Raw genomic sequence first — 45,838 nt, forward strand, 5'->3', positions numbered from 1 at the left:
CCGGCCTTGGCATGAAGATTGAAATCGCTTCGTGGCGCAATATCGTGCCCAATGTGTGGTCGTTGCATATCCGCGATGCGCACTCGCCGATGTGTTTTACCAACGGCAAGGGCGCGACCAAGGAAGGCGCATTGGCGTCGGCGTTGGGCGAATTCATCGAACGCTTGAACTGCAATTTCTTCTACAACGATCAGTTCTGGGGGGAGGAACTGGCCAACGCGGCGTTTGTGCATTACCCGGACGAGCGCTGGTTCCAGCCTGGCCCTAAAGATGAACTGCCGAGCGAAATCCTCGACGATTATTGCCTGAAGATCTACAACCGCGATGGCGAGTTGCGTGGCTCGCACCTGTACGACACCAACTCGGGCAATGAAGAACGCGGCATCGTTTCGCTGCCGTTTGTGCGCCAGTCGGACGGCGAAGTGGTGTATTTCCCGTCCAACCTGATCGAAAACCTGTACCTGAGCAACGGCATGAGTGCCGGCAATACCCTGGCCGAAGCGCAGGTGCAGTGCCTGTCGGAAATCTTCGAGCGCGCGGTGAAACGCGAAATCATCGAAGGCGAATTTGCTCTGCCCGATGTACCGGCCGAGGTGTTGGCGAAGTACCCGGGGATCCTCGCTGGCATTCAGGCGCTGGAAGAGCAGGGCTTCCCGGTGCTGGTGAAGGATGCGTCACTGGGTGGCGAATTCCCGGTGATGTGCGTCACCTTGATGAACCCGCGCACCGGCGGCGTGTTCGCCTCGTTCGGCGCGCACCCGAGCCTGGAAGTGGCGCTGGAACGCAGCCTGACGGAACTGCTGCAGGGCCGCAGCTTCGAAGGCCTGAACGATTTGCCCCAGCCGACGTTTGAAGGCCATGCGGTGACTGAGCCGAACAACTTTGTCGAGCACTTCATCGATTCCAGCGGTGTGGTGTCGTGGCGTTTCTTTAGTGCCCAGTCGGACTACGAATTTGTGGAGTGGGACTTCTCGGGCCAGGGTGAAAACTCCAATGCCGAGGAGGCCGCAACACTGTTCGGCATTCTCGAAAACATGGGCAAGCAAGCGTATATGGCGGTGTATGAGCACATCGGTGCAGTGGCCTGCCGCATTCTGGTGCCGGACTATTCGGAAATTTATCCGCTCGACGATCTGATTTGGGACAACACCAACAAAGCCCTGTTCTTCCGTGCCGACATTCTGAACCTGCACAGCCTCGACAAGGCCGGCCTGAAATCACTGGTCAAGCGACTGGAAGACAGCGAGCTGGATGACTACACCGATATCACCACGCTGATCGGTATCGAATTCGACGACAATACCGCCTGGGGCCAGTTGACGATTCTGGAGTTGAAACTGCTGATTTATCTCGCTCTGCAGAAATACGAAGAAGCGAAAGAAGCGGTGGAAATGTTCCTGCAATACAACGACAACACGGTCGAGCGCGGCTTGTTCTACCAGGCCGTGAACGTGGTGCTGGAGATGAAGCTGGACGAAGACCTGGAACTGGAAGACTACGAAGCCAACTTCCGCCGCATGTTCGGCAACGAGCGGATGGACGCAGCCATCGGTTCGGTGGAGAGCACCGTGCGCTTCTATGGCTTGACGCCGACGAGCATGAAACTCGAAGGCCTCGACCGGCACCAGCGGCTGATCGACAGCTACAAAAAACTCCATGCAGCGCGGGCCAATATGACGGCTTTGTCCAACTGACAGGTCTGCTGCACCAATCCGTGTAGGAGCCAGCCTGCTGGCGATGGGCCTGAAGACAGCGCGTTCATTCAGGCAGAGCGCGTCATCGTTGACGACCATCGCGGGCAAGCCCGCTCCCACAGGGGATCTACTGTGGTCGAAAATCCCGATCACACCGGGATCCACTGTGGGAGCTGGCTTGCCAGCGCGCCGGCACATTCAGCACTTCTGTGACTGATACCCTTCTTTCGTCGGAACGCCGCCAGGAGCGAGCCCGCTCTCACAAGGCTTGGGAGCCGAGCACAAAATCTTCCGCCAGCCCCAAAACCTGTAGGAGCATGGCTTGCCCGCGATGGCTGCCTGGCTGCCAGCCCATCTCTGCCAGATGTTCCCAAATCCTCGCGATCTTCCAGACGAGGCACGTCTTCGTTGATGCCCATCGCGAGCAGGCTCGCTCCTACAGCAGCATCGGCTTTTTACATTCAGCCCTCGCTTGCTGAAAACATTCGCGCCAGCTGTCGCTGTTCGAACACCTCACTGACGAAGTCGATGAACACTCTTGTCTTGGCTGGCATCAGGGCGCGAGTGGCGAAGTACATCGAAATGGTTCCCGCGTCGGCGTACCAATCCGGTAGCAGTCGCACCAGGTCGCCGCGCTCGATCCAGCTCAGCACATCCGGGACTGCGAGGAAGCAGACGCCCAACCCCAGCAATGCGGCCTCGCGCATCGCCGCCGGGTCGTTGACGACAATGGTCTCCTTGAGACGGGCGGTCATTTCTGCGCCTTGCTTGTCGCGCAGGGTCCAATGCCTGACACGACCGGTGCGGCCGGAGCGCATTACGATTCCATTCAAGTCTTCGAGTGCGCCTGGATGGGGAGGTGAGGTTTTTCCATGCATGTATTGCGGTGATGCAACCGCGATGACATGAGCCGCAGAAAGTCGGCGCGAGATGACGCCTTGAGCCAGTTCAAAGCCTGCACCAATGGCCACGTCAAACCCCTCGGCGATCAGGTCTACCTGCCTGTTCTCGAAATGCCATTCCGGGCGAACCAACGGATACCGGGCCAAAAACTCTGGTAGCAGTGGCAGAACGTGGCTGATGCCAAAGGTGGGGGGCATGCTCACTTTCAACAGCCCGGCGGGCTCACCGTGGTCCGCGGCAATCGAGCTGATGGCGTTTTGCAACGCGTCCAGGTTGCCGCCAATGCTTGTCAGAAAATGCTCTCCGGCTTCGGTCAGCGTCAGCTTGCGTGTCGAACGATGAAACAATCTCACACCGATGTTTCGCTCGAGCATCGCCACATTGCGACTGACGGCGGCGGGGGTCAGCGCGAGTTGGCGCGCGGTAGCGGAGAAGCTGCCGGACTCTGCACTACGGACGAAACATTCGAGATTGGCCAGGGTTTCCATGGGTCACCTGATACTAATACTTGAAAATGATGCTAATCATTGCACGCTAATCAATTCATTTTCAGCAAGCCATGATGATTTCACCCTAACTCAAGAGTGAAATGTTCATGACGACCCAAACACTCCCGCTTGCTGGAAAAGTCGCCTTGGTGACCGGTGGTTCCCGTTCGATTGGCGCTGCGATTGCCAAGCGTCTTGCCGCTGACGGCGCACGGGTTGCGCTAACCTACAGTGCCTCGCCTGCCAAGGCTGAAGAAGTCGTAAAGGCCATTAACGCTGACGGTGGACGCGCCATTGCCATTTTCGCTGATGCCGGCGAGCCCGCTGCCGTGCGTGCAGCCGTTGCGCAAACCGTAGAAGCATTGGGTGGTATCGACATTCTGGTGAACAACGCCGGCCTTGCGCTCGGTGGTCCGATCGAGGACATCGAGTTTGAAACCTACCAGCGCATGATCGCCGTCAATGTCACTGGCGTTTTTATCGCCACTCAGGAAGCAGTTCGCTACATGAAAGACGGCGGCCGGATTATCCACATCGGCTCTTCCATGACCCGTTATGCCGCGTTCCCTACGGCGTCCCTCTACACCCTGACCAAAGGCGCCATCACCGGTTTCAATCGCAGCCTCGTGCGTGATCTGGGACCTAAAGGCATCACGGTCAACACCGTTCACCCAGGCCCGACAGACACCGACATGAACCCGGATGGCGGCCCGGTGAGCGACATCGTGAAACCAGGCATCGCGGTGGGGCGCTACGGTCAATCCCACGAAATTGCCAGTGTTGTCGCGTTCCTCGCAGGGCCTGAAGCCTCCTTCGTCACTGGCGCAGACATCGTCGCGGACGGTGGTTTCACGGCCTGATCCAGCTCTTCATTAAACAGCCGCAATCCAATCGTGCGCAGGATCTGCGGCTGTTTTTGTAAGGGAAATCTTTACCCGGGTTGGAGATTTCCCCCCTTCGGATGCTGTTCGTCTTAATACCGCTGCGGTGATGACTGACTTACCTTGCACAGACAAGAGGCGTGTCGTCGCAGCGGACCTTTCCCTGAGTCCGCCTGGCGTTTTACCCATAACAACAAGAGGCCTGGCAATGCTCGATTCAAACGTCCCGTACATCTCCCCTGCAAACCGCCGGTATGTGACAGGCATCTGCCGGTAACTGCTTCTGGCGACTTTTAGTTTGACACTGCTCCTATAAATACAGTGCCCCGAGCACATACAGATGTGGAGATGTTAGATGCATCAGGTAAAGCAATCTTGCCGCGGGCTCGGTATGGCCGGCGTGCTGGGGATGATCTGTGCGCCTTTGGCGGCACAGGCCGATGTCATTGATGACAGTCATTTCAAAGTGGATACCCGTAACTTCTACTTGCACCGTAACTACACCAATCACAATGCCGCGGATTCCGAAGTGCACAGTTGGTCGCAGGGCTTCGATGCGCAATTCACTTCCGGTTACACCGACACGGCGCTGGCCATCGGCCTCGATGTGGATGCGCAATACGCCCTGCGCCTGGATTCGTCTGGCAACGACGGTTCGCTGCCCTACAGTGTGAGCGACCAGCAGACGGCCGATGACTACAGTCGCGCCGGTGCAACCTTGAAAATGCGCTACAGCAAGACCGAGTTGAAGGTGGGGGATCTTCGCCCGCAATTGCCGGTGGCGTTCGATGACCCCAGTCGGCAGTTGGACACCATCTATCAAGGGGCCGTGGTTGAGTCCAGGGAAATCGACAAGTTGACGCTGACCGGAGGCCGTTTCTGGTCTGCGGTGACACGTGAGTCATCCAACCACGAGAAACTGTACAAGTACGGCTCCACCGATAACCTCGACAGTGACGGCCTGGATTTCGGCGGCGCCACTTACGACATCAGCAAAAACCTGCAAGCCAGTTACTTCTATGGCGTGTTGCACGATATTTATCAGCAGCACTATTTCGGCCTGATGCATATGGCTGATCTGGGCAACGGCTACAAACTGAAAACCGACTTGCGCTACTTCAATAACAATGAAGATGGCAGTGCGCTGAACGGTGAAATCGACAACCGTTCCTATGGTGCACTGTTCAGTTTGCTCAAGGGCGCGCACATGTTTGGCGTCAGTTACCAGCGCATGCTCGGTGACAGCGTGTTCCCGACGATGAACGGCTATATCCCGCAACCCTACCTCGTGCACTGGTCATCTCTGGGCTTTGTGCGCCCGGACGAAAAGTCCTGGTCGGCGCGCTACAGCTATGACTTTGCCGGAATGGGCATGCCGGGCTTGAAGTTCTTCACTCGCTACACCAAGGGCACCAACTGGGACCGTGGTGGCAACCTCAGCGACAACGAAGAAAGCGAGCGTTTCCTGGGACTCAACTACGTGGTGCAGAGCGGCGCGCTGCAAGGCCTGGCACTGGATTTGCGTAACATCGATGTGAAGCAGAAGTACGGTTACGACTACAACGAATTCCGTGTCGCCACGACCTACACCTGGAAGTTCTGGTAAACCCGGTTCACCCAGAGATTGACCCTATAACAATAAGAGGCCTGACCATGATCGAACCCCTCATCCTTTACATCTGCCCCGCAACTTCCCAGTCGCTGCGCCGTGCAGCGTCACCCGGTGCGCTGCGCGCATGAGCGGATTCCAAAAGGAGCAAACACTAGTGAATATCCAGGTCGATAACGCGGTCCTGCAGCAGAAGAAGACTTACCTTTACGAGTGGTACGTGGTCGGCTTGTGCATGATCGCCTACATCTTTTCATTTGTGGATCGGCAGATCCTGGCGTTGATGATCGAACCGATCAAAGCCGATCTGCAAATCAGCGACACCCAGTTCAGCTTGCTGCACGGGTTGGCGTTTTCATTGTTCTACGCGTTCATGGGCATGCCCATTGCTTATCTGGCTGACCGCTTCTCCCGGCCGAAAATCATCGCCATTGGCGTGGTGTTCTGGAGCCTGGCGACGGCCGCCTGCGGCCTGAGCAAGAATTTTCTGCACATGTTTCTCGCGCGTATCGGCGTGGGTGTCGGCGAAGCTGCGCTATCGCCTTCGGCATACTCGATGTTCAGCGACATGTTCCCCAAGGAGAAGCTCGGCCGCGCAGTGGGTATCTACTCGATCGGCTCGTTCGTTGGTGGCGGCCTGGCCTTCCTGGTCGGCGGCTATGTGATCGCGATGCTCAAGGACATGAACACCATCGAAGTGGCCTTTCTCGGCGCGATGAAAGCCTGGCAGTTGGCGTTCTTCATTGTCGGTCTGCCCGGCATCCTGGTCGGCCTGCTGATCTGGCTCACCGTGCGCGACCCGGCGCGCAAAGGCCTGCAGGTCGATGCGCAGGGGCGGGCAAAGAAGGTCGCGCTGAGCGATGGCTTGCGTTTCCTCGGGCGCCACCGTGCAACGTTCACCTGCCATTACCTGGGCTTTTCGTTCTACGCCATGGTGCTGTTCTGCATGATGAGCTGGAGCCCGGCGTTGTACATCCGCAAGTTCGGTCTGTCGCCCATGGAGGCGGGCTACATGCTCGGCACCGTGCTGTTGCTGGCCAACACCGCCGGCGTGCTGTTCGGTGGATGGCTCACCGACTATCTGGCCAAGAAGGGGCACCAGGACGCCGCCATGCGCACCGGCGTCATCGGCGCCCTCGGCATGGCGGTACCGGCCGTGCTGTTCCCGCAAGTCGATCAACTGTGGCTGTCGGTCGCGCTGTTGGTGCCGGCGATGTTTTTTGCCTCGTTCCCGATGCCGGCGTCCACGGCGGCCATGCAGATCCTCGCGCCGAATCAGGTGCGGGCACAGGTCTCGGCAGTTTTCCTGCTGATCAGCAATCTGTTGGGGTTGGGTTTGGGCACTACGCTGGTGGCTCTGTTGACCGACCGCTACTTCGGTTCGCCGGCGGCGGTGGGTTCGTCGATGTCCTTGGTCATCGCCGGCGCGTCGGCGTTGACCGTGCTTCTGCTGTGGCGTGGTTGCCGTCGATTCCGTGAAAGCTATGCCCGGGAATATCCGGCTCACGCGTGATCGGTCATAGTCCATGATCGGCGCCTCGGCCTCGCTCCTTTCGACGGGAGCGGGGCCTTGGCGCTCCAGGTCAGGAGGATCCTCGATGTTGAATGACGTACACCTGCTGGAACGGCACAGCCTGCTCAGCTCGGCCGATTACCGTGAGATCAAGGACAAGGTCAGCCACTACCTGTGCCCGCACAGTTTCAACGTGCTGCGTGACGCGCCGATCCAGACCCGGCTCAACGGCGTGTTCTTCGGTGATTCGGCGCTGCTCGACTTGCGCTATGGCGCGCCGGTGGAAATCACCATCGGCGACGTTGCCGATCAATACCTGTTTCGCATTACCTTGCAGGGCCATTGCGAAGTGGCCCACGGCCGGCGCAGCGCGGCGATGCAGTCGGGCTACCTGAGCGTGTCCTCGCCGTTCGCGCAAAGCCGCATCGTCACCGATGGGCAATGCCGCAACCTGATCCTGCGCATCGACCGGGATGCCCTGGAGACCCAACTGCAACGCTTGCTCGGCCGCAGCCTGCGGCAGTCGGTGATCTTCGATGTCAGCGTCGACCCGCTGGGCGCCGGCGTTGTCAGTCTCTACCACACGCTGGACTACATCTGCCGGCTCTACGGCGATGGCGTGGACGGTTCGCGCCTCGCCAGCGGGCTGTCCGAATACCTGATGCAATTGCTGCTGACACAGTTACCGCACAACTACTCCGCGGACCTTTTGCTCGACAAGCGTGCGCCGCTGCCGCATCACGTGAAGAAGGCCCGGGACTACATCGAGGCGCACCTCGACGCACCGATCAGCCTGGCCACCCTGAGCGAGCTGTGTGGCGTTTCGGTGCGCACCTTGCAAAACGGCTTCAGGCAGTTTCTCCAGCAGGCGCCGGTGGAGTACATCCGTGACCGGCGCCTGGCGGTGATCCATGAATCGCTGAAGCAGGGCCGGGACGGTGAAACCGTCACCGATATCCTGTTGCGCCACGGCATCAACAGTTTCGGGCACTTTTCCACGGCCTATCGGCATCGCTACGGCTGCTTGCCGTCGGACACCCTGCGGCGATGCAAGCATTGAGACTTCTGCGCAATCCGTAACGCGGCTGCGCAATCGGGTAAGTGCGCGGCAGCCCGGCTCGATAGCATCGAGTCACTTACAAGAGGAGTGACTCGATGAATATTACGGTGCTGGGTGGTGGACATGGCTGTTACGCCGCTGCTGTTGAAATGGCTGAAAAGGGACATCAAACCCGCCTGTGGCGTCGTGACAGCGCCGCGCTCAAGGAATTGCAGGACATTGGCAGCCTGACCATCAAGGACTATCGGAGCACTCGCCAGTTATCCGTGGGAAAGCAGGGCGACAAGCTGTCGCTGACCGATGATCTGGCCGAAGCCCTGGGCGATGCGCAACTGGTGATTATTCCGCTGCCGTCGACCTCCCACGAAGACCTGGCCAAACATGTAGCGCCACACCTGCACGACGGTCAGGTGGTGTTTTTGCCACCGGGCACGTTCGGCAGCTACGTGTTTGCCAAGGCCATGGCCGATTTGGGCAACCAGAGCAAAGTCGCCTTCGCCGAAACCGGTACGCTGCCGTACCTGGTGCGCAAGCATGGCGCCAGTGACCTGGTGATCAGTGGCTACGCCACGCGCCTGCCGACCGGCGTATTCCCCAGCAATCTGTCCGAGCACGCCTTCGCGGTACTGCGTGAGGCCTACCCGAGCGTGGAACCGATCGAAGACGCCCTCAGCGGCGCGTTGATGAACGCCGGTCCCATCATCCACCCGCCGTTGATCATGATGAACGCCGGTCCTCTGGAGCACTTCGAAGCCTGGGACATTCACAACGAAGGCACCCAACCGTCGATTCGCCGCGTGACCAACCAGCTCGACGCCGAACGCATGGCCGTACGCGAAGCCCTGACTTATGGCGCGCCGCATTTCCCCTTGGCCGACCACTACAACACCCACCAAGGCGACGAGTGGATGTACGGTCGCGGCGCCCACGGCAAGTTGACCGACAGCGGCGACTGGCGCGAAGACATCGACCTGCAGAAACACCGCTACATGCTCGAGGACACTCGCCTGGGCCTGTCTTTCCTGGTGTCCGTGGGGCGCTGGGCCGGTGTGCCGACCCCGGTGGCGCAGGGCTTGCTGAGCATTGCCTCGGTGGTTGCCGAGCGTGATCTCTACGCCGAGGGCCGCACCCTGGAAAATCTCGGTCTGGTTAAGCTTGACCGGGTGCAAATGACCGAACTGCTGACCAAGGGTTTTAACTGATGAACGCCCCCTTGCCTCATGTCAGCGTGGTCGGTGCCGGGCGGATGGGCGAGGGCATTGCCCTGGCGTTCATTCATGCGGGCCTGCCGGTCACCCTCATCGATATCAAGGATCGCGCCGAGGCAGAGCGTCACGATTACTTCGAGCGTGTACGCAACAGTATCCGCGGGGAACTGCAAACGCTGGTACGCCTGGGCGTGCTTCAACCGGAGCAGGCGGACATCGCGCTTTGCCGATTGACGTTGCAATGCCGGTCCGGGGCCGCAGCGACATTGCGCCTGTGCGACCTGGTGTTCGAAGCCGTGCCGGAAGTCATCGCGGTCAAGCAGCAGACCTTCGCCTGGGTCAGCGAGCATGTTCCGGCGTCGACCATCATCGCGTCTACGACCTCGACCTTTCTGGTCACCGAGTTGAGCGAAATGGTCAGTCAGCCACAGCGCTTTGTGAACGCGCACTGGTTGAACCCGGCCTACTTGATGCCGCTGGTGGAAGTCAGCCGCAGTGCAACGACTTGCCCGCAGGTGGTCGAACGTCTGCTGCAATTGCTCAAGCGCATTGGCAAGGTGCCCGTGGTGTGCAACCCGGTGGCCGGCTACATCGTGCCGCGCATCCAGGCGCTGGCGATGAACGAAGCTGCGCGGATGGTGGAAGAGGGTGTGGCCAGCGCAGAGGATATCGACACCGCGGTGCGCGTCGGTTTCGGTTTGCGCTTCTCGGTACTCGGGCTGTTGGAGTTCATCGACTGGGGCGGCGGCGATATTCTCTACTATGCCTCGCGTTATCTGAGCGGGGCGCTGGCACCGCGTTTCGAGTCGCCACAGGTGATCGCCGACAACATGCAAAACGGCCGCAATGGCTTGCGCGATGGTCAGGGTTTCTATGATTACCGAGACCTCGACGTGGACGCCTACAAGCAACAGCGACTCGGCGATTTCGTTCGCAAGCTGGCGTTGTCGGGGCTGACGCCGGCATTCGACGGCGCCTTGAAGCAGGGTTGAGCATCAGGGCCGGCAGCCCGGCCCTGACCGCTACGGTTTCTTCGGCGGGACGGTAAAATTCACCGTCGTGCTGGTCAGGACCCTGTGCGTCGGATCGGCGACTTCGAGCAGAACCTTGTGAGGCCCGGGCGTCAGCCCAACCAGGATGATCGGGTCTTCACTGGTGTGCGCCCATGTACCTTTCCAGTCGTCGACGGTCACGTGCAGATGACTCAGCCGAGGCGATACATCAGCCGCCGCTTTACCAAAGACCGGCATGATCCTGGCGTGCGCCGCTCGATACTGGATGATCACAACACCACGGGCGAGCGGCTCGGCAAGCGGGGGGTAGGCAATCAGTTCGGGTGCTGTTTCGGATTCCAGGGGCAGAATCGCCGGCGGCGGGCTGGTATCTGCTGGCGTTTGTGCGCACGCGGCTGTGCAAAAGAACCCGGCAAAAGCCAGGGCTATCAGGTTTTCGTGAGCGAGGAACATGGTGGTTACTCCCGCGAGATGTCTTCCAAATTAAAGTTGGCTTCCCCCAAAACTCCCCAGCTGACTGTCATCGATGGATAGTTTGACTTCGCTTTGCAACAACGCCAAGGCCCGGTCAAAGTCAAAGCGCTCAAGCTCATGCGCCACCCGGCTCAGGCGCTTGGCCAGTGCGACATCGAGCGCCAACCGACGGATCTCCTCGAGCGCTTCAAAGGCGGCGGTGTCGCTCTCAGCCAATAATTGCCCGAGCCGAGTGAGCTGCTGCTTGAGCTCCGTTGAGGGTTGAGACGCCTGCTGCGCAATCGGTGGACTGGCTGCGCCAAGACGAGCAAGCGCGTTCAACACCGGCATCAAGCATTGTTGCACCTCAGCCAAATGGCTCTGCACGACACTACTCGTTTCGCCAGCCCGGCAGGCTTGCTCCAACTGCGCAGCGGTCTGCGCTAAAGCCTTGGCCCCAATGTTGCCGGCGCAACCGCGCAGGGTATGAGCCGCGCGCATGGCCGCGGCCGGATCGGTGTCGGCGAGGGCTGCCTGGAACTGCTCGACAAAGCTGATCTGGGCTGCATGGAATGTGCGCAACAGCCGCAGGTAAAGGGCGCGCTTGCCTGAACAGGCGGCTAATCCTGCGACCTGATCGATACCTTCAAGCTCAGCGGGCAACTGTTCGGATGTTTCGGGATCGTTCACCTCCTGCTCCCGGCCTCGACGACCGCGCCTTGGTTTGATCCAGCCGGCCAACGTGGCGAACATGGCCTCGACGTCCAATGGCTTGGTCAGGTGGTCATTCATGCCGCAGGCGATGGCGCGTTCGCGGTCTCCGGTCATGGCGTCGGCGGTCATGGCGATGATCGGTAGTGCGGCCAGGTGCGACTGCTGACGAATCCGGCGGGTCGCGGTATAGCCGTCCATTACCGGCATCTGGCAGTCCATCAGCACACCGTCGAAATCGCTGTCGCGTGCCAGCAGATCAAGTGCCTGTTGACCATCAAAAGCCAGTTCCAGCGTTATGCCGGCCTCTTGCAACAAATCGCACGCCAGCTCCCGGTTCAGCTCATTGTCCTCCACCAACAGCAGCCGCGCGCCTTTCAAGCGTGCGATATTGTCAGCGCTCTGCTCGCTGCGTTCACTGGCGCGTGTGCCGGTTTGCGGCAGTTTGCCGAACACGCTGCCTATGGCTTCGAGCAAGGTGGAGGGAGTGACCGGTTTGGTCAGTACCACCGGCAGTTGCACGTGCTCGCGCCTGGCCTGTTCAAGCAACTCCTCGCGGTCGAGTGCCGTGACCATGATGACTGACGGTGTACGCGCCAGATTGGCCGAACGCATCTGGCGGACCGTCTCGACGCCATCCATGCCCGGCATCCGCCAGTCCATCAGAACGACGTCGAAGGGCAACGAATTCTTCTCGGCCTGCGCCAGCATGCGCAGGGCCATGCGACCACTTTCGGCGACGTCCACTTCGACACCGAAGCTGTGCGCCATGCCCGAAAGAATCTCCCGGGCACTGGCGTTGTCATCGACCACCAACACGCGGATACCCAGCAATTCATCGGCGGTGAACATCCGTCGCGCAGGGGCATTTGCCTGTACGCCCAGACGTACGCAAAAGTGAAACGTCGAACCGCTGCCCAGTGCGCTCTCGACCCAGATACGTCCCTCCATCATTTCCACCAGACGCTTGGAAATCGCCAGGCCCAGGCCTGTGCCGCCGTACTTGCGCGTTGTAGAACTGTCGGCCTGCATGAACGACTGAAAAATTCGCTGGCAATGCTCTTCGCTCATGCCGATACCGGTGTCGCGCACCCAGAAGTGCAGTTCGACCTTGCCCTCGGCAGTTCCCAGGCGCTCGATGCCCAGCACAATTTCACCCTGTTCAGTGAACTTCGTCGCGTTGTTGCCCAGGTTGGCCAGGATTTGGCCGAGGCGCAACGGGTCGCCAATCAGCGCGGTCGGCAAATCGGCGACCGTGCTGTAGAGCAGCTCCAGGCCTTTGTCCTCGGCCTTCAGGCCCACCACGTTGGTGAAGTTCTCCAGCACGTCTTCGAGGCGGAATGGAATGAGTTCCAGGTCCATCCTGCCAGCCTCGATCTTGGAGAAATCGAGGATGTCGTTGATGATCCCCAGCAGGCTTTCCGCCGAGCGATGCACCTTCACAATGTAGTTGCGTTGCCGGTTGTCCAGATTGGTGCGCAGCGCCAGATGACTCATGCCGATAATGGCGTTCATCGGTGTGCGGATCTCATGGCTCATGTTGGCGAGGAATTCACTCTTGGCCCGTGTCGCCTCTTCGGCGATTTCCCGGGCGTGCTGCACATGTGCCTCGGCGGCCTTGCGATCGGTGATGTCGTAATACCAACTGGCGCTGATGCGGCGCTCACCCAGCGTCAAAGGAACAGCCGAGAGCAAGACCTCGAAACGTTCTCCTCCATCGCGCTGCAGACTGGCCTCGAAGTTCAAAACCGCGCCCCTGGCGGCGGCGTCCAGGAAGCGCCCGCGTGCTTGCGCATCGCACCAGAACTGGCTTTCATCCATCTCGCCCAAATGCTCGCGGTCGACGCCAAACAGGCCCTCCAGCTCCGGGTTGCAGTAACTCAGGCGCCCCTCATCGTCACGGATCAGCATGGCCACCGGGCTGCTGTCCAATACCGCACGCAACTGCGTTTCGCTGGACTTGAGCGCCGCTTGCATTTGCCGACGCTCGCTGACATCGCGAACCGAAGCGCATATGCACGTGCCACGACCTTCCAGCAGCGGCAAGTGCGACAGGCCGATCTCTACGGAAAACAGGTTGCCGTCCTTGCGAAGGCCCTTGAGATCCTCCAGCTTGGCGCCCATCTGCCGGGTGCTGCCATGGGCAATGAAGCCATCGCGCAAACTCACATGCCGCCCGCGTGCGGCTTCAGGCACCAGGCGCTCGATGGACTCGCCCACCAACTCGCCCGGGGCATAACCGAACAGCGTGTCCAATTGCGGATTGGTCATCAGGATTGCGCCTTCGGCATTGATGACGATCATGCCGTCCGGCGCGGCCTCGAGGATCGCCCGATACCAGGCCTTGGTGGCACGCAAGGCGCTCTGTTGCTTTTCCAGTTCCTGCGATTGCAGCTCCAGGCGCAAGGCCTGCTCACCCATTTCATCAGCCTGGCGACGAGTTTCGATCAACAAGGATTGCACCGCCAAATTACGTTCCATCACCGCCATGGCACCGGCGAGGCGCGGCATGGCCTCCTGTAATAACGCCTGTTCACGAGGCCCCAGCGGTTGATGACCCGCCAGTTCGAGCACGCCGAGCAAACGTTCACCGCGTAATACCGGCTGAACCAGCAGATAGCTGGCCGGCACTTCACCCAACTGCGAATGCAAGCGTCCCAGCGACTGGCCAAGTCCCTGCAATTCACGCGGCGCCCGATCCAGCGCGCATTGCCCCAACAGGCCGGCTCCCATCATCACCGTCGGCGCCGGCGGGTAATCAGGATCGGTCGCGTAGCTGCCAATCAGTTGCAGGCTTTCATCCTGCTCTTGCACGCTATAGAGCACGCCCCGGCATACACCCAACATGCTCGCCATATGCCGCAAAAAGACCTGCGTCAGCTCCCGTGGCGTTTCCGCTTGCGGCAAATCGGCCTGCAGCTGCTCGGTTTGCGCCTTGACCCAGCGTTGGCGCTCCAATTGTTGCGACTCGGTTTGCAGCGTCGCGATGGCACGCGCCAGATCCCCCGTTTCATTTTGCAGATCGGTGTGGGGGATCGTCCCATCCAGGTGGCCGGCGGTCAGTTCGTCTACGGCGGCGCGAACCTGGTAGAGGGGCAGGCGAATCGAGCGGCTGATCAACCAACCCATCAACCACGCCAGTGCCAGGCCACCGAACAGCAACACATAAGTGAGCCGGGTACTGCGCCCGGCGGATTCGGCGATCTGTTTGGCCGTGTCATGAATGGAGGCCTGTTTGACGCTCGCCACTTGTTTGAGCAAGTCGTCTGCGCGCTCATCCAGGCTTTGGAACACGACACTATTGATCAGCCGAGTGGCTTGCACTTGATCCCCGGCACTCGCCAGTTCCAGTGCGGTCTCACCGTCGTGCAGTAAACGCTTCAGCAAAATCTCGAATGTGGCGAACCGCTCCTGGTTCTCCTGGCGCCACAGGGTCGGTTGGATTTGCAGCAGCGCTTCTTGCAGATGTTGCCGAGACTCGCGAAATTGCGTGACGCCCTTGCTACGAACAACTTCATTGCCACCATCGACGGCATGCTGCAATCCCTGTACGAGATGCGGCATCAGCACTCTCGCTTCCTGCAGCGGTTCGATGCCCGCCAACTCTTGCCGGTACAGCCTCTGCATATCGGCTTTCAACAAGTCTTGGGCACGCAGGCTTTGCACGCCGAGTATCAGAACCAGCGCCCCTAATGTCCCGAAGCCGAGGATCAATTTGATGCGAAGCGGCAGACGTTCCAGCAGCGCGAGCACTCTGGTCATGGCAATTCCCGTTAATGAAAAACCGACGTGTTCACCGCTCAGGGCTTTTGCGAAAGGCGTTGCAGGTCGGCCAGCCTCGTCATGTCCTGATCGCTGTCCGTAAACCGCTCGGCAATGGCATGGAATTGCTCGGCATTGGCAAGGAAGGCATCGCACACGTCAGGATCGAAGTGGCTCGCGCGCCCCTGACGAATGATCTCCACGGCCTGTTCGTGCGGCATTCCGGCCTTGTACACACGACGACTGATCAACGCGTCATAAACGTCCGCCACCGCCATCAACCGGGCACTGACTGGAATTTCTTCGCCGACCAATCCCTGCGGATAGCCGCTGCCGTCCCACTTTTCCTGGTGGCTGTAGGCGATTTCCTTGGCCACGCGCAGAAAGTCCACTGAAAGCCCCAACTGGTCCTCGGCACGCTGAATAGCGTCGCGGCCCAACGTGGTGTGGGTCTTCATGATTTCAAATTCATCCGCAGTGAACCGCCCCGGTTTGAGCAGGATGTGATCCGGAATGCCGATCTTGCCGATATCGTGCAGCGGCGCCGACCTGAACAACTGGCGGATGCTGTCATCGTTGAGCACTGGATTGAAACGCGGATGATCGCGCAGCAATTCAGCCAGCAGCCTGACGTAGTGTTGGGTGCGGCGGATATGGTTGCCCGTCTCGTTGTCGCGGGTCTCGGCCAGAGAAGCCATGGCGTGGATAGTGACATCCTGAATGGCCACCACCTCGCGAGTGCGGCGCTGGACCTCCTGTTCGAGGAATTCATTCTGGTCGCGAAGGAAGTCAGCCGCAGCCTTGATCTTCAGTTGGGTCTGCACCCGAGCCAGGACCAATGACGGACTGATGGGTTTGGTGATGTAGTCGACAGCGCCCAACTCCAGGCCCTGGATTTCGTTTTCCAATGACGCCAGTGCCGTAAGAAAAATGATCGGGATGTCGCGGGTGCGTGCGTCTTGCTGCAGCTTGCGTGCAACCTCATGACCGGACAGCCCCGGCATCATGATGTCGAGCAGGATCAGATCCGGCAGTGGATTGTTTTGCAGTATGCGCAACGCCGTTTCGCCGCTGTTGGCGGCCTTGACCCGATATTTGTCCTTGAGCAGATCGGCCATCAACATCAAGTTGTCTGGCGTGTCATCGACCACCAGAACGGTGGTCGCAGGATAAACATCCTGTTCAATACCCATGTCTTTTGGCTCCGCTGCCCTTTGAAGGATTGCCCAAAGTCCTTCCATTGCAGTCAAGCGTAGCTCTATTCATCGCGTTTGCTGCTGGAGTAACCGTTGTACTTGAGTTGTCCGTTACGAATGCCGGAACAGATGAGCATTGCTGTCGATGATGGTCTGGATGATTTCCACTGAACCATTAATGGCGAATTGCGCGCCCATGCACACCAGAAGAAAACCCATCAGCCGTGATATGGCATCAATGCCTGACTGTCCCATGATTTTCATGATGATTCCCGAACCCCGCAGGCATACCCAAAGAATGAGTGCGGTGAACAGAAAAATCAGCGGTGGGGCGACCAACAAGACCCAGGCAGGAAACAAGGTACTGTTTTTGATCGTGGCGGCGGAGCTGATGATCATCGCAATGGTGCCAGGCCCGGCGGTACTCGGCATGGCCAGCGGGATAAAGGCAAAGTTCGGTTGTTCCTGTGGGCCGTTGCTCAAGGAAGAGGGGGCAACAGTCGGCGGAAACAACATCTTCAAGCCCATGATGATAAGAATTCCGCCACCGGCCATACGCAAGCCCGGGATGGAGATGTTAAACGCATCCATCACAAACGCGCCTACGTAGTAGGTCACTGCCATGATCAGAAAAACATAGAACGACGTCAGAAAAGCCTGGGTGTTTTTTTCCTTGTGACTCAACCCTTTACTCAAGGCGAGAAACAGCGCAACTGTCGTAGGCGGGTTCGTCAGTGGCAGCAGTGCCAATAACCCAAGGCCGATTGCGTTGAACAGATCTGTCATATCGAACTCAAGTCCTGTTGTTCGGGGCCACGTTATCGGCAAACGCAATCAGCGTGAGGTTTTGACCGTCATGATTTCGGTATAGATGGCATCGATTGTCTGCCCCACCTGAAGCTTCTTCATTCTTTCCTGAAGCTTCGGATCTTCGACTTTCAGGACAGTCGCTTCGCCCTCTGGCGGAAGCAAGGTCACCTCATGCTGTTTCAAGTCAATGCGGGTGATCTTGGACGTGACCTTGACCTCGCGAACCGCTTCACCGCCGGGATTGGGATTGTCCTTGGTGGCGCGGATAGTCATCGATTCCTTGCTAACGCCGGGTGTGCCGCCCACATCGGTATCGAGCACATACGCCACCGAGCGAACCACATGGATGTCGACCGTGTCGCCGACTTTCAGATTGTGCAGGTTCTTGGCCTGGTCTGTGAGTTGGATGGGCACCGGACTCTTGTCGCGTCCTTCGATGGTGACCTGGTGGTTGGCGGGATCAACGGCCAGTACACGAGAAACAATATGGCCTTGCATGGAATTGCTGCCCAACGGTATGTCGTCGGCATGGGTCGTCAGGCAAAGCGTCGAGAAGAGGGAGGCGAGGGCAATGGCGCAGGAAAGGGAGCGGGTTGATTTCATGGGCTGCTTTTCCGTGGAGGTTGGAAAGGGCGAATCCGTGCGCAACAAGTTGGTCACTCGGTTACACGTCGATGCCTCTAGTTAAGCGGCCATTCATGGCTTTAGCCAACATCTGGGCTGAGTAAGCGCCGAGATGGCACGTCCCGTCACTGGCAGTGAGTTCAACATTGACGGCGGACTGCTGGTCCGGTCGGCCGTGACACCATTGGTTGTGGAAGACACTTCGAAGGCCACAGAACAGGAAAGCCTGCCGCGTTCTGGGGGGAACTTCCTCTAGCCAAAGGGGGGAGGTCCCACGCACACCAGTCTCCGAAGCCTGCTTTTTGGGACGGTTGCAATTAAAAGCACAGAATTGTCTGAATTCTCATATTGACATATCGATAAATCTCGATATCCTCGGATTTATGGAATTGATCGAAATATTCAAAGCCCTCTCAAACCCTACGCGTCTTGAAATCTTGAAAGGTTTGAAAGATCCCGTAAAGAACTTCCCTCCACAGGATGAAGGTGACGTTCTCACGGTCGGAGTGTGCGTCAGCAGTATTCAAGAAGGCATCGGGCTGTCGCAGTCAACGGTGTCCGGTTACCTTGCCACGTTGCAGCGTGTGGGCCTGGTCGAAGTCAGGCGAATAGGTCAGTGGACCTATTACAAACGAAATGAAGCAACCATCAATGCGCTTGCCGAGATCATAGGGAAAGATCTGTAATTTTTTTACCGTAACATATCGAGATATCTCGATATCCCATTTTGTCGATACGAGGATTCATTATGAAAGCGATGATACTTAAAGCATTTGGCGGTCCTGAAGCGTTTGAACTCTGCGAGGTGCCCAAGCCTGTGCCGCGCGCGGGGCAAGTCCTGGTGCGGGTACACGCAACCTCCATCAATCCGTTGGATTACCAGGTTCGACGTGGCGACTATCCCGACCTGGTGCAACTGCCGGCCATTACCGGGCACGACGTATCTGGCGTTGTCGAAGACGTTGGGCCGGGCGTGACGACCTTCGTTCCAGGAGACGAAGTCTGGTACACCCCGCAGATATTTGATGGGGCAGGCAGCTATGCCGAGTACCACGTCGCCGCCGAAAGCATTGTCGCGAAGAAACCATCCACGCTGAGCCATCTTGAGGCCGCAAGCCTGACCTTGGTTGGCGGGACGGTGTGGGAAGCGCTGGTCGTGCGTGCGGCGCTCAGAGTCGGTGAAAGCATTCTTGTACACGGCGGCGCCGGAGGCGTCGGTCATATCGCGATCCAGCTGGCGAAAGCCATGGGAGCAAGAGTGTTCACAACCGTACGCGCAGCAAACGCTGAGTTCGCCCGCAGCTTGGGTGCCGATGTGATCATCGACTACGAAAAAGAAGATTATGTTGACGCCGTCATGCGGGAAACAGGCGGCCACGGCGTTGATGTTGTTTTCGACACCATCGGCGGCAACACATTGTCCCGCAGCCCCGACGTGCTCGCTCAACTTGGCCGTGTCGTCTCGATCGTGGACATAGCACAGCCACAAAATCTCGTTCAGGCGTGGGGCAAGAATGCGAGTTATCACTTCGTTTTTACCCGGCAAAACCGCGGCAAGCTGGATGAGTTGAGCGCATTGATTGCGCGCGGCCAGCTGCGGCCACACGTTGGCGCTGTCTATTCGCTTGCGGACATTGCGCTCGCCCATGCTCGGCTGGAAAGTCCGAACAACGGTATTCGAGGAAAAATTGCGATTGCAGTCGAGCCATCGCTTATCGCGTAAACGCATGTTTTTTAATCGTTCAAGTCAATTGAGAGGAACACCATGATCTATGAGATCGCTCTGCTCCCCGTTCACAAGGAACGCATTGAAATGTTCCGACGTGCATTTGCCGACGTCGCACCTTTGCTCCGCCGCGCCAAAGGTTACGGCGGCCACTTGCTCGCGCAGGGAATCGAAAGCCCTGAGCGGTTCAACCTGATCGTGAGATGGCAATCACTTGAAGATCACACGCCGGGCTTCGAAGCGAGCGAAGACCATCGGCTGTTCATGATGGGCTTGGAGGAATATTTTTCGGCAGAACCGACGGTCTACCACATTGAGGGGGCAGCCTTTACGACTGACGAACATGACGGTTTAGACCATTCCGTTGGCATGGCTGCTGCCAGCGCATCAAGAGGCTTGTGGACTTGAAGCCAGTGTCGCTTTCTCAAACTGCTTAGCGGTAATGCTGTTCACTTAAGGACGAACACCCGTGGCGAGGGAGCTTGTCGGATCGCCGCACCGTCCCGCCGGGGCGCGAAGCGGCCCTAAAAGGGACTGCTGCGCAGCCCAGCGGGAGCGAGCTCCCTCGCCACAGGATGCTAATGTTCGCTTAAGTGAACAGCATTACGACCCTCGGCGGGGGCAATTGAAGATAAGGGCTTAGTGAGCCATCACCTCGTCCAGCGCCTGCTCAAGGGTGCTGATCGTGCGATCGATATTGTGCAGCTTTTCGAGGCCGAACAGACCGATGCGGAAGGTCTGGAAGTCGGCCGGCTCGTCGCATTGCAACGGCACGCCGGCGGCAATCTGCAGACCGTGGGCGGCAAATTTCTTGCCGCTCTTGATGTCGGCATCTTCGGTGTAACTCACCACGACACCAGGGGCCTGAAAACCGGCTGCGGCCACGCTCTTGATGCCTTTGCCAGTCAACATGGCGCGCACCCGATCACCCAGCGCCTGTTGTTCGTCGCGGACTTTGTCGAATCCGTAGGCTTGCATCTCTTTCATCACTTCGTTGAACCGCGCCAGGGAATCGCTGGGCATGGTTGCATGGTAGGCATGTCCGCCTTGTTCGTAAGCCTGCATGATCTGCAGCCACTTTTTCAGGTCGCAGGCGAAGCTGCTGCTCTGCGTCTGCTCGATGCGCTCGAGGGCCAGAGAACTGAGCATCACCAGCGCGCAGCAAGGGGAGGCGCTCCAGCCTTTCTGCGGAGCGCTGATCAGCAAGTCGACTGCGCATTTGTGCATATCCACCCAAATCGTGCCTGAGGCGATGCAGTCGAGCACCAACAGGCCACCTACCGCATGCACGGCGTCGCCAACGGCGCGAATGTATTCGTCGGGCAGGATAATCCCGGATGAGGTTTCAACGTGGGGGGCGAAGACCACCTGTGGCTTCTGCGCCGCGATGGCCGCCAGCACTTCGTCCAGAGGGGGCGGGGCGTAGGCTGCCTGGCGACCCGTCTCGACCGGTCGGGCTTTAAGCACCGTGGTGGCCGCCGGAATGTTGCCCATCTCGAGGATCTGGCTCCAGCGATAACTGAACCAACCGTTGCGTATCACCAGGCATGGCTGGCCGCTGGCAAACTGTCGCGCCACCGCTTCCATGCCGAATGTGCCGCTACCCGGGACCACCGCAACCGCCTCGGCGTTGTAGACCTGTTTCAGGGTCGTGGAGATGTTCTTCATCACGCCTTGAAACGACTGCGACATGTGATTGAGCGAGCGGTCGGTGTAGACCACTGAGTACTCGACCAGCCCTTCGGGATCGATACTGGGATATAGCTTTGACATGGAGTGACTCCTTTGGCAGAGATATCAGTGGTATCGACCCTGCCCTAAGCCTTGGCAAATGACAAGATTGCTCGGGATCCAATGGCGACTTCTGTCGGGCGGTTGGCAATATCAGGTTGATTACAGGATCTGGCAGTGCTCGCAGGTGGCTGCTGGTCGGAGGAGGGTGGGCATTGAAGATTCCTGCCCCCCTTCGTTCGGTCGATAACGACTCGTTACTTATAGTGCAGCTATAGGTACCTGTTTGCTGATGGCCACTGCAAATTCTTCGGCAGTTGGGCTTTCCGGCCACTGCGCTACGCCTTCCGGCAGCGAAATCCACGGCTGCTTACGCTTGACCCAAATGTGCGCCAAGGGCGTCAAACGGTCTGCGCCGTGGAGTACGCCGGCACGCAGGACACGCATGCCCGGGGCGGCGTCAGTCTCATTGAACAGGCGGGTGAAACACGTACTGCAGGCGTACTGCGTAGAGGTATGTCCTTGTGCAGTATGGATGTACGTCGTGGTGCTTCCCGAGATCTCAATAGCCTGAGCGGCACAGAGCATATGCAAGGCAAAAGCACTGCCGCTCCAGCGCTGGCAGTCAAGGCAATGGCATGCGTACAACGGTGCAAGTGCTTCAATCTGCAGTTGAAGATGGACTTGTCCGCATCGGCATTGACCAGTGAAACCCATGGTATTGCTCCTTATACTGCTGCGTTACGAAAGAGACGTGCATCATCCACGTTCCTCAAACCCGGCAGAAGACAATAAACGGAGCAACCGTTGGTACGAAATAGATGAGCGGCCTTGAATGGGAAAGTCAGCGAGTGTTCCTGGCAGTGTTGCGCAGTGGCAGCCTGTCAGGCGCCTCCAGATTGCTGGGCATTGCGCAGGCAACGGCTCGTCGACGCCTGGAAAGCCTTGAAACGGGTCTGGGGGTGAAGCTGTTCACCCGAACCTGCGCTGGCCTGGTGCCTACTGCATCGGCACGTGGGCTTGTTCACCATGTCGAATCCATGGCGATGGCTGCCGAGGCGTTCAATCGCATGGCCAGTGCTGAAACGGACGTATCGTGCGGCACTGTCAGGCTCACCAGCAGCGCCTTTTTGGGCGTTGAGGTACTCCCCGGATTACTGCGCGAGTTTCATTACAAGCACTCAACGTTGAAGCTTGAAATCAGCATCAACGATTCGCTGGAGAACATTGCCCGTCAGGAGTCAGACATCGCTGTGCGGCTCGTGCGGCCCAGAGAAGCCGAAGTCGTCGTGCGACGTGCAGGGGCTCTGCGAGTCGGCCTCTACGCAAGTGCCCAATGCCTTGAACGCTATGGCGAACCTGCAAGTCTCGAGGCCCTGCGTCGTGCGCCGCTGATTGGCCCCGACCGACGCTCCACCGACAGGCGTCGGCTGATCGAGGCGGGACTGTGTGAGGACCAGCCATTTTCTATTGCCACCGATAACCACCTGGCTCAACTCGCTGCGCTGAGAAACGGCCTTGGGTTTGGCTTATGTCCAGCCACCGTCGCAGCGACCTATGGACTGATCCGGGTTTTGCCTGACAGCTTCGGCTTCGACGTTGATGTTTGGATTGCCATGCACAATGACCTGCGCAACGTCGGGCGCATTGCCAAAACATTTGAAGCCCTGAGTGAGGCGCTGTCGCTTTACCTGGACGAAAGCGCTTAGCCGAGAACGGCCAGGAGATGCCATTCGAAGCGGGCGGCTTTCGGCCAAAACCGGTCACTCACAAAATAGACTCTCTCGGTGGACCACCTCACAGTGTTGCGCATCGTAGCGGCGATCCGGCTTACTATCGAACGCAGAAAGACAAACGAGGACATATCGATTGAACGCCGTAAGCGAATATGAAGATTGGCTAGTAAATGATCTGGCTCGCTCCGAAAAGGACGAATGGTGTTTGACAAATGCCAGAGAGGAGATCGTGACGAGGCTGAAACCGGACGAAGCTTATGCTGCACTCGTAAGCGCGCTTGAGCTCACGGTAAAGCAAGACAGTCCATTCTACTTTGCGAACTGTTGCTGGTTTGTCCTTGCTCTGGCTCGCAAAGCTGACACAACGCAGTTCCCTTCAGACGCATTTTCAATTATCCCCGCTCTCGAATCCAAAGCCAGGCTGCTGTGTGAACAGCATGCACTCGAAGGAGTGTTCACGTGGTTTCGTATTAACCCTTGGACAGCCTATTGAAGTTGAAACCATAGGACGTAATACGTCATGCTTTCCAAGCAAAAAAAAACACATCTGGCTTTGCTTGTTTTTTCTTTTCCCAAAGGGCCGCTTTGGGTCGATTAGCGACCTCCACGCATTGCGACGTGAGTTCTTGGCAACTGGGTCAATTCGGCGTCGGCGACAACAGGATCGAACTCAATGCGCTTGGTTTTTCGTTCAATGGTTGTCTTGATAGGCACCCAACGCAGAGCAATGGCGGCATCTGAAGAGGTAGGCGGTAGGGCCGTGGTCCTTGTCCAGTGCACTGAAGAACGTGTTCCATTGAGGTCCATCCTCCAGCCCCGTCGCGTCCTGTACGGCAGTCATTGCTTCTGCCCCTAATGCAAGCAGCTCGGCATGGCCTGCCTTGCCGATGAACTCGCCTGCGTCATTGCAATGGGTAAACCATCGTTCCTGCTGCCAGCCATTAAAACCGGGTGTGCGCTGGCTCAACTCGGCGACCTGCGCTTCATCAAGTTCTTCTTCAGCGTCCAGACCAATGCAGTCTTCATCGACAAAGGTTGCGCTGAGCCGTTGGTGGGCGCTCCCATCGGCAATGCACCAGGGACAGATGCAGGCTTCGTAATCTTCGACGGCGTATACCGGCCCCACATAGATGTAGCCGCGAGCCTGGTCGCAGCTGATGCAGGTGTTTGTGGAGGGATTTACCGAGCCGCTGGTAACAGGGTCTGGGTGGTAGGTGAACTGTGGCAGATTCATTGGAAGGTCCTTGATCCAAAGTCATGCCCTGAGCCGGAAGCGTTAGCGCACATCGCAGTATTCTTCCTTGAACTTGAGGGCAATTGGGTAACACCAGTCAGATTGCGAACTGTGGTGATGGTTCAAAATGCCTTTATCTACATCGATACATCACCCGTCCGAGTGTTGCTCCAGCCAGGACTTGAATTCGCCGGCCTGCTCAGGGGTGTTCAACGCACAAATCCAGGCGATTTCCTCAGGTGCGCTTTCAAAGTCAGATACTGAAAACACATGGATGGCGTGCTCGAAAGTCGAGCCAGTGAGCTTTTGCATGGCTGCCACACATAACGCAAAAACCTGTCTGCGATGCTGTTCGAAATTTTCCCGGGAGCTTGCGTCGGCCATGCTCCACAGCGTTTTCGACAGGTCCGCGAAGAAGTGTCCGCCAAAGGCTTCGTGGCTCCACTCGGCGGGAGACCACTTGAAGTACTGGCGGTCATCGGGGTTTTCAGCCTGCACACGTGCCAGGTGGTCTTTGGTATTAAAGGCCGGCGCCAGGCTTCGCGCATCGGCGTCTGAATACAACGCGAATCCGCAGACCTCGGCGTTCGGGAAGTCCTTGCGAAATTGTTCGATTGCCTTGAGGGACGCTTCCTGAATCTTTCGTTGAAGACGTTCGCTACTGAAGCTCAACATCGGGCTTCTCGCTGTACGGGTCATGAGTCGTCGCCAGGCTTGAGCACGATGAACGCATCGTTCTGGTAATAGTATTTAAACGCTATGAAGTAATCATCCAGTGTGGCTTGGACCCGTTGTTGGTTCGTGTTGGAAATAACATCCTCGATCATGGCCGTTTCCAACGTTTCCACCCAGCCTTCATTGAGTACCTGCGGTGGCAGGTGTTCGTTGGAGTCGGCAGGGAAATCCCGACTGTCCAGTGAGAACGCGCCGAGTGTGTCCAGCGTCCACCCGGTATTAGGCAAGTAGAACCAGGCATTGGGCATGTGCTCGATCTGCTGTAGAACTTCGCGGATGCTGTAAGTGTTCATAGGATCCTCATGACGGGTTGCTCAATGATGTGGTCCAGCGCCGGTGATGGGCGGGATTAGCCCACAACTTCTTTGATCAAGGCATCCATGGATGAAAAGGACAGCCCATCGGTGATGGATGGGCACCCCGAGTCCAGCAGATAAAAACGCTCTATCGCCGATCTGTCCACCAGTATCAGCCGGCCGCCTGAGTCATCACCGATCAACAGATATCCGGGGAAGTACTCTGCTGTTTCGTATGTCTGTTGACGCTCGGCTATTTCATCCGTCGAATAAATCTTCACGAGTTCTTCGATCATCGCGCCGTCGCAGGACGACCAGAATCCGGTTATCCATGAGCCCGGTTTGATGGATAGCTGTTGCACTGCCCGGGTGATTTTTTCGACCCCGGCAGGCGGATTTTTTTCTGTGTAACGCACGTTCATTCGGATGCACCAGATAAAGGATTTCTACAGCTGCCGGGGCAGGGCCTCACGCCGTGCCAACGAAAAAAATACCCGGCGCCTTGGCCTGACTGTCTTTTTTACGAAGGTAAAGATACGCAACCGCATCGGTCAGATAAAACAGATCAGTAAAGGGTGCCTGGAAATCATTTGAGTAAAACTGACAGAAAAATGCGTAGTCGACGGCAAGTTGCGGAGGCAGTTCAGCCCACTTCGGTGGCACTATGGCGACCAGAGAACAAAGCGGGATATCGTGCTCGGCCAGTACTTTTTCTCTGAGCATGACCGCGACTTGGGGAATACCCGGAACAGGACTGTGCAGCTCATGGTCGCAACCTGAGACCACTGCGGTATAGCCACTCACCTGCGAGCCCGATTTCGATATAGCGCCGTCGTAAGTGATGTTGTCCAGGAAGTACGCCGAAGGGCTGTAGGTGGAGAACACGTACAACAAGCCGTCCGAGGGCAGGCACTGAGCAGCGGTGCAGTCGAAGGCCTGACGGCAGTCGATGGTGGCGACCAGTGTCAGCGGGTCACCGTCGGGGTTGATCGGCCACTGTTCAATTCGCGCGACTTGCCCTCCCAGGGAAATGCCGCTGGTCGCTGCCGTATGCTCCTTCGAGAACTGCATTTCCAATACAGATGCCATGACTTCCCTGGTTGCCGAGTGGTTATCTTTAGCGCAACTGATGCATCGCCCCGGCTCAAGGCCGGTTGAGACATGGGCTGGCGGCGTCGCGGGTGAAACTGCGCTCTTGGGCCACGGCCGAGTCATAGCATTCGACGGTCATTTTTACGCCCCTGCTATAAACAGTTTGATTATGCCATCGGTGTAATTGATCGTCCGGTCCCTTTGGGGGCGAAGACTAAAATATATCGACAATGACCGTCCGCTTCTGGCCGATTTCTGCCTGTCGCGAAGGGCAGCAAACGGCCCAGAGTGTGTAAAAACGCAATGGCTGCGGTGCAGTAATCGGTAGCTCTTCACTGCACTGAAGACTTGTAGGGGCCTCAACCAAGCCAAATTGGTGTTACTGGTTTTGCTTGGGGTTTTAGCCCCCGGAGCACATGCCAGATGCACTATCAGGCCGCTAAAAAGGCCTCAGGCCTTCATCGCCGCCATCAAGGCATCGCTGCCCAACAGCCGCAACACGCGTTTGAGGTTATAGGCGAGCACATGCAGGCTCATCTCGGTACTCACTCGGCCTAGGGTTCTGATAAGGAAATGCGTGGCGCCCATCCAGGACTTCAATGTGCCGAAGGTTTGCTCAACCGTTTGGCGCCGGATGCGCATCATTTCTGGCGCTTGATCAAGGCGACTTTGCATCGCCTCGAGTACTGATTCATGCTCCCAGCGGCTAACTCGCCGCTCAGAACTGGGCGTGCACTGCTGCTTCAACGTGCAACTCTTACAGTGTGAGCTCCAGTAACGATGGAACTTCAGCCCTTTCTCAACGTGTGAAAAACGCCAGATCAAGCTTTGCCCAGCAGGGCATCGATACTCGTTCATTGATGCGTCATAGATGAAATCATCTTTGCCGAAACGGCCAGCCGCTGTCGCTCCCGAGGTCACCGTCTTGGGTACGAAAACGGTGACTCCAGCCTCATGGCACGCGAGAATTTCTTCACCCTTGAAATACCCTCTGTCTGCGACTGCCGACAGTTCTTCGACACCCATGGCCGCTCGGGCATGCATGGCCATAGAACTCAGTTGGTCTCGATCAACACCATCATTCGTTACTTCGTGCGCCACGATCAGGTGGTGCTTCGCATCGACCGCCGTTTGAACGTTGTAGCCGACCATTCCGGTTCCGCGCGTTTTCATTGATCGAGCATCAGGATCGGTTAGCGAGATCTGTTTATCCGGTGTTTGGTTTAGCTGTACCTCGATTTCCTTGAGCTCCTGCATCTTGGCTTTTAAGGCCGCGATCTTGTCATGGAGCCGTTCGGCTTTGACCTGGGCAACGGAAGGCTCGCGACGGTCTGCGGTATCGAGTGCTGTCAGATAGCGATTGATACTGGACTCAATTTCCTCCATTCGCCGCTTAAGCTTGGCGCTGGTGAAGTTCCGATCCCGATTGTTGACCGCCTTGAACTTGCTGCCGTCGATGGCAACGAGCGCTTCCGAGAACAATCCCAGTTGCTGGCACAGCACCACAAATTGACGGCAGACTCCCCGGATTGCCTTGCCATTGTCTTTGCGGAAATTGGCGATGGTTTTGAAGTCGGGCATCAAGCGACCAGTTAGCCACATCAATTCGATGTTGCGCTGGGCTTCTCGTTCCAGGCGCCGGCTTGATTGAATGCGGTTGAGGTAGCCGTAAATGTAGATTTTCAGCAGGATCTCAGGGTGGTAAGCAGGCCGACCAGTATCGGCTGGAATGACACCTTCAAAACCCAGCTTGGCTAGGTCAAGTTCGTCGACAAAGACGTCGACTACACGCACCGGATTGGTATCTCTGACGTAGTCGTCGAGGCTCTCGGGGAAGTAAGGTGCCTTGGCCTCGATGTTCACCTTGGATAAAGCGCTTCATGGGCGATCCCTGCGATGAAATCCTCAGAAATCATAGCAAGGGTTCACGAAGGCGTTTTTCACACTCTGGGCCAGAAGCGGACACTCGACACTCCAGCTAATGGTCTGAGAAAGTACCGATCACACCCGCCACAGTGCTCGCGAAGGATTTCATGCCATGGATTGCCCCCCCACACTTTACACCAGCCGCCTGATCCTCACGCCGCTTCAACTGACTGATGCGGCGGCGGTGCAGCAGTTGTTCCCCCAATGGGAGGTCGTCCGATATCTGGACAGCCGCGTCCCATGGCCATATCCGCAGGATGGCGGGCTGATTTACGTGCGCGATATGGCTCTACCCGCCATGGCCGCGGGACGAGAGTGGCACTGGATGATTCGCACGCTCGCTCAACCTGAGCGCAGCATCGGTAGCATCAGCCTGTATGACCAGCCTGGCAACCACAGAGGCTTCTGGCTCGCCCCGCAGTATCAGGGGAACGGCTACATGCGCGAAGCCTGCAAGGTCATCAACGCCTACTGGTTCGAAACATTATTGCGCCCGGTCATGCAGGTGCCCAAGGCCGTCGCCAACCACGCTTCGCGCAAGGTGTCCCAACATGAAGGCATGCGCATGATCGAGACACGGGAAGGACGTTTTGTCTCCGGGGCCATGCAGGTTGAAGTATGGGAGATGACGCGAAGCGAGTGGCTCGCCGCAAGGACTGAATCTTGACCTGGTTTTCTGTCAATGCGAGCTACAGGCCCCTATGGGCCCAGACTGTGTAAAAACTCTCACGGGGGCTCGACTGGTTAAAAACGACCAAAAAATTGCGAGCCTATGTAAATTTCAGGTCTGTTGACCCCACGCGCTTTTCTAGATTGACATAGGAGCGCGCACTTCGATTTTTGGTCGGCGTTTTTACACACTCTGGGCCAAAAGCGGCCCTTGGACAACCTGATGGCGAAACAGTAGCTTATGCAGCGAGACTGACAAGAAACACTCGGCAGCGGGACTCACTTCCCATACCGTGTTTCACTTGAAGGATGTTAAGAAATGGGACCGAAAACCGAAGAACTGATCTGCGTTCTTGATCAGCTTGCAGCAATGCTTGAGAGCGATGGAGATACTCACTGGAGCCTGTGGATGCGTAAGGCAAGAGCACGCTTAATGGATTCTGATTACTCCGGAATTGAGTACCTACAGTCAGCCTATGGCGGAATGGGCTCATTCAATGATCTCATTCTTGGTCAAAGCCATGACAATGGCGTCCTTTGCTGGAAGCCGGGCCATGTTGAGCTAAACGAAAAATTCGATGAATTACGCAATGAAGCCGCGAAGCTCTCCGATTTCATAAAGCGAAATACATAGAGGGGCGCGGTTATCAAACTACGTTATTCAAAGGGGTCAGGCCGGCCACCGGCGCATCTCACTTTGATCAGCTCCGTAGACTCAGTAACGGGCAATCTGGTGTTTGCCTACACGGAAGTCGGGGAGCACAGAGTGCATTACACATCACATGCCGAGCTGTTGTGCATGCTCAACATCCTTTTGCGTCAGCGCGTGCCCATTGCTGTCGGAGGCATGCTCCCGGGACCTGCCGACGAAGTCGACATGTTAATAGCGAACGAAGTACTTGAAGGCCCCTACATAGAACTGTCCTGGTCCGGTCCCCAGCAATGGACTCTGCGCGAAATCGACTCCACCACTGCTGAATGGCAGCCAGTACCTGATGCTCAAAGTATGGCGAATGTGTCATTCGATCCGAAGTCCCTGAAACGCTCTGGCTGAATTGGCTAAGAAATTAATACAAGTTCGGGCAGTTCTTCGCTTCTGGCCGCAATCGCCTGCGGTCGCGACAGACAGCATTGGGTCGGTTGTTGCCCTTTGCGACATGCAGCAATCGGCCCAGGCTGTGTAAAAACGTGCACTGAGATCGACCCGAGAAAAAATCGACCTCCTGTAATCGCGTATACGCCACGATCGCCTATTAGTTAAGGGGTCAAACACCCCTAAAACTTCCAGAACTTACGTTTTTACACAGCCTGGGCCAAAAGCGGACGGTCAAGCGCCTCTTTGAAGCAGGATAAGAGATGTAGCACCGTGAGAAAATCAGTTGCTGCCCTTCTTGAGTTGCCGTTGCCTCTGCAGCTCTCTCTTCAACCAGGTGCTGGCCGGTTCCACGACTTCTGAACATCGCACCTCATAGGCGCGGCCACTCATACTGCTTTTAGTGGCAGCAAGCTCGATGAAGTCTTCTGCGCTGTGCACCTTGTTCTTGTCTTCGAGATAATCCAGCTTCTTCTGCAGATGCGCCCGAGCCCGGGAACCTGGGTATTGGTTTCCATTGCGCACAAACTGACACTCACTGTGTTCGACAAAGTCCAGCAAGCCTTTTATCTCTTGATTGACTTGAGGTGTGCGCAGAACTTGCCCTTCAGTGACGATGGCGAAAAGGCTGATACCCGCGGCCATTATCAAGCGGCTGATCAGCAGAGCCGTGCGCCTCATCCACATCTGCATGATTAACTCCAGTGCTCAACGTTGGCTATAACATCTTCTCCAGCCCAATCGTGCTGCTCAGCCACGAATTGAAGCGTCGCCACCAACTCCCTGGCTCCGTGGTCAATGTATGCGGTTTGCCGTTGTCCTCGGTAACCCAGACCAACTGGTTCTTTTCCAGCAGGACATGATAGCTGAGGGGAGGTGACATACCTTCCAGGGCCAGTTCGCGCACCCGTCCGGCAAGTTGCGGATTATCCACCAACACCCCGACTTCGGTGTTCCACAGTATTGAGCGCGAGTCAAAATTGAACGAGCCGATGAACGCTTTCTGCTGGTCGAAAATCATCGCCTTGGTATGCAGGCTGGAGTCGGAACTATTGGAGGATCCGCTGTGGAACAGGCGCGGTCCGCTGTCGCTGTTGCCATTGTCGCCGGACTGGCGGCGCAATTCGAACAACTGCACACCATGCTTGAGCAAGGTTTTGCGATAAGGCGCGTAACCACCGTGTGCAGCGGGTACATCGGTGGCTTCCAGTGAGTTGGTCAGCAAGCTGATCGACACGCCGGCGTCGGCACGACTGGTCAAGTACACCACGCCGGGTTGGCCAGGCACCATGTAGGCTGAAACCATGATCAGTTCCTTGGTGACCCCGTTCAGCTCGGGTGCCAACTGAGTAGTCAAAAGCAAGTACGGGGGTGGTTCGCCTTCCGACAAGACCTTACTCGGTGCATCCCACATCGCAATGTTCCAGGCCCAGATCAGTTCCCCGCGCCAGACATGCAGGCGAGGATGAGTGGTGTAGCTCATCAATTGTTGGTAGAGCGCGTGATTCTGGATGCGCGTTTCTTCCAGGGATTCGTCCAGCCGGGTCCGCGTATTCTTCAGGTCCTTGGTTGTCGGCATGGTCCAGAGGAACTGCTCGATCGGCTTGCTCAGGGCACTGTTCCAGTACTGGTCAAAACTATGTCCCAGTTGTTCTGCAACCGGTCCGACACTGAGCATGTCGATGTCGGTGAAATTCTTGTTGGGTTCGGCATCGAAATACTCGTCCCCCAGGTTGCGCCCCCCGACGATGGCCACGCTGTTGTCCACCACCCACAATTTGTTGTGCATGCGCCGGTGTTGTTGCGACAGGTTGAACAGCCGGCCCATTGTTCGCGTCACGACGGTGCTGCGGCCCAGGTGCAGCGGATTGAATACCCGGATCTGAATCTTGGGGTGCGCAGCCAGCGACGCGATAATTCGGTCCAGGTCATCGCTGGTGGTGTCATCGAGCAGTATCCGCACGCGGACTCCGCGGTCGGCGGCGTCGAGCAGTTCGCTCACCAGTATCCGCGTACTGATACCGTCGTGAACGATGTAGTACTGCAAGTCGAGGCTGCGTTGAGCGTTGCGAATCAGTTCGGCGCGGGCGTTGAACGCTTCAGCGCTATCGGATAGCAAGCGAAAGCCCGACTGGCCTTGATGCGGGGCTGCCTGGGCCTGGATAGACCGCCCGAATGGCGAGTCGCTTGCAGGCAAGGCTTGACTGGGTATGTGAGGGGCGTTGGGGGTCGTACAGCCACCAAACAGCAAGGTGAGCAACAGCAGAGCAAGCAGGGGCTGTTTGATTCCCACGGAGCGTACTCCGAGTAATGCGATCAGGGATGCCGGGTCCCGAAGAATGGCCTGTTGGTTCCACCAGCACTGCGGTGGTTTCGACCTTGCGCACTGTTTCTTCGATCTGCGGATTTGTTTTTGGAGAGTAGTTCATCCCGGTGGCAATTGCGGTGTTTGCATGACGCGCAAAAGAGGGTGTCGCCAGCAATCGACAAGAAAAAAATCAACTGCCAAAGCTTATGAAAATGACACAGCGACGCATTTTCATGGCAGCGCAGACACAGGTGTCCAGCGCGCAGGTTTAGTCAGGGAGAGCTGGTGAACCGCGAGAGAATCAGGTGCTAACTAAATTGCGAGTTTCTGCGCAACTGCGCCGGACTCACACCCAGGCGTTGCCTGAACAGGGTCGCCATGTGCGCCTGGGAGTTGAAACCGCAACGGTAGGCGATTTCCGTCAGCGTGGCGGTCGAGTCGCGCATCAGGGCGCGGGCTTTGGCGAGACGTCGGTCGATCAGGTAACTGTGCGGGCTCTTGCCGGTGGCACGTTTGAATGCCCGCATGAAGTAGCCTTCGGACAAGCCCAGCAATTGCGCCATTGCCTGAACTCCCAGCGGGCCATCGAGGCCAGCGTCAATGAACTCATCGAGCAAACGCAGGCGATTGCCGGTTATCGCGTCAGCGCTCGGGGTTGCGCATGCGGTGTTAGCCGTCGTCCTTTGCGCCAAGGCGAGCGCCCAGGCCTCCCAGTCATCCTCCACGGATGCCCGCAACAAGGCGCTGCGCAGTCGCAGGGCGAGGTTCGTGGCTTGCGGGTCGATGCGGTTGTTGAAGGCACGGTCGCCCGCCAGCGCGATACCGTCAGTGCGCAGCACTCGCAGGTACTCGCCGCCCCTTGGGGATTCGGATAAAACGTCACACCCGGCAGGTACAAACGCCAGGCCGTTAGGCACGGCATTGAAGGGCAGTACCCGGTCGCTGCCGATTGCGTGCACGCCTCGCTGGCTGTCGTAGGCAAAGCCAATCGCCGATTGAGGCGCGACATAGCGGGTCGCGTAGGCGCAGCCGGGGAGCAATTCGATCAGCCACGGCCCGACTTCGACACGGCGGACCGGTTCAGGCGGTGGGGGTGACGGTTGGCGGTTTCGATGGCTCATGAAAACCATACTAAATCAACCGCGGGTAGAAAAGTCAGGTCAGTTTTCTGAAAGCCGGTAGAGGGCGGCGTATCTACACTGGGCAAAACCTCAGGGGAGCAACTCATGCACAGACTGACTCGCGACGACATCGAACAAGCGGCCCAACGTGTTTATCAGGTCATGCCTGCCACTGCCCAATACCCTTGGCCCTTGCTGGCGCAACGGTTGGGTTGCACGGTGTGGGTCAAGCATGAAAACCACACGCCGACCGGTGCGTTCAAGGTGCGCGGTGGCATTACCTTCATGCATTGGCTTAAACGCGAGCATCCCGATGTGCAGGGCATCGTCAGCGCCACCCGAGGCAATCATGGACAAAGCCTGGCACTGGCGGCAGGTGCGGTGGGATTGCGCGCCTTGATCGTCGTGCCGCAAGGCAATTCCCTGGAAAAGAACAACGCCATGCGCGGCTTCGGCGGCGAAGTGGTGGAGTATGGCCGCGATTTCGATGAAGCCCGTGAAGAGGCTGCACGCCTGGCGCAAGCCCAAGGCCTGTACCTGGTGCCGCCGTTCCATCCTGAGCTGGTCAAAGGCGTGGCCACCTATGCGCTGGAGCTGTTCAAGGCTGCGCCGGACCTGGATAGCGTCTACGTGCCGATCGGCTGTGGTTCGGGGATTTGCGCAGTGATCGCCGCCCGTGATGCGCTGGGTTTGAAGACTGAAGTGGTGGGCGTGGTGTCCAGCGAAGCTGCCGCCGCGAAGTTATCGTTCGACACGGGAGCACTATGCGAAACCGCCTCGGCCGATACCTTTGCCGACGGCCTGGCGGTGCGCAAACCCATTGCTGAAGCCTTTGCTGTGTACGCCCACGGTGCGGCGCGAATCGTATCGGTCAATGATCAGCAGATTGCCGAGGCCATGCGGGTGTATTACACCGACACCCACAACCTCGCCGAAGGGGCGGGCGCAGCGGCCCTGGCGGCGCTCATGCAGGAGCGTGAAGCGATGCAGGGAAAACGGGTTGGCGTGATTCTGTCCGGCGCCAACGTCGACCAATCGGTGTTTGCGAACGTGATTGGGTAAAGCAGTGCCTGGGCAAGTGTATCGCTGTGTATCCGCAGCCCTTGTTCGGAGACTGGCTTACAAATGCCCTGCAAGCCGATACATCCTGGATACACGGTTGCAGTCAAATAGCCCTGCCTTAGCGAGAAAGCAGATGCGCCTCGCACCACGGCTTATCGCCCTTAGTGGCAATGACCTTAGCGGCCTGGCCGCACACAGTATCCGGAGAATCACCATGTCCCGTATGTCGAACAAATCCCGTATTGGCCTGATCGCTGTTGCACTGGCCGGCAGCATGAACCTGGCATCGACCGCATTCGCTGCAGACGCTCTGCCTCAGGGCTATCAGCTGGCCTCGGCGGAAAAAACCAGTGAAGGCAAATGTGGTGAAGGCAAATGCGGTGCCGACGAAGCCGGCGCGAAAGCGACCAAGGCTGGCGAAGGCAAGTGCGGTGAAGGCAAATGCGGCGACGCTTCGTTCGCCCGTACCGACACCGATCACGATGGCCGCGTTTCGCTCAAGGAACTGCTGACCGTAGCCCCGCAAGGTGGTGAAGAATTCAAGGCGATGGACACCAACAACGACGGTTTCCTCTCCGAAGGCGAGGTCTACAAGTTCCGCACCAATCAATACACCTCCAACGGCAAGAAAGTACCGACCGAACTGTTCACCAAGATGAGCAAGGCCCAAGGCTGATCACTCGACACAGCTGTAAAAAAACCTCCCCGGGTTTGTGCCCGGGGAGGTTTTTTTATGTCTGGTGAAGTGCCAAGTCAGACGAACGCGCTTCGATAGGCAAACAGCCCGGGCAAGCCGCCAGTCATGACAAACAACAGGTTACTGCCCTGCGGGAATTCACCTCGGCGAATAGCGGCCAGCAGTCCGGCGAACGCCTTACCGCCGTAAACGGGATCGGTGAGCAAGCCTTCTTTGGACGCCAGCAGGCGCACAGCTTCAAGCATCGCTTCGGTGGGTGCGCCGTAGGCGTCGCCACGGTGGCTGCCGTCGACGTTGATGGCGCTTTCAACCAGCGCGGCGGCGGGATCGAGCAGGTGCAAGGTCTGCCGGGTTTTTTCAAGCGTCGTGGCCAGCGCTTGTTGTTCGTCTGCCAATACCGAGTAACCGGTAATCTGCGTTGCCGAGCGGGCGAGCGTCATGCCAGCCAGCAAGCCCGAGTGGGTTCCGGCACTGCCATTGGGCACGATGATCCGTTCGAACCGCAGGTCCAATGCGTCAGCCTGATGCAGGATCTCGGCTGCGCATGCGGCGTAACCCAGGGCGCCCCGGGGACTGGACCCGCCCAATGGCATGACAAAGGGCTTTTTCCCCAATTCCCTGAGCTTTGCCACCAACTCGGCGGCGTAGGCATCCGCGGTCACGCCCCGCGCCAGTCGGTGTACTTTCGCGCCAAACAGATCGTCCAGCAAGACATTGCCGTTGTGGCAGAAATCGTTATCGGTGCGCACGGCTGACGGCGTCAGAATCAGTTCGCATGCCAGGCCATGGCGTGCGGCGACCGCGGCGGTCAGCCGCGCATGATTGGATTGAAAACCACCCCAGGTCACCAGCGTATCGGCGTTTTCGGCCAGGGCTTGCCCCAGTAGAAACTCCAGTTTGCGCAACTTGTTGCCGCCACCGCCGAGGCCGGTGAGGTCATCGCGTTTGACGTAGACGTTGCACCCATTGAGTTCGGGCAACTGGCTCAGGCGGGTCAGTTTCTGGATCGGTGTCGGGCCTTCGAGCAAAGTCACCCGTGGGTAGGCAGCCAGCGCGGCATCAAGATGATTCAAGTCGTGGGGCATGGAGTTTCGCTCGTGGAGGGAAAGAACGCAGTGCATCGGCCACTGTAAAAAAGCCCGGGGGTGAAGATATAGGGTGGTTGCGGAATTACTGTTGATACACGGTGTAACTAACGGAGCGTATGTCCGCCTTATCTGTAGGAAAGATAACCGATACCTGTTTAATTCGTTTATTGAGATATCTTGCGCGCGCGTACAGTCGGCCCAACTGAAGAAAGAGGGCCAGACGATGAACACTGTGAAGTCAATCACGACCGGTATCGCGTCACCACCCGCCAGCGTCTGGCGCGGAACGGTGGCCGGTTTTTCGGCCAGCCTCGTGGGGATCGGCCTGGCGCGATTTGCCTACACGCCGTTGCTGCCGGCCCTGGTCGGGGCGCATTGGTTCGACGCTTCCCGGGCGGCCTACCTGGGGGCGGCGAACCTTGCCGGCTACCTGGCGGGAGCGATTTTCGGCCGCTCACTGGCGGCGAAAACCTCAACCCGATTCACCCTGCGGGCGATGATGCTACTGGCAAGCATCGCGTTTTTTGCCTGCGCCTGGCCGGTGTCTTTCGCCTGGTTTTTTGCCTGGCGTTTTCTTTCGGGCGTTGCCGGCGGGGCCTTGATGGTCCTCGCCGCGCCAACGGTCCTGGCCCACGTTCCGCCATCCCGCCGAGGCCTGGCCGGTGGCCTGATCTTCATGGGCGTGGGCGTCGGAATCGCGGCTTCGGGGACGCTGGTGCCATTGTTGTTGCAGCAGGGTCTTGAACAGACCTGGCTCGGCCTCGGCCTGATCTCCCTGTTGCTGACAGTGCTGGCCTGGTGGGGATGGCCGACCGCGGATGCCCCGGTCAGCGGCACCTCACATCCGCGTCACTTTGCCGCTAACCGCACACTCAAGGCGCTGTATGCCGAATACGCACTCAACGCTGCCGGTTGGGTGCCACACATGATTTTCCTGGTGGATTTCGTCGCTCGCGGCCTGGGCCAGGGTTTGCAAACCGGTGCGCAATACTGGGTGCTGTTCGGCATCGGCGCGACCGTCGGGCCGTTGTTGGCCGGGCTGCTGGCGGATCGGGTCGGCTTCGGTCGCGCATTGCGAGTGTCGTTCATCATCGAAGCCATTTGCGTCGCAGTTCCGGCTTTCGGAGTTGGCAGCGTCTGGCTGATGGCTTCCAGTGTCATCGTCGGCGCCTTTGTCACCGGAACCGTGCCGTTGGTACTGGGCCGCGTGCATGAAATTCTCGCCCATCATCCGGCTCGACAGACGTCAGCCTGGCAAACCGCCACAGTCGGATTTGCACTGTTCCAGGCCGTCGCCGCTTATGGCCTGTCGTTCCTGTTTTCCTCCAGTGGCGGCAATTACAGTCTGCTGTTTCTCATCGGCACGCTGGCCATGTTGCTGGCCTTCGTCATCGATGTGCTGGCGGCTTTCCAGCGTCCGACAGCGGAGCCTCTGGTGAAATGAATTATGCCGAGCGCAATCGACTTTACTGGCGTCGCAATCTTGCCGTTTGTGTGTTCGGTTCGTTCACCACGCTGGTGAGCCTGAGCATGCTGTTGCCGTTCCTGCCGCTCTATGTGCAACAACTGGGCATGACCAGCCAGGCCGATGTGGTGCAGTGGTCCGCCGTGGCGTTCGGCGCAACGTTCTTTGGCACGGCGATTACCGCGCCGCTGTGGGGGCGGCTGGCCGATCGTTTCGGGCGCAAGCCAATGCTGGTGCGAGCGGCCATCGGCATGGCCATCGTCATGTCGCTGATCGGCCTGGCACGGGACGTCACCGATCTGGTTGTACTGCGACTGATCGCCGGGCTGATCGGCGGCTATGCGTCGGCCTCTATTGTCATGATCGGTTCCCAGGTGCCGAGGGAAAAAGCCGGTTGGGCCTTGGGCGTGCTGTCGACAGGGGCGTTGTCCGGTAATTTGATCGGGCCGCTGGTGGGCGGATTCCTGCCGCAATGGGTAGGCATTCGCGGCACGTTTTTCGTCGGTGGCGCGATGATTGCGCTGGCGGCGGTCACCACCATCGCGCTCATCCGCGAGGACTTCAATCGGGCTCGTGATGGTGCTCGACGAGTCGACAACAATCAGGCACCGGATGAACGTTCCCGATGGCCTGTCATCGGCGCACTGTTGCTGACCGCAATGATGGTGTTGCTGGCCAACATGTCGATCGAGCCGATCATCACCGTTTACATTGGTCACCTTGGCGTCGCCCTGGATGAGCAGGCGCGGATTGCTGGTGTGGTGATGGCCTGTTCGGCGCTGGGCAGTATCTTGACCGCCGCCAGGCTGGGGGCACTGGCCGACCGGGTCGGTAGCTGGAATGTGATCATTGGCTGCTTGCTGCTGACTGGCCTGCTGATGGTCCCTCAAGCGTACGTCACGCAATGGTGGCAACTGGCGGTGTTACGCGGGCTCATGGGCATGAGCATTGCCGGGCTGCTGCCGGCCATTGCCAAGCTGATCCGCCATTCGGTGGCGGAACACAACACCGGCAAAATTCTCGGTTACCTGCAATCGGCGCAGTTTTCCGGGCAGGTGATCGGGCCATTGATCGGTGGCCAGATCGGCGCGCATTTTGGCTTGCACCAGGTGTTTTTGCTGACCGCCGCGCTGCTGGTGTTGTGCGCCGCCGTCAACGGCTGGGTGAAAACCCGTTTGATTGCGGTGCCCGTCGTTACAGCGCGGCAGTGACGCCTTCCACGCGCACACTGTGCAGAAAGGTCGCCAGCGCACTGGAAAAATAGCCGTCGAGGCGGCGCACGAACACTGTCTCCACGTGAGCCAGTTCCGCGGGCAGTTCGTGCACCGCCACCAGGCCCGCGCGCGCCGCGTCGGCGATGACGCCTCTGGGCAAAAGCGTGATGCCGACGCCGGCGGAAACGCAGGCAATGATGGCTTCGATCGAGCCGAATTCCAGCGGCTCGGGAGCCAGCACGCCGAGCTGGGTCAGCAGCGTGTCCAGGCGTTGCCGATAGGAGCAGCCAAGGCGAAATACCACGGTCTTGAGATTCTCGACCAAGGCGACATCGTCGATGCGCAGCATCGTTGGTGAAGTGATCAGCACCAGTTCTTCGCGAAAGGCGACTTCAGTGTGCAGTTCCGGGTGATTGACCGGCCCGACCACGAACGCCCCCTCCAGCTTACAGTCGAGGACGTCCTGGATCAGGCTGCACGTGGTGCCGGTGCGCACCACCGGGCGGACCTCGGGATAGGCCTTGGCGAACCGGGCGATCAGCTGTGGCAAACGTAACGCGAGGGTGGTTTCCAGCGTGCCGATTTCCATCACGCCTTTGGGATGGCCGTCATCGCGGGCAGCGCTGGAGGCGTCGGTCAGCAGTTTCGACAAGCGGGCGGCGAAAGGCAGGATGCGGCGGCCGGCGGGCGTCACCTGCACGCCTTTGGCGCTGCGCTGGAACAACGCAACCCCGAGCTCGTCTTCCAGCGAGCGAATCCTCGAAGAAACATTCGACTGCACGGTGTTCAGTTCGGAGGCGGCCTTGTTCATGCTGCCGTGGCGTGCCACCGCGTCCACCACCTTGAGATCCGCTACATCCATCGACATCACCTATCTCAAAAAGTAATAGCCATTGCTATGGCTAACGCTACAAGGAGATTAGAGACGAGGTCCATTGAAGACAAGTGAAACGACGCTTTAGATTCACCAAAAACGATCAACGGAATCATTAATGATCATTTTACATGATCACCTGCCAGGCATAGGTTGAAGGGGCACAGATACCGCAGCCAGTGGCGGATCGAGTCTGAATCTGAGGCTGTGGAACAACAATAACGCAACCACTGCTACACGGAGTCAACGTGAATCATGCAACCGAGTCAGCCAGAATTCGCAACCACCCCCGGTACAAGGATTTGGTCTCACGGCAGCGACGGTTCGTCACCTGCCTGACCGCCGCAACCCTTGTCCCGTACTTCACGTTCATCCTCGTCGCCGCTTTCGCTCCCCAACTATTAGCGACGAAGGTTTCCGCCACCAGCATCATCAGCATCGGTTGGCCTTTGGGTGCGGTGTTCATCGTCGGGGCCTGGTTGTTTACCGGGCTCTATATTCATCGTGCCAACGGTGAATTCGATGACCTGACCGCAGAAATCCGCGCGGGGGCCATCGTATGAAACGCCTGCTCGTGAACCTCATCCTTCCGGTTCTGTTGTGCGTATTCGCCGCGCGCGCCATGGCCGGCGACGTCATCCAGAACGTCGAAAAACAACCGATCAACATCACGGCGATCAGCATGTTCCTGGTCTTCGTCGTGACGACCCTGGGCATCACCTATTGGGCTGCGTCCAAGACCAAATCCATGGACGATTTCTACACCGCCGGCGGTGGTATCAGCGGTTTCCAGAATGGCCTGGCACTGGCCGGTGACTACATGTCGGCGGCGGCGTTGCTGGGGGTCACCAGCATGATCTTCTTCAACGGCTTCGACGGTGTGCTGTATTCGATCAGCTTCTTTGTCGCCTGGCCACTGTTGTTGTTTCTGTTCGCCGAGCGCATCCGCAATCTGGGGCGTATCACCATTTCCGACATCGCCTCGTTTCGTCTCGACCAAAACCGCATCCGCACTCTGACCGCTTTCGGCTCGCTGACGGTGGTGTGCTTTTATCTGGTGGTGCAGATGGTGGGGGCAGGGCAGCTGATTCAGCTGTTGTTCGGCCTGCCTTACAACTATGCAGTGATTGCCGTCGGCCTGTTGATGGCGGTGTACGTGACGTTTGGTGGCATGGTTGCGACGACGTGGGTGCAGATCATCAAGGCCGGGTTGTTGCTGGTAGGCGGCACGCTATTGGCCTTTCTGGCGCTCAGCAAATTCGGCTTTTCCTTCGATCTGCTGTTCGAAAAAGCCGTGGCTGCGCACCACGATGGCGAACGGATTCTGCTGCCGAGCAAACTGGTGGCCGATCCGCTGTCGTTGATTTCGCTCGCATTGGGATTGGTGTTCGGCACGGCCGGACTGCCGCACATCCTCATGCGCTTCTTTACCGTGCCCGACGCCAAGCAGGCGCGCAAATCGGTGTTCGTCGCCACGGGGTTCATTGGCTTTTTCTACCTGATTGTCGCGGTGCTTGGGTTGGCTGCCATTGTCATCGTCGGACAGGATCCGGCCTTTTACGAAGGCGGCAATCTGGCGGGCAAGTTAATCGGCGGCGGCAACATGCCGGTGATGCACCTGGCCAAAGCCGTGGGTGGCGATCTGTTGCTTGGCTTCATTTCCGCCGTGGCGTTCGCAACGATTCTGGCGGTGGTGTCCGGGCTGACCATGGCGGGCACATCGGCGATTTCCCATGACCTGTATGTGATGGTAGTCCGCAAGGGCAAAGCCGATGCCAGCGACGAGCGTCGCGTGTCGCGTATCGCTTCGGTGGGCATCGGTATCGTCGCGGTGGTGCTGGGGATTCTGTTCAAGGACCAGAACATCGCGTTCCTCGTGGCGCTGACGTTTGGCGTGGCCGCGTCGGTCAACTTCCCGATTCTGGTGCTCTCTATGTACTGGAAAGGACTGACCACCCGCGGTGCGCTGATCGGCGGGGTCGCTGGTTTGGTGAGCGCGGTCGGGCTGGTCGTGCTCTCGCCGGCGGTGTGGGTCAAGGTGCTGGGCAATGCCGAAGCGATCTTTCCCTACGACTACCCGGCGATCATCTCGATGAACGTGGCGTTCTTCTTCACCTGGCTGGGCTCCGTCACCGACCGCAGTCACGGTGCAGTGCTTGAGCGCGAGCGTTTCGACGACCAGTTGATCCGTGCCCAGACCGGGCTCGGGGCCGCCCAGGCGGTCAATCACTGAGATCGTCGCGGCGACTTTTCCCTTCCTGATTTGCGACCTCTGCAAAAGGAGTCAGCCATGCAACTTAGAGACAATGGCTTGAGATTTTCACCCATCACCGTGGCCTTGCACTGGGTCGTGGCGTTTTCCCTGCTGGCGATCTTCGGCCTGCAACTGTTGATCAATATCGCCGCCAGCGAAGCCCTGCAACTGCAACTCGGCAGGCTGCAAAACCTGGTGGGCCTGGTGCTGTTTCTCGTCTCGATCTATCGATTCTGGGCGCGGATCACTTCGTACCATCCACTGCCGGTGGGCACGCCGAACCCTATCGAAGTGATCATCAGTCGCTCGGTGGCGGTGTCGCTGGCCCTGGCGATGGTGCTGCTGCCGATTGCGGTCTGGGCTTCACGATGCGCAGCCGGTGAAGTGGTGGAATTGCCGGGTGGGTGGTGGATTCCGAGCATCCTGCCGGTCAATGAGTCACTCAAGCATGTGGTCGATGTGCTGTTCAACATCGGCGCCTCGGCGTTTCTCGCCGGCCTGGCGCTGCACATTTTCGGCGCGGTCAAAAATCACTTTCTCCTGAAGAACAACACGCTCAAGCGGATGCTGGGCAAACATGTGGAGCTGTGAGTCATGAACCAGGACAGACTTGATTTTGCCGGTAACGCCATTACCCGGCTCTGCGGCGTTCAGTACCCGATCTTCCTCGGCGGCATGGCGGCCATTTCCGGGCCGCAACTGGTAGCTGCCGTGGCCAATGCGGGGGGGATGGGGGTCCTTGGCGGCTTGCGTCTGCCGCCACTGACCTTGCGTCGCTGGATACAGGAAACCCGTGCCCTGACTGACCGACCTTTCGGCGTGAACCTGGTGCCGCAATTCGGTGGCCCGGATGTGTTCGAAGCGCAGTTCCAGGTGATCCTCCAGGAAAAGCCCAAACTGTTGTCGCTGTTTTATGCCGAGAAGTATGCCGCCGACATGATCCCCCGGGCCAAGGACGCCGGGCTGATCGTGATGGTGCAAGCGGGGTCGGTGGAACTGGCCAACATCGCCATTGCCCAGGGTGCGGACATCATCATCGCCCAGGGCAGTGAGAGTGGCGGGCATCTCAATCGCGGCACGATCGGCATCATGCCGTTGTTGACCTCGATCCTTGCGGTTTGCGAAGGCCGGCCGGTTCTGGCAGCGGGCGGCATCGCCCAGGGTGACGACGTCCGGGCGCTGATGTCGCTGGGTGCAAGCGGGGTGGTGGTGGGCACCGCGTTCATCGCCACCGATGAATCCAATGCCCATCCGCTGTACAAACAGAAAATCGTCGAGGCGACCACGGACGACACCGAGTACCGTACCGGTTACTCATTTGGCTGGACCTACGGCACACCCCATCGAGTGATTCCCAATCGGGATAAATGGAACCTGTTGCGTTTCATCGGCGGCGGCGCCCGGGCCATCGACAAGCCAAGGATGGCCGAGAAACTGTCGCTGTATGCGGGGCAGGGCGTGGGCAAGATCCACAGCGTTGTGCCGGCGGCGGAGCGTGTGGCGGAGTTGGCGCGGGGTTTGGAGCGGCTACCGGTCGCCGAGCTTGCCGCGACCGGGCGGTTCTTGCAGGAGCCGAGAAGGACACTCGGCTGGCAGTAGCAGATTCAACATCACCGCTGACTGACGCAAAGCCTTCGCGAGCAGGCTCGCTCCTACACTGGATTTTTGCCAGGCACAAAATTTGTGTGCAGCGCAGATCCCCTGTGGGAGCCAGCCTGCTGGCGATGACGATGGCAAATCCAACATCACCGTTGACTGACCCCGCGCTATCGCGAGCAGGCTCGCTCCTACAGGTTTTGATTCACGCCACCGCCGGCCGGGCGATCTGTTGTTGTGCCAAGCCGATGAAGGCACTCATCGCCGAGGTGATCATCGTGTCGTTACGGCGAATGAACACCGTGGAGACATTGGCGAATTCCGCTGGCAGTGTGTGGCAGCGGATCGCATGGCGCACGCTGCAATTTTCTGCGATGGACTTGGGCAACAGGGTTACGCCCATTCCCGCGGCGACGCACGACAGGATACCGTCGAGCGTACCCAGTTCCATGATCTGGTTCGGCACAAGGCCGACCTGATAAAACCAGTTCTCCAGCGTCGAGCGATAGAAGCACCCGGTGCGAAACACCAGCACGGTTTGCTGAGGCATTTTTTCGATGAGGGCGGGCAGGGTTTCAAACTGATTGCTGCTGACCAGCACCAGTTCTTCGGTGAACACCTCTTCCTGGGCCAGCGCCGAATTCTGATGAAAGCCGCCGACAAACGCGCCATCGAGCCGATGCGCTTCGATCGCCTTGATCAACTCCACCGTGGTGCCCGTCAGCAGCGATAACTGCACGTCGGGAAACTGTTCGCGGTACTTGGTCAACACTTGCGGCAAGCGGATGGCCGCGGTGGTCTCCATCGAGCCCAACCGTAGCAAGCCCGTCGGGCTGCCGGTGTCCATCAATGCGCTGCGGCTTTCCTCGGTCAGTTGCAGAATGCGCCGGGCGTAACCCAGGAAAGTTTCGCCCGCCGAGGTCAGCACCACGCCGGACTTCTTGCGGATGAACAGCTCGCGATTGAGCTCCGCTTCCAGCTCTTTGACGCGCATGGTGACGTTGGATTGCACCGTATTCACCTGCACAGCCGCGGCGGTGAAGCTCCCCAGTTCAGCCACGGCGCAGAAAATCTTCAGTTGGCGCATTTCCATGATCGTTACCACCCATCATATAAAGTGATTGTGGACATATTTAATGATCACTTTACGAGCATTTCAGCGACTTAGTAAAGTGCTCGAAACGTTATGAAACGAGCGCAGTCCGCCGATGAAACTGACTTCAAACATTGATCATGTCTTCGCAGGGGGCTTGGCTGTCTTGCAGCCCGAAGGCCAGCAAACCGGCATCTACAAGCAACGCCGTGAAGGGCCGGTGCGTGTAGAGAGACAAGGGATTGTCGGCGATCAGCATGGTGACAGCCGCGTACACGGCGGTCCGGAAAAAGCCGTTCATCAGTATGCGGCGCAACACTATGCGCGCTTGGCTGAAGCTTTCCCTGGCAGTGCCTCTGAGTTGAAGGCGGGCAGTCTCGGGGAAAACCTCTCTGCACTCGGGCTGTGTGAGGTCAGCGTGCACATCGGTGATGTGTTCCAGGTCGGCAGCGCGGTGTTGCAGGTGTCGCAACCGCGCAGCCCTTGTTGGAAGATCAATCACCGGTTTGATGCTGAGCACATGTCGATGTTTGTCGCCAGGGAGCGCATCACTGGGTGGTATTACCGGGTCATTCAGCCGGGTGGGTTTGAGGCGGGGGACCGGATCGAGTTGCTTGAGCGGCACTCGGCGCGGTTTTCCATTGATGAGTTCTGGCAGGTGCAGTTGTCGCATCGGCCGGTGATTGATGATTTGCTGGCGTTGGCGGCTGCGCCGGGGCTGGCTGAGGATTGGCAGCGGCGTTTGTCGGAGCGGGCGAAGTATTTGCACAAACGTTCAGGTTGACGATTGACCTGATGGTTGCGGGTGTCATCGATTCCAGTGGAGCTGGCTTGCCAGCGATGGCGGACTGCCTGTCGATGTGATTTTGCGGGTGTGCGCGGTTTACTGTGGGAGCTAGCCTG

At 58.3% G+C, this 45,838-nt stretch carries 42 protein-coding genes and 1 pseudogene; 23 read left to right on the plus strand and 20 right to left on the minus strand.

What is annotated here, in order from left to right:
* Window positions 1–1,694 (plus strand): OsmC domain/YcaO domain-containing protein (locus tag D8V06_RS00050; RefSeq protein WP_130930219.1); only part of this gene is annotated, 1,694 nt, incomplete at its 5' end.
* Window positions 1,695–2,155: 461 nt separating this feature from the next.
* On the opposite strand, the gene D8V06_RS00055 is transcribed toward D8V06_RS00050, so the two are convergent.
* A complete protein-coding gene (locus D8V06_RS00055) occupies window positions 2,156–3,085 on the minus strand; it encodes a LysR family transcriptional regulator (RefSeq protein WP_130930220.1) in 930 nt (309 codons plus the stop codon).
* Between the two features lie 107 nt (window positions 3,086–3,192).
* Here D8V06_RS00055 and D8V06_RS00060 point away from each other — a divergent pair, with 107 nt between their 5' ends.
* The 6 genes from D8V06_RS00060 (at window position 3,193) to D8V06_RS00085 (ending at window position 10,348) form a co-directional block, all read left to right on the plus strand.
* A complete protein-coding gene (locus tag D8V06_RS00060; protein WP_130930221.1) occupies window positions 3,193–3,945 on the plus strand; it encodes a 3-oxoacyl-ACP reductase family protein in 753 nt (250 codons plus the stop codon).
* Between the two features lie 376 nt (window positions 3,946–4,321).
* Window positions 4,322–5,572, plus strand: coding sequence for an OprD family outer membrane porin (locus tag D8V06_RS00065; RefSeq protein WP_130904566.1), 1,251 nt, complete (start codon window positions 4,322–4,324; stop codon window positions 5,570–5,572).
* A 160-nt stretch (window positions 5,573–5,732) separates the two neighbouring features.
* On the plus strand, window positions 5,733–7,088 hold the full coding sequence (locus tag D8V06_RS00070) for an MFS transporter (protein WP_056856641.1): 1,356 nt from the start codon (window positions 5,733–5,735) through the stop codon (window positions 7,086–7,088).
* 85 nt (window positions 7,089–7,173) lie between these two features.
* Window positions 7,174–8,148, plus strand: coding sequence for an AraC family transcriptional regulator (locus D8V06_RS00075; RefSeq protein ID WP_130907090.1), 975 nt, complete (start codon window positions 7,174–7,176; stop codon window positions 8,146–8,148).
* A 95-nt stretch (window positions 8,149–8,243) separates the two neighbouring features.
* Window positions 8,244–9,350: an NAD/NADP-dependent octopine/nopaline dehydrogenase family protein gene (locus D8V06_RS00080; RefSeq protein ID WP_130930222.1), complete on the plus strand. Its 1,107-nt coding sequence runs from the start codon at window positions 8,244–8,246 to the stop codon at window positions 9,348–9,350.
* A complete protein-coding gene (locus tag D8V06_RS00085; RefSeq protein WP_130907088.1) occupies window positions 9,350–10,348 on the plus strand; it encodes a 3-hydroxybutyryl-CoA dehydrogenase in 999 nt (332 codons plus the stop codon). The genes D8V06_RS00080 and D8V06_RS00085 overlap by 1 nt, the downstream gene beginning before the upstream one ends.
* Window positions 10,349–10,378: 30 nt before the next feature.
* Here D8V06_RS00085 and D8V06_RS00090 read toward each other — a convergent pair whose 3' ends face one another.
* The 5 genes from D8V06_RS00090 to D8V06_RS00110 all read right to left on the minus strand — a co-directional run bounded on the left by D8V06_RS00090 (window position 10,379) and on the right by D8V06_RS00110 (window position 17,904).
* Window positions 10,379–10,822, minus strand: coding sequence for a DUF6130 family protein (locus D8V06_RS00090; protein WP_130930223.1), 444 nt, complete (start codon window positions 10,820–10,822; stop codon window positions 10,379–10,381).
* Between the two features lie 30 nt (window positions 10,823–10,852).
* A complete protein-coding gene (locus tag D8V06_RS00095) occupies window positions 10,853–15,295 on the minus strand; it encodes a response regulator (RefSeq protein WP_130930224.1) in 4,443 nt (1,480 codons plus the stop codon).
* A 38-nt stretch (window positions 15,296–15,333) separates the two neighbouring features.
* Window positions 15,334–16,488 (minus strand): two-component system response regulator, encoded by a 1,155-nt coding sequence (locus tag D8V06_RS00100; protein ID WP_130930225.1) that lies wholly within the window; start codon window positions 16,486–16,488, stop codon window positions 15,334–15,336.
* A 114-nt stretch (window positions 16,489–16,602) separates the two neighbouring features.
* Complete coding sequence (locus tag D8V06_RS00105; protein ID WP_130930226.1) at window positions 16,603–17,277, minus strand: MarC family NAAT transporter; 675 nt, start codon at window positions 17,275–17,277, stop codon at window positions 16,603–16,605.
* Window positions 17,278–17,325: 48 nt separating this feature from the next.
* Entirely contained in the window at window positions 17,326–17,904 is a 579-nt protein-coding gene (locus tag D8V06_RS00110; RefSeq protein ID WP_130930227.1) for a hypothetical protein, read from the minus strand.
* Window positions 17,905–18,308: 404 nt separating this feature from the next.
* Between D8V06_RS00110 and D8V06_RS00115 the strand changes: the two genes are divergently transcribed.
* The 3 genes from D8V06_RS00115 to D8V06_RS00125 all read left to right on the plus strand — a co-directional run bounded on the left by D8V06_RS00115 (window position 18,309) and on the right by D8V06_RS00125 (window position 20,059).
* Window positions 18,309–18,611: a metalloregulator ArsR/SmtB family transcription factor gene (locus tag D8V06_RS00115; RefSeq protein ID WP_056856632.1), complete on the plus strand. Its 303-nt coding sequence runs from the start codon at window positions 18,309–18,311 to the stop codon at window positions 18,609–18,611.
* A 62-nt stretch (window positions 18,612–18,673) separates the two neighbouring features.
* Window positions 18,674–19,648, plus strand: coding sequence for a zinc-dependent alcohol dehydrogenase family protein (locus D8V06_RS00120; protein WP_130930228.1), 975 nt, complete (start codon window positions 18,674–18,676; stop codon window positions 19,646–19,648).
* Between the two features lie 42 nt (window positions 19,649–19,690).
* A complete protein-coding gene (locus tag D8V06_RS00125; RefSeq protein WP_130930229.1) occupies window positions 19,691–20,059 on the plus strand; it encodes an antibiotic biosynthesis monooxygenase in 369 nt (122 codons plus the stop codon).
* Between the two features lie 231 nt (window positions 20,060–20,290).
* On the opposite strand, the gene D8V06_RS00130 is transcribed toward D8V06_RS00125, so the two are convergent.
* Both D8V06_RS00130 and D8V06_RS00135 read right to left on the minus strand, forming a co-directional pair.
* A complete protein-coding gene (locus D8V06_RS00130) occupies window positions 20,291–21,424 on the minus strand; it encodes an aminotransferase class V-fold PLP-dependent enzyme (protein ID WP_130930230.1) in 1,134 nt (377 codons plus the stop codon).
* A gap of 219 nt (window positions 21,425–21,643) precedes the next feature.
* The gene (locus D8V06_RS00135; RefSeq protein ID WP_130904556.1) at window positions 21,644–22,099 is read right to left on the minus strand and encodes a GFA family protein; all 456 of its coding nucleotides are present in this window, start codon (window positions 22,097–22,099) and stop codon (window positions 21,644–21,646) included.
* 104 nt (window positions 22,100–22,203) lie between these two features.
* Here D8V06_RS00135 and D8V06_RS00140 point away from each other — a divergent pair, with 104 nt between their 5' ends.
* Window positions 22,204–23,091 carry a LysR family transcriptional regulator gene (locus tag D8V06_RS00140; RefSeq protein ID WP_130904555.1) on the plus strand — a complete coding sequence of 296 codons (888 nt, stop codon included), beginning with the start codon at window positions 22,204–22,206 and terminating at the stop codon, window positions 23,089–23,091.
* Between the two features lie 718 nt (window positions 23,092–23,809).
* Here D8V06_RS00140 and D8V06_RS00145 read toward each other — a convergent pair.
* From D8V06_RS00145 to D8V06_RS00170, 6 genes and pseudogenes are all read right to left on the minus strand, one after another.
* Entirely contained in the window at window positions 23,810–24,352 is a 543-nt protein-coding gene (locus D8V06_RS00145) for a CbrC family protein (protein ID WP_130904554.1), read from the minus strand.
* 150 nt (window positions 24,353–24,502) lie between these two features.
* The gene (locus D8V06_RS00150; RefSeq protein ID WP_177434276.1) at window positions 24,503–25,027 is read right to left on the minus strand and encodes a DUF4303 domain-containing protein; all 525 of its coding nucleotides are present in this window, start codon (window positions 25,025–25,027) and stop codon (window positions 24,503–24,505) included.
* 20 nt (window positions 25,028–25,047) lie between these two features.
* Window positions 25,048–25,380: a hypothetical protein gene (locus tag D8V06_RS00155; RefSeq protein ID WP_130904552.1), complete on the minus strand. Its 333-nt coding sequence runs from the start codon at window positions 25,378–25,380 to the stop codon at window positions 25,048–25,050.
* Between the two features lie 56 nt (window positions 25,381–25,436).
* Entirely contained in the window at window positions 25,437–25,805 is a 369-nt protein-coding gene (locus D8V06_RS00160) for a hypothetical protein (RefSeq protein WP_130904551.1), read from the minus strand.
* A 46-nt stretch (window positions 25,806–25,851) separates the two neighbouring features.
* On the minus strand, window positions 25,852–26,598 hold the full coding sequence (locus tag D8V06_RS00165) for a DUF1963 domain-containing protein (RefSeq protein ID WP_130904550.1): 747 nt from the start codon (window positions 26,596–26,598) through the stop codon (window positions 25,852–25,854).
* Window positions 26,599–26,925: 327 nt separating this feature from the next.
* Window positions 26,926–28,357 (minus strand): annotated as a pseudogene (locus tag D8V06_RS00170) (IS1182 family transposase).
* A 156-nt stretch (window positions 28,358–28,513) separates the two neighbouring features.
* Between D8V06_RS00170 and D8V06_RS00175 the strand changes: the two are divergent.
* From D8V06_RS00175 to D8V06_RS30540, 3 genes are all read left to right on the plus strand, one after another.
* Window positions 28,514–29,068 carry a GNAT family N-acetyltransferase gene (locus D8V06_RS00175; RefSeq protein WP_130907084.1) on the plus strand — a complete coding sequence of 185 codons (555 nt, stop codon included), beginning with the start codon at window positions 28,514–28,516 and terminating at the stop codon, window positions 29,066–29,068.
* A gap of 321 nt (window positions 29,069–29,389) precedes the next feature.
* Window positions 29,390–29,704 carry a hypothetical protein gene (locus D8V06_RS00180; RefSeq protein WP_130904549.1) on the plus strand — a complete coding sequence of 105 codons (315 nt, stop codon included), beginning with the start codon at window positions 29,390–29,392 and terminating at the stop codon, window positions 29,702–29,704.
* A 132-nt stretch (window positions 29,705–29,836) separates the two neighbouring features.
* Window positions 29,837–30,124, plus strand: a complete 288-nt coding sequence (locus D8V06_RS30540; protein ID WP_241667746.1) for a hypothetical protein — start codon at window positions 29,837–29,839, stop codon at window positions 30,122–30,124.
* Between the two features lie 321 nt (window positions 30,125–30,445).
* Here the strand turns inward: D8V06_RS30540 and D8V06_RS00190 are convergent, their stop codons facing one another.
* The 3 genes from D8V06_RS00190 to D8V06_RS00200 form a co-directional block, all read right to left on the minus strand.
* Complete coding sequence (locus tag D8V06_RS00190) at window positions 30,446–30,856, minus strand: DUF5329 domain-containing protein (protein ID WP_130904548.1); 411 nt, start codon at window positions 30,854–30,856, stop codon at window positions 30,446–30,448.
* A gap of 25 nt (window positions 30,857–30,881) precedes the next feature.
* On the minus strand, window positions 30,882–32,456 hold the full coding sequence (locus D8V06_RS00195; RefSeq protein ID WP_130907081.1) for a phospholipase D family protein: 1,575 nt from the start codon (window positions 32,454–32,456) through the stop codon (window positions 30,882–30,884).
* A 323-nt stretch (window positions 32,457–32,779) separates the two neighbouring features.
* Window positions 32,780–33,601 (minus strand): AraC family transcriptional regulator, encoded by an 822-nt coding sequence (locus tag D8V06_RS00200; RefSeq protein ID WP_130930231.1) that lies wholly within the window; start codon window positions 33,599–33,601, stop codon window positions 32,780–32,782.
* 96 nt (window positions 33,602–33,697) lie between these two features.
* Here D8V06_RS00200 and D8V06_RS00205 point away from each other — a divergent pair, with 96 nt between their 5' ends.
* Both D8V06_RS00205 and D8V06_RS00210 read left to right on the plus strand, forming a co-directional pair.
* A complete protein-coding gene (locus tag D8V06_RS00205) occupies window positions 33,698–34,654 on the plus strand; it encodes a threonine dehydratase (protein ID WP_130930232.1) in 957 nt (318 codons plus the stop codon).
* A gap of 214 nt (window positions 34,655–34,868) precedes the next feature.
* Entirely contained in the window at window positions 34,869–35,330 is a 462-nt protein-coding gene (locus D8V06_RS00210; protein WP_130930233.1) for a hypothetical protein, read from the plus strand.
* A 77-nt stretch (window positions 35,331–35,407) separates the two neighbouring features.
* Here the strand turns inward: D8V06_RS00210 and D8V06_RS00215 are convergent, their stop codons facing one another.
* On the minus strand, window positions 35,408–36,436 hold the full coding sequence (locus D8V06_RS00215; RefSeq protein ID WP_130930234.1) for a D-cysteine desulfhydrase family protein: 1,029 nt from the start codon (window positions 36,434–36,436) through the stop codon (window positions 35,408–35,410).
* 226 nt (window positions 36,437–36,662) lie between these two features.
* Between D8V06_RS00215 and D8V06_RS00220 the strand changes: the two genes are divergently transcribed.
* Together D8V06_RS00220 and D8V06_RS00225 are read left to right on the plus strand one after the other, a co-directional pair.
* The gene (locus tag D8V06_RS00220) at window positions 36,663–37,883 is read left to right on the plus strand and encodes a YbfB/YjiJ family MFS transporter (protein WP_130930235.1); all 1,221 of its coding nucleotides are present in this window, start codon (window positions 36,663–36,665) and stop codon (window positions 37,881–37,883) included.
* The gene (locus D8V06_RS00225; protein WP_177434280.1) at window positions 37,880–39,115 is read left to right on the plus strand and encodes an MFS transporter; all 1,236 of its coding nucleotides are present in this window, start codon (window positions 37,880–37,882) and stop codon (window positions 39,113–39,115) included. Before D8V06_RS00220 ends, D8V06_RS00225 begins: the two co-directional genes overlap by 4 nt.
* On the opposite strand, the gene D8V06_RS00230 is transcribed toward D8V06_RS00225, so the two are convergent.
* Entirely contained in the window at window positions 39,099–39,980 is an 882-nt protein-coding gene (locus D8V06_RS00230) for a LysR family transcriptional regulator (protein ID WP_130907077.1), read from the minus strand. The two genes, D8V06_RS00225 and D8V06_RS00230, sit on opposite strands and share 17 nt — an antisense overlap.
* 260 nt (window positions 39,981–40,240) lie before the next feature.
* Here D8V06_RS00230 and D8V06_RS00235 point away from each other — a divergent pair, with 260 nt between their 5' ends.
* The 4 genes from D8V06_RS00235 to D8V06_RS00250 are packed head-to-tail and all read left to right on the plus strand — an operon-like array spanning window position 40,241 to window position 43,845.
* Complete coding sequence (locus D8V06_RS00235) at window positions 40,241–40,555, plus strand: DUF485 domain-containing protein (protein WP_056856618.1); 315 nt, start codon at window positions 40,241–40,243, stop codon at window positions 40,553–40,555.
* Window positions 40,552–42,225, plus strand: a complete 1,674-nt coding sequence (locus D8V06_RS00240) for a cation acetate symporter (protein WP_130904540.1) — start codon at window positions 40,552–40,554, stop codon at window positions 42,223–42,225. The genes D8V06_RS00235 and D8V06_RS00240 overlap by 4 nt, the downstream gene beginning before the upstream one ends.
* Before the next feature lie 57 nt (window positions 42,226–42,282).
* Window positions 42,283–42,837 (plus strand): cytochrome b/b6 domain-containing protein, encoded by a 555-nt coding sequence (locus tag D8V06_RS00245; RefSeq protein WP_130904539.1) that lies wholly within the window; start codon window positions 42,283–42,285, stop codon window positions 42,835–42,837.
* 3 nt (window positions 42,838–42,840) lie between these two features.
* Window positions 42,841–43,845, plus strand: coding sequence for a nitronate monooxygenase (locus tag D8V06_RS00250; protein WP_130907076.1), 1,005 nt, complete (start codon window positions 42,841–42,843; stop codon window positions 43,843–43,845).
* Between the two features lie 202 nt (window positions 43,846–44,047).
* Here the strand turns inward: D8V06_RS00250 and D8V06_RS00255 are convergent, their stop codons facing one another.
* Window positions 44,048–44,935 carry a LysR family transcriptional regulator gene (locus D8V06_RS00255; RefSeq protein WP_056856614.1) on the minus strand — a complete coding sequence of 296 codons (888 nt, stop codon included), beginning with the start codon at window positions 44,933–44,935 and terminating at the stop codon, window positions 44,048–44,050.
* Window positions 44,936–45,050: 115 nt separating this feature from the next.
* Here D8V06_RS00255 and D8V06_RS00260 point away from each other — a divergent pair, with 115 nt between their 5' ends.
* The gene (locus D8V06_RS00260; RefSeq protein WP_130930237.1) at window positions 45,051–45,719 is read left to right on the plus strand and encodes an MOSC domain-containing protein; all 669 of its coding nucleotides are present in this window, start codon (window positions 45,051–45,053) and stop codon (window positions 45,717–45,719) included.
* Window positions 45,720–45,838 lie beyond the last annotated feature (119 nt).

The sequence above is a fragment of the Pseudomonas sp. Sample_24 genome (assembly GCF_004307605.1).
Taxonomy (GTDB): Bacteria; Pseudomonadota; Gammaproteobacteria; order Pseudomonadales; family Pseudomonadaceae; genus Aquipseudomonas.

Bases quoted from the DNA above. Each gene is read 5' to 3' on its own strand.
- D8V06_RS00215 (WP_130930234.1), bottom strand. From the start codon at position 36,436: ATGCCCCACGACTTGAATCATCTTGATGCCGCGCTGGCTGCCTACCCA.
- D8V06_RS00145 (WP_130904554.1), bottom strand. From the start codon at position 24,352: ATGAATCTGCCACAGTTCACCTACCACCCAGACCCTGTTACCAGCGGC.
- D8V06_RS00160 (WP_130904551.1), bottom strand. From the start codon at position 25,805: ATGAACGTGCGTTACACAGAAAAAAATCCGCCTGCCGGGGTCGAAAAA.
- D8V06_RS00200 (WP_130930231.1), bottom strand. From the start codon at position 33,601: ATGGTTTTCATGAGCCATCGAAACCGCCAACCGTCACCCCCACCGCCT.
- D8V06_RS00135 (WP_130904556.1), bottom strand. From the start codon at position 22,099: ATGGGTTTCACTGGTCAATGCCGATGCGGACAAGTCCATCTTCAACTG.
- D8V06_RS00110 (WP_130930227.1), bottom strand. From the start codon at position 17,904: ATGAAATCAACCCGCTCCCTTTCCTGCGCCATTGCCCTCGCCTCCCTC.
- D8V06_RS00105 (WP_130930226.1), bottom strand. From the start codon at position 17,277: ATGACAGATCTGTTCAACGCAATCGGCCTTGGGTTATTGGCACTGCTG.
- D8V06_RS00205 (WP_130930232.1), top strand. From the start codon at position 33,698: ATGCACAGACTGACTCGCGACGACATCGAACAAGCGGCCCAACGTGTT.
- D8V06_RS00060 (WP_130930221.1), top strand. From the start codon at position 3,193: ATGACGACCCAAACACTCCCGCTTGCTGGAAAAGTCGCCTTGGTGACC.
- D8V06_RS00055 (WP_130930220.1), bottom strand. From the start codon at position 3,085: ATGGAAACCCTGGCCAATCTCGAATGTTTCGTCCGTAGTGCAGAGTCC.
- D8V06_RS00065 (WP_130904566.1), top strand. From the start codon at position 4,322: ATGCATCAGGTAAAGCAATCTTGCCGCGGGCTCGGTATGGCCGGCGTG.
- D8V06_RS00115 (WP_056856632.1), top strand. From the start codon at position 18,309: ATGGAATTGATCGAAATATTCAAAGCCCTCTCAAACCCTACGCGTCTT.
- D8V06_RS00130 (WP_130930230.1), bottom strand. From the start codon at position 21,424: ATGTCAAAGCTATATCCCAGTATCGATCCCGAAGGGCTGGTCGAGTAC.
- D8V06_RS00150 (WP_177434276.1), bottom strand. From the start codon at position 25,027: ATGTTGAGCTTCAGTAGCGAACGTCTTCAACGAAAGATTCAGGAAGCG.
- D8V06_RS00240 (WP_130904540.1), top strand. From the start codon at position 40,552: ATGAAACGCCTGCTCGTGAACCTCATCCTTCCGGTTCTGTTGTGCGTA.
- D8V06_RS00230 (WP_130907077.1), bottom strand. From the start codon at position 39,980: ATGGATGTAGCGGATCTCAAGGTGGTGGACGCGGTGGCACGCCACGGC.
- D8V06_RS00075 (WP_130907090.1), top strand. From the start codon at position 7,174: ATGTTGAATGACGTACACCTGCTGGAACGGCACAGCCTGCTCAGCTCG.
- D8V06_RS00190 (WP_130904548.1), bottom strand. From the start codon at position 30,856: ATGCAGATGTGGATGAGGCGCACGGCTCTGCTGATCAGCCGCTTGATA.
- D8V06_RS00255 (WP_056856614.1), bottom strand. From the start codon at position 44,935: ATGGAAATGCGCCAACTGAAGATTTTCTGCGCCGTGGCTGAACTGGGG.
- D8V06_RS00220 (WP_130930235.1), top strand. From the start codon at position 36,663: ATGAACACTGTGAAGTCAATCACGACCGGTATCGCGTCACCACCCGCC.
- D8V06_RS00210 (WP_130930233.1), top strand. From the start codon at position 34,869: ATGTCCCGTATGTCGAACAAATCCCGTATTGGCCTGATCGCTGTTGCA.
- D8V06_RS00125 (WP_130930229.1), top strand. From the start codon at position 19,691: ATGATCTATGAGATCGCTCTGCTCCCCGTTCACAAGGAACGCATTGAA.
- D8V06_RS00095 (WP_130930224.1), bottom strand. From the start codon at position 15,295: ATGACCAGAGTGCTCGCGCTGCTGGAACGTCTGCCGCTTCGCATCAAA.
- D8V06_RS00250 (WP_130907076.1), top strand. From the start codon at position 42,841: ATGAACCAGGACAGACTTGATTTTGCCGGTAACGCCATTACCCGGCTC.
- D8V06_RS00090 (WP_130930223.1), bottom strand. From the start codon at position 10,822: ATGTTCCTCGCTCACGAAAACCTGATAGCCCTGGCTTTTGCCGGGTTC.
- D8V06_RS00245 (WP_130904539.1), top strand. From the start codon at position 42,283: ATGCAACTTAGAGACAATGGCTTGAGATTTTCACCCATCACCGTGGCC.
- D8V06_RS00180 (WP_130904549.1), top strand. From the start codon at position 29,390: ATGGGACCGAAAACCGAAGAACTGATCTGCGTTCTTGATCAGCTTGCA.
- D8V06_RS00120 (WP_130930228.1), top strand. From the start codon at position 18,674: ATGAAAGCGATGATACTTAAAGCATTTGGCGGTCCTGAAGCGTTTGAA.
- D8V06_RS00080 (WP_130930222.1), top strand. From the start codon at position 8,244: ATGAATATTACGGTGCTGGGTGGTGGACATGGCTGTTACGCCGCTGCT.
- D8V06_RS00155 (WP_130904552.1), bottom strand. From the start codon at position 25,380: ATGAACACTTACAGCATCCGCGAAGTTCTACAGCAGATCGAGCACATG.
- D8V06_RS00100 (WP_130930225.1), bottom strand. From the start codon at position 16,488: ATGGGTATTGAACAGGATGTTTATCCTGCGACCACCGTTCTGGTGGTC.
- D8V06_RS00260 (WP_130930237.1), top strand. From the start codon at position 45,051: ATGAAACTGACTTCAAACATTGATCATGTCTTCGCAGGGGGCTTGGCT.
- D8V06_RS00165 (WP_130904550.1), bottom strand. From the start codon at position 26,598: ATGACTCGGCCGTGGCCCAAGAGCGCAGTTTCACCCGCGACGCCGCCA.
- D8V06_RS00140 (WP_130904555.1), top strand. From the start codon at position 22,204: ATGAGCGGCCTTGAATGGGAAAGTCAGCGAGTGTTCCTGGCAGTGTTG.
- D8V06_RS00085 (WP_130907088.1), top strand. From the start codon at position 9,350: ATGAACGCCCCCTTGCCTCATGTCAGCGTGGTCGGTGCCGGGCGGATG.
- D8V06_RS00175 (WP_130907084.1), top strand. From the start codon at position 28,514: ATGGATTGCCCCCCCACACTTTACACCAGCCGCCTGATCCTCACGCCG.
- D8V06_RS00225 (WP_177434280.1), top strand. From the start codon at position 37,880: ATGAATTATGCCGAGCGCAATCGACTTTACTGGCGTCGCAATCTTGCC.